The sequence below is a fragment of the Cytobacillus firmus NBRC 15306 genome, from assembly GCF_001591465.1.
In the GTDB taxonomy this organism is placed as follows: Bacteria; Bacillota; Bacilli; order Bacillales; family Cytobacillaceae; genus Cytobacillus; species Cytobacillus firmus.
Genome location: NZ_BCUY01000017.1, coordinates 1 through 57,671 on the forward strand (window position 1 = coordinate 1; position 57,671 = coordinate 57,671).

55 protein-coding genes, 3 tRNA genes, 1 riboswitch and 1 other annotated feature (1 of these 60 running past the window's edge) are annotated in these 57,671 nt (G+C 42.5%); of the genes, 38 read left to right on the forward strand and 20 right to left on the reverse strand.

The genetic code is table 11. The features are described 5' to 3' along the window. Positions 1–14 precede the first annotated feature (14 nt). The 3 genes from BFI01S_RS07170 to BFI01S_RS07180 all read left to right on the forward strand — a co-directional run bounded on the left by BFI01S_RS07170 (position 15) and on the right by BFI01S_RS07180 (position 261). Positions 15–89, forward strand: a tRNA-Asn gene (locus BFI01S_RS07170). 5 nt (positions 90–94) lie between these two features. After that, a tRNA-Ser gene (locus BFI01S_RS07175) sits at positions 95–185 on the forward strand. A gap of 4 nt (positions 186–189) precedes the next feature. Continuing rightward, positions 190–261: transfer RNA gene (locus tag BFI01S_RS07180), tRNA-Glu, on the forward strand. A gap of 82 nt (positions 262–343) precedes the next feature. Here BFI01S_RS07180 and BFI01S_RS07185 read toward each other — a convergent pair. Further along, positions 344–541 (reverse strand): hypothetical protein, encoded by a 198-nt coding sequence (locus tag BFI01S_RS07185; protein ID WP_061791993.1) that lies wholly within the window; start codon positions 539–541, stop codon positions 344–346. A gap of 223 nt (positions 542–764) precedes the next feature. Here BFI01S_RS07185 and glgB point away from each other — a divergent pair, with 223 nt between their 5' ends. From glgB to BFI01S_RS07210, 5 genes are read left to right on the forward strand one after another with little or no spacing between them, the layout of a single operon-like run. Further along, the gene (gene glgB / locus BFI01S_RS07190; RefSeq protein WP_061791994.1) at positions 765–2,711 is read left to right on the forward strand and encodes a 1,4-alpha-glucan branching enzyme; all 1,947 of its coding nucleotides are present in this window, start codon (positions 765–767) and stop codon (positions 2,709–2,711) included. Continuing rightward, the gene (locus BFI01S_RS07195) at positions 2,653–3,798 is read left to right on the forward strand and encodes a glucose-1-phosphate adenylyltransferase (RefSeq protein ID WP_061791995.1); all 1,146 of its coding nucleotides are present in this window, start codon (positions 2,653–2,655) and stop codon (positions 3,796–3,798) included. The genes glgB and BFI01S_RS07195 overlap by 59 nt, the downstream gene beginning before the upstream one ends. A 54-nt stretch (positions 3,799–3,852) precedes the next feature. Then, positions 3,853–4,881 carry a GlgC family sugar phosphate nucleotidyltransferase gene (locus BFI01S_RS07200; protein ID WP_061791996.1) on the forward strand — a complete coding sequence of 343 codons (1,029 nt, stop codon included), beginning with the start codon at positions 3,853–3,855 and terminating at the stop codon, positions 4,879–4,881. Beyond that, entirely contained in the window at positions 4,878–6,329 is a 1,452-nt protein-coding gene (gene glgA, locus BFI01S_RS07205) for a glycogen synthase GlgA (protein ID WP_061791997.1), read from the forward strand. The genes BFI01S_RS07200 and glgA overlap by 4 nt, the downstream gene beginning before the upstream one ends. Next, positions 6,319–8,733 (forward strand): glycogen/starch/alpha-glucan phosphorylase, encoded by a 2,415-nt coding sequence (locus tag BFI01S_RS07210; RefSeq protein ID WP_061791998.1) that lies wholly within the window; start codon positions 6,319–6,321, stop codon positions 8,731–8,733. Before glgA ends, BFI01S_RS07210 begins: the two co-directional genes overlap by 11 nt. Before the next feature lie 55 nt (positions 8,734–8,788). On the opposite strand, the gene BFI01S_RS07215 is transcribed toward BFI01S_RS07210, so the two are convergent. Beyond that, positions 8,789–9,637, reverse strand: coding sequence for a dimethylarginine dimethylaminohydrolase family protein (locus tag BFI01S_RS07215; RefSeq protein WP_061791999.1), 849 nt, complete (start codon positions 9,635–9,637; stop codon positions 8,789–8,791). Between the two features lie 154 nt (positions 9,638–9,791). Here BFI01S_RS07215 and BFI01S_RS07220 point away from each other — a divergent pair, with 154 nt between their 5' ends. Further along, positions 9,792–10,004 (forward strand): hypothetical protein, encoded by a 213-nt coding sequence (locus BFI01S_RS07220; protein ID WP_048011093.1) that lies wholly within the window; start codon positions 9,792–9,794, stop codon positions 10,002–10,004. Positions 10,005–10,065: 61 nt separating this feature from the next. Here the strand turns inward: BFI01S_RS07220 and BFI01S_RS07225 are convergent, their stop codons facing one another. Continuing rightward, positions 10,066–10,821, reverse strand: coding sequence for a TraR/DksA C4-type zinc finger protein (locus tag BFI01S_RS07225; RefSeq protein ID WP_061792000.1), 756 nt, complete (start codon positions 10,819–10,821; stop codon positions 10,066–10,068). 294 nt (positions 10,822–11,115) lie between these two features. Then, positions 11,116–12,048, reverse strand: a complete 933-nt coding sequence (locus BFI01S_RS07230) for a 1,4-dihydroxy-2-naphthoate polyprenyltransferase (protein WP_061792001.1) — start codon at positions 12,046–12,048, stop codon at positions 11,116–11,118. A gap of 394 nt (positions 12,049–12,442) precedes the next feature. Between BFI01S_RS07230 and BFI01S_RS07235 the strand changes: the two genes are divergently transcribed. The 6 genes from BFI01S_RS07235 (at position 12,443) to menC (ending at position 20,027) form a co-directional block, all read left to right on the forward strand. Further along, on the forward strand, positions 12,443–13,852 hold the full coding sequence (locus BFI01S_RS07235; RefSeq protein ID WP_061792002.1) for an isochorismate synthase: 1,410 nt from the start codon (positions 12,443–12,445) through the stop codon (positions 13,850–13,852). Next, entirely contained in the window at positions 13,849–15,594 is a 1,746-nt protein-coding gene (menD, locus tag BFI01S_RS07240) for a 2-succinyl-5-enolpyruvyl-6-hydroxy-3-cyclohexene-1-carboxylic-acid synthase (RefSeq protein WP_061792003.1), read from the forward strand. Before BFI01S_RS07235 ends, menD begins: the two co-directional genes overlap by 4 nt. A 6-nt stretch (positions 15,595–15,600) precedes the next feature. Further along, positions 15,601–16,440, forward strand: a complete 840-nt coding sequence (menH, locus tag BFI01S_RS07245) for a 2-succinyl-6-hydroxy-2,4-cyclohexadiene-1-carboxylate synthase (RefSeq protein WP_061792040.1) — start codon at positions 15,601–15,603, stop codon at positions 16,438–16,440. Positions 16,441–16,522: 82 nt separating this feature from the next. Then, positions 16,523–17,344 carry a 1,4-dihydroxy-2-naphthoyl-CoA synthase gene (gene menB, locus BFI01S_RS07250; protein ID WP_061792004.1) on the forward strand — a complete coding sequence of 274 codons (822 nt, stop codon included), beginning with the start codon at positions 16,523–16,525 and terminating at the stop codon, positions 17,342–17,344. A gap of 87 nt (positions 17,345–17,431) precedes the next feature. After that, positions 17,432–18,919, forward strand: a complete 1,488-nt coding sequence (locus tag BFI01S_RS07255) for an o-succinylbenzoate--CoA ligase (protein ID WP_061792005.1) — start codon at positions 17,432–17,434, stop codon at positions 18,917–18,919. A 1-nt stretch (position 18,920) separates the two neighbouring features. Beyond that, positions 18,921–20,027, forward strand: coding sequence for an o-succinylbenzoate synthase (menC, locus tag BFI01S_RS07260; protein WP_061792006.1), 1,107 nt, complete (start codon positions 18,921–18,923; stop codon positions 20,025–20,027). Positions 20,028–20,488: 461 nt separating this feature from the next. On the opposite strand, the gene BFI01S_RS07270 is transcribed toward menC, so the two are convergent. Beyond that, the gene (locus tag BFI01S_RS07270; RefSeq protein WP_061792008.1) at positions 20,489–21,493 is read right to left on the reverse strand and encodes a metal ABC transporter substrate-binding protein; all 1,005 of its coding nucleotides are present in this window, start codon (positions 21,491–21,493) and stop codon (positions 20,489–20,491) included. Between the two features lie 290 nt (positions 21,494–21,783). Between BFI01S_RS07270 and BFI01S_RS07275 the strand changes: the two genes are divergently transcribed. Further along, complete coding sequence (locus tag BFI01S_RS07275; protein WP_061792009.1) at positions 21,784–22,347, forward strand: beta-class carbonic anhydrase; 564 nt, start codon at positions 21,784–21,786, stop codon at positions 22,345–22,347. Here the strand turns inward: BFI01S_RS07275 and yidD are convergent. Then, positions 22,344–22,583, reverse strand: a complete 240-nt coding sequence (yidD, locus tag BFI01S_RS07280) for a membrane protein insertion efficiency factor YidD (protein ID WP_061792010.1) — start codon at positions 22,581–22,583, stop codon at positions 22,344–22,346. The genes BFI01S_RS07275 and yidD overlap by 4 nt on opposite strands. A gap of 140 nt (positions 22,584–22,723) precedes the next feature. Between yidD and BFI01S_RS07285 the strand changes: the two genes are divergently transcribed. Beyond that, positions 22,724–23,197 carry an S-ribosylhomocysteine lyase gene (locus tag BFI01S_RS07285; RefSeq protein WP_061792011.1) on the forward strand — a complete coding sequence of 158 codons (474 nt, stop codon included), beginning with the start codon at positions 22,724–22,726 and terminating at the stop codon, positions 23,195–23,197. A 29-nt stretch (positions 23,198–23,226) separates the two neighbouring features. On the opposite strand, the gene cls is transcribed toward BFI01S_RS07285, so the two are convergent. Together cls and ytzI are read right to left on the reverse strand one after the other, a co-directional pair. After that, a complete protein-coding gene (gene cls, locus BFI01S_RS07290) occupies positions 23,227–24,675 on the reverse strand; it encodes a cardiolipin synthase (protein ID WP_061792012.1) in 1,449 nt (482 codons plus the stop codon). An 87-nt stretch (positions 24,676–24,762) separates the two neighbouring features. After that, positions 24,763–24,945, reverse strand: a complete 183-nt coding sequence (gene ytzI, locus BFI01S_RS07295; protein WP_061792013.1) for a YtzI protein — start codon at positions 24,943–24,945, stop codon at positions 24,763–24,765. 125 nt (positions 24,946–25,070) lie between these two features. Between ytzI and BFI01S_RS07300 the strand changes: the two genes are divergently transcribed. Beyond that, positions 25,071–25,508, forward strand: a complete 438-nt coding sequence (locus BFI01S_RS07300) for a Dps family protein (RefSeq protein WP_061792014.1) — start codon at positions 25,071–25,073, stop codon at positions 25,506–25,508. A 112-nt stretch (positions 25,509–25,620) separates the two neighbouring features. Here BFI01S_RS07300 and BFI01S_RS07305 read toward each other — a convergent pair whose 3' ends face one another. Then, complete coding sequence (locus BFI01S_RS07305) at positions 25,621–25,878, reverse strand: DUF6154 family protein (protein WP_035330414.1); 258 nt, start codon at positions 25,876–25,878, stop codon at positions 25,621–25,623. Between the two features lie 280 nt (positions 25,879–26,158). On the opposite strand from BFI01S_RS07305, the gene BFI01S_RS07310 reads away from it, so the two are divergent. Further along, complete coding sequence (locus tag BFI01S_RS07310) at positions 26,159–26,488, forward strand: hypothetical protein (protein WP_061792015.1); 330 nt, start codon at positions 26,159–26,161, stop codon at positions 26,486–26,488. Positions 26,489–26,514: 26 nt separating this feature from the next. On the opposite strand, the gene BFI01S_RS07315 is transcribed toward BFI01S_RS07310, so the two are convergent. Next, positions 26,515–27,384 carry a DUF6612 family protein gene (locus BFI01S_RS07315; protein WP_241743393.1) on the reverse strand — a complete coding sequence of 290 codons (870 nt, stop codon included), beginning with the start codon at positions 27,382–27,384 and terminating at the stop codon, positions 26,515–26,517. 164 nt (positions 27,385–27,548) lie between these two features. On the opposite strand from BFI01S_RS07315, the gene ytkD reads away from it, so the two are divergent. After that, positions 27,549–28,016: an RNA deprotection pyrophosphohydrolase gene (gene ytkD, locus BFI01S_RS07320; protein ID WP_061792017.1), complete on the forward strand. Its 468-nt coding sequence runs from the start codon at positions 27,549–27,551 to the stop codon at positions 28,014–28,016. A gap of 26 nt (positions 28,017–28,042) precedes the next feature. Here the strand turns inward: ytkD and BFI01S_RS07325 are convergent, their stop codons facing one another. Genes BFI01S_RS07325 through BFI01S_RS07335 form a run of 3 tightly spaced genes read right to left on the reverse strand, consistent with a single transcriptional unit; the run spans position 28,043 to position 30,627 of the window. After that, positions 28,043–28,852, reverse strand: a complete 810-nt coding sequence (locus BFI01S_RS07325) for an ABC transporter permease (protein ID WP_061792018.1) — start codon at positions 28,850–28,852, stop codon at positions 28,043–28,045. Next, complete coding sequence (locus BFI01S_RS07330; RefSeq protein ID WP_061792019.1) at positions 28,830–29,609, reverse strand: ABC transporter ATP-binding protein; 780 nt, start codon at positions 29,607–29,609, stop codon at positions 28,830–28,832. Before BFI01S_RS07330 ends, BFI01S_RS07325 begins: the two co-directional genes overlap by 23 nt. Positions 29,610–29,631: 22 nt before the next feature. Next, positions 29,632–30,627, reverse strand: coding sequence for an ABC transporter substrate-binding protein (locus BFI01S_RS07335; RefSeq protein ID WP_061792020.1), 996 nt, complete (start codon positions 30,625–30,627; stop codon positions 29,632–29,634). Between the two features lie 154 nt (positions 30,628–30,781). On the opposite strand from BFI01S_RS07335, the gene BFI01S_RS07340 reads away from it, so the two are divergent. Together BFI01S_RS07340 and BFI01S_RS07345 are read left to right on the forward strand one after the other, a co-directional pair. Then, positions 30,782–31,567 carry an alpha/beta hydrolase family protein gene (locus BFI01S_RS07340; RefSeq protein WP_061792021.1) on the forward strand — a complete coding sequence of 262 codons (786 nt, stop codon included), beginning with the start codon at positions 30,782–30,784 and terminating at the stop codon, positions 31,565–31,567. An 85-nt stretch (positions 31,568–31,652) separates the two neighbouring features. Continuing rightward, positions 31,653–31,895: a DUF2584 domain-containing protein gene (locus BFI01S_RS07345; protein ID WP_048007830.1), complete on the forward strand. Its 243-nt coding sequence runs from the start codon at positions 31,653–31,655 to the stop codon at positions 31,893–31,895. Between the two features lie 96 nt (positions 31,896–31,991). On the opposite strand, the gene pckA is transcribed toward BFI01S_RS07345, so the two are convergent. Beyond that, positions 31,992–33,578, reverse strand: coding sequence for a phosphoenolpyruvate carboxykinase (ATP) (gene pckA / locus BFI01S_RS07350; RefSeq protein WP_061792022.1), 1,587 nt, complete (start codon positions 33,576–33,578; stop codon positions 31,992–31,994). 219 nt (positions 33,579–33,797) lie between these two features. On the opposite strand from pckA, the gene BFI01S_RS07355 reads away from it, so the two are divergent. From BFI01S_RS07355 to asnB, 3 genes are all read left to right on the forward strand, one after another. Then, a complete protein-coding gene (locus BFI01S_RS07355) occupies positions 33,798–34,172 on the forward strand; it encodes a thiol-disulfide oxidoreductase DCC family protein (protein ID WP_061792023.1) in 375 nt (124 codons plus the stop codon). A 105-nt stretch (positions 34,173–34,277) separates the two neighbouring features. Then, a riboswitch (SAM riboswitch) is annotated at positions 34,278–34,393 on the forward strand. Between the two features lie 308 nt (positions 34,394–34,701). Then, a complete protein-coding gene (gene metK, locus BFI01S_RS07360) occupies positions 34,702–35,898 on the forward strand; it encodes a methionine adenosyltransferase (protein WP_061792024.1) in 1,197 nt (398 codons plus the stop codon). Positions 35,899–36,193: 295 nt separating this feature from the next. After that, entirely contained in the window at positions 36,194–38,098 is a 1,905-nt protein-coding gene (gene asnB, locus BFI01S_RS07365) for an asparagine synthase (glutamine-hydrolyzing) (RefSeq protein WP_061792025.1), read from the forward strand. A 37-nt stretch (positions 38,099–38,135) separates the two neighbouring features. Here asnB and BFI01S_RS07370 read toward each other — a convergent pair whose 3' ends face one another. Both BFI01S_RS07370 and BFI01S_RS07375 read right to left on the reverse strand, forming a co-directional pair. Next, a complete protein-coding gene (locus BFI01S_RS07370; protein WP_061792026.1) occupies positions 38,136–38,987 on the reverse strand; it encodes a C39 family peptidase in 852 nt (283 codons plus the stop codon). Positions 38,988–39,059: 72 nt separating this feature from the next. Continuing rightward, complete coding sequence (locus BFI01S_RS07375) at positions 39,060–39,581, reverse strand: gamma carbonic anhydrase (protein ID WP_061792027.1); 522 nt, start codon at positions 39,579–39,581, stop codon at positions 39,060–39,062. Positions 39,582–39,751: 170 nt separating this feature from the next. On the opposite strand from BFI01S_RS07375, the gene BFI01S_RS07380 reads away from it, so the two are divergent. Both BFI01S_RS07380 and tbcS read left to right on the forward strand, forming a co-directional pair. Further along, a complete protein-coding gene (locus BFI01S_RS07380) occupies positions 39,752–40,555 on the forward strand; it encodes an alpha/beta hydrolase (RefSeq protein ID WP_061792028.1) in 804 nt (267 codons plus the stop codon). Between the two features lie 52 nt (positions 40,556–40,607). Continuing rightward, a complete protein-coding gene (gene tbcS, locus BFI01S_RS07385; RefSeq protein WP_061792041.1) occupies positions 40,608–41,702 on the forward strand; it encodes a tetraprenyl-beta-curcumene synthase in 1,095 nt (364 codons plus the stop codon). Positions 41,703–41,731: 29 nt separating this feature from the next. On the opposite strand, the gene mnmM is transcribed toward tbcS, so the two are convergent. Both mnmM and mnmL read right to left on the reverse strand, forming a co-directional pair. Next, positions 41,732–42,304, reverse strand: coding sequence for a tRNA 5-(aminomethyl)-2-thiouridylate-methyltransferase MnmM (mnmM, locus tag BFI01S_RS07390; protein ID WP_061792029.1), 573 nt, complete (start codon positions 42,302–42,304; stop codon positions 41,732–41,734). Beyond that, positions 42,301–43,269 carry a tRNA modification radical SAM protein MnmL/YtqA gene (gene mnmL / locus BFI01S_RS07395; protein ID WP_061792030.1) on the reverse strand — a complete coding sequence of 323 codons (969 nt, stop codon included), beginning with the start codon at positions 43,267–43,269 and terminating at the stop codon, positions 42,301–42,303. The genes mnmM and mnmL overlap by 4 nt, the downstream gene beginning before the upstream one ends. Positions 43,270–43,472: 203 nt before the next feature. Between mnmL and BFI01S_RS07400 the strand changes: the two genes are divergently transcribed. The 3 genes from BFI01S_RS07400 to BFI01S_RS07410 all read left to right on the forward strand — a co-directional run bounded on the left by BFI01S_RS07400 (position 43,473) and on the right by BFI01S_RS07410 (position 45,340). Further along, positions 43,473–43,736, forward strand: a complete 264-nt coding sequence (locus BFI01S_RS07400; protein WP_048007820.1) for a YtzC family protein — start codon at positions 43,473–43,475, stop codon at positions 43,734–43,736. A 14-nt stretch (positions 43,737–43,750) separates the two neighbouring features. Then, positions 43,751–43,933 (forward strand): hypothetical protein, encoded by a 183-nt coding sequence (locus tag BFI01S_RS07405; protein ID WP_061792031.1) that lies wholly within the window; start codon positions 43,751–43,753, stop codon positions 43,931–43,933. A 225-nt stretch (positions 43,934–44,158) separates the two neighbouring features. After that, positions 44,159–45,340: an MDR family MFS transporter gene (locus BFI01S_RS07410; RefSeq protein ID WP_061792032.1), complete on the forward strand. Its 1,182-nt coding sequence runs from the start codon at positions 44,159–44,161 to the stop codon at positions 45,338–45,340. 64 nt (positions 45,341–45,404) lie between these two features. Here the strand turns inward: BFI01S_RS07410 and BFI01S_RS07415 are convergent, their stop codons facing one another. Further along, a complete protein-coding gene (locus tag BFI01S_RS07415) occupies positions 45,405–45,764 on the reverse strand; it encodes a hypothetical protein (RefSeq protein WP_235831130.1) in 360 nt (119 codons plus the stop codon). Between the two features lie 137 nt (positions 45,765–45,901). Between BFI01S_RS07415 and BFI01S_RS07420 the strand changes: the two genes are divergently transcribed. The 6 genes from BFI01S_RS07420 to BFI01S_RS07445 all read left to right on the forward strand — a co-directional run bounded on the left by BFI01S_RS07420 (position 45,902) and on the right by BFI01S_RS07445 (position 53,523). Continuing rightward, positions 45,902–47,263, forward strand: a complete 1,362-nt coding sequence (locus BFI01S_RS07420; protein ID WP_061792033.1) for a sigma-54 interaction domain-containing protein — start codon at positions 45,902–45,904, stop codon at positions 47,261–47,263. Positions 47,264–47,591: 328 nt separating this feature from the next. Continuing rightward, positions 47,592–48,911 carry a GntP family permease gene (locus BFI01S_RS07425; protein ID WP_061792034.1) on the forward strand — a complete coding sequence of 440 codons (1,320 nt, stop codon included), beginning with the start codon at positions 47,592–47,594 and terminating at the stop codon, positions 48,909–48,911. 57 nt (positions 48,912–48,968) lie between these two features. Continuing rightward, positions 48,969–49,745: a 3-hydroxybutyrate dehydrogenase gene (locus BFI01S_RS07430; protein ID WP_061792035.1), complete on the forward strand. Its 777-nt coding sequence runs from the start codon at positions 48,969–48,971 to the stop codon at positions 49,743–49,745. Positions 49,746–49,856: 111 nt separating this feature from the next. Further along, positions 49,857–50,081 (forward strand) — a binding site (T-box leader). Between the two features lie 268 nt (positions 50,082–50,349). Next, the gene (gene leuS, locus BFI01S_RS07435; RefSeq protein WP_061792036.1) at positions 50,350–52,767 is read left to right on the forward strand and encodes a leucine--tRNA ligase; all 2,418 of its coding nucleotides are present in this window, start codon (positions 50,350–50,352) and stop codon (positions 52,765–52,767) included. A 165-nt stretch (positions 52,768–52,932) separates the two neighbouring features. Continuing rightward, complete coding sequence (locus BFI01S_RS07440) at positions 52,933–53,238, forward strand: rhodanese-like domain-containing protein (RefSeq protein ID WP_061792043.1); 306 nt, start codon at positions 52,933–52,935, stop codon at positions 53,236–53,238. 102 nt (positions 53,239–53,340) lie between these two features. After that, positions 53,341–53,523 (forward strand): sporulation protein Cse60, encoded by a 183-nt coding sequence (locus BFI01S_RS07445; protein ID WP_009333366.1) that lies wholly within the window; start codon positions 53,341–53,343, stop codon positions 53,521–53,523. A 29-nt stretch (positions 53,524–53,552) separates the two neighbouring features. Here the strand turns inward: BFI01S_RS07445 and BFI01S_RS07450 are convergent, their stop codons facing one another. Further along, entirely contained in the window at positions 53,553–54,821 is a 1,269-nt protein-coding gene (locus BFI01S_RS07450; protein ID WP_061792037.1) for a BaiN/RdsA family NAD(P)/FAD-dependent oxidoreductase, read from the reverse strand. A gap of 229 nt (positions 54,822–55,050) precedes the next feature. Between BFI01S_RS07450 and BFI01S_RS07455 the strand changes: the two genes are divergently transcribed. Together BFI01S_RS07455 and BFI01S_RS07460 are read left to right on the forward strand one after the other, a co-directional pair. After that, positions 55,051–56,667, forward strand: coding sequence for a putative polysaccharide biosynthesis protein (locus tag BFI01S_RS07455; protein WP_061792038.1), 1,617 nt, complete (start codon positions 55,051–55,053; stop codon positions 56,665–56,667). Positions 56,668–56,955: 288 nt separating this feature from the next. Beyond that, positions 56,956–57,671 carry the 5' portion of a pseudouridine synthase gene (locus tag BFI01S_RS07460; RefSeq protein ID WP_048007813.1) on the forward strand. 4 nt of this gene lie beyond the right edge of the window, so the window shows 716 of its 720 coding nt (coding positions 1–716); it begins with the start codon at positions 56,956–56,958; the stop codon falls past the right edge of the window.

Here is a 57,671-nt window from a genome sequence, read left to right on the forward strand (position 1 = left end):
TTTTATATAACTGTTCCGCAGTAGCTCAGTGGTAGAGCATTCGGCTGTTAACCGAACGGTCGTAGGTTCGAATCCTACCTGCGGAGCCATATATGGGGAAGTACTCAAGTGGCTGAAGAGGCGCCCCTGCTAAGGGTGTAGGTCGGGTAACCGGCGCGAGGGTTCAAATCCCTCCTTCTCCGCCATATTGGCCCCTTGGTCAAGCGGTTAAGACACCGCCCTTTCACGGCGGTAACACGGGTTCGAATCCCGTAGGGGTCATACAAAAAAAGCTGTCAACAATTTGTTGGCAGCTTTTTGTTGTCTTTGAGTAACTCTATTTTAGGTTCATTTCCGCTCCTGTTTAATCAAATTTCTCTTCTTCCCTGCTTAATTTATTGCCGGGATTATTCAAATCAATATCCGAAGATATTCCCGTATAGGGGCCTCTAAACATATCACCAGTGGCCATTATCTTTCCATCCGGTGCTTCAAATAGCGGAATCCTTATTTCCTTTTTGGATGCCTCATTCAATAAAAACTCCTCTTCTTTATTACTCAAAATATTATTCTCCTTTCATTTTTTGCTTGCATATTTTGTTTTATTTTGTCTAAGTTTACCGGAGAATATATCGAAGGCTGTTAAAATGGGCATAATGCTATCGGTTATTAGCGGAATATGAACGTTGTTGTCATAAAATTAAAAAAACTTTTACGAGGACTTTTCTCAGGTTCAGCGAATATAACATAAAAGTCAAAAGAAACGAGACTGGGTGGGGAGAAGGATGGTAGTGGATACTTTGTTTCCAACCGATTATCAGCTGCATTTGTTCCATGAAGGGACATTTTATGAGAGTCACCAGTTATTTGGTGCACATGTAGTTTCAAACGGAGAAGCAGTGATTACCCGTTTTTGTGTGTGGGCACCGAATGCTGAAATTATCAGACTAGTCGGTGATTTTAATGATTGGAATGGAGAAGGCTATACCTTACATAGAGTGAATAATGAAGGTGTCTGGATTATTCAGCTGGATGGAAACATGGAAGGTGCCTTGTATAAGTATGAAATTACAACAAAGAGAGGAGATATGCTATTAAAGGCTGATCCTTATAGCTTTTTTTCAGAAGTCAGGCCGAATACAGCTTCTAAAGTATATTCGCTGGACGGCTATCAGTGGAATGACAGCAAATGGATGCAAAAAAAAGAAAAGAAGCCTATTTTTACAGAGCCTGCGGTCATTTATGAGGTACATCTTGGTTCGTGGAAGCAAAAAGAATCTGGAAGTCTGTATACCTACCGGGAGCTTGCAGATGAATTAATACCATATGTGGTGGAGCATGGGTTTACGCATATAGAATTGCTTCCTCTAATCGAGCATCCGCTCGACGCTTCCTGGGGTTATCAGGGAACAGGTTATTACTCGGTTACCAGCCGTTATGGCAGTCCGCATGATTTTATGTATTTTGTTGATCAATGCCACCAGCATGATGTTGGGGTGATTCTGGACTGGGTGCCGGGGCACTTCTGCAAAGATGCCCATGGCCTTTATCAGTTTGATGGCTCGTATTTGTATGAGTATGAAACAGAAGGCGACAGAGAGAACCGGGTCTGGGGCACCGCCAATTTTGATCTCGGCAAAAATGAAGTGCAGAGCTTTCTTATTTCCAACGCTGTTTTTTGGATGGAGAAATACCATATTGACGGCTTTCGGGTTGATGCGGTCGCTAATATAATTTATTGGCCGAACCGGGATGGAAAAACAGAAAATCCGTTTGGTACCCGTTTCCTGCAAAACCTCAATAAAGTGGTTTCACAATATGATTCTTCCTTTCTCATGATGGCAGAGGATTCAACAGATTGGCCGCAAGTGACTGCACCAGTTCATTATGGAGGGCTGGGTTTTCATTATAAGTGGAATATGGGCTGGATGAATGACGTTCTTACATATATGGAAACAGAGCCCGAGAGGCGATCTGGTGTGCATGGGAAAATGACATTTTCGCTTTTGTATGCTTTTACAGAGAACTTCATACTGCCTTTTTCACATGATGAAGTTGTCCACGGAAAAAAATCGCTGCTGGATAAAATGCCTGGCGATTACTGGAAAAAGTTTGCCCAATACAGGCTCCTCCTTGGCTATATGATTGCCCATCCCGGCAAGAAGCTTCTATTCATGGGGAGTGAGCTCGGGCAATTTTCCGAATGGAAAGACAAAGATCAGCTTGATTGGCATCTGCTGGATTACGAGATGCATAAAAAAGCAAATGATTATGTGAAAGAATTAATAAAGGTTTATAAACGTTCCAAGCCTCTTTTTGAGCTTGATCACCTTCAGGATGGCTTTGAATGGATTGATTGTCATAATTCGCATCAATCCATCTTTTCCTTTATCAGGAAAGGCTCTAAAGAGGATGATTATCTCGTAATTGTCTGCAATTTTTCACCGGCTATCTATCCTAAATACCGTATAGGCGTTCCAAATATTGGATCTTATCGGGAGATATTTAACAGTGACAGTGATAGCTTTGGAGGATCAAATTGCATCAACAAGAGGGTCCTTAAGAGTGAGGAAAAAGAGTTTCATGGCAAGCCATTCAGTTTGGAAATGTCTATTCCGCCATTTGGCATTTCAATATTACGCCCTGTAAAACATCGGAAGGAGAGGAAGGAAAATGGGAAAGAAAAAGTGCGTCGCAATGCTATTAGCAGGAGGGAAAGGGAGCAGGCTTAGTTCTCTGACAAAAAGCCTGGCAAAACCGGCAGTTCCTTTTGGAGGAAAGTATAGAATCATTGATTTTACATTGAGCAATTGCACTAATTCCGGAATTGATACAGTCGGTGTTCTGACACAATATCAGCCGCTGGTTCTGAATTCGTATATTGGCATAGGCAGTGCATGGGATCTTGATAGAAAGAACGGCGGCGTGACAGTGCTGCCCCCTTACAGTGAATCATCGGAAGTCAAATGGTATACGGGAACAGCCAGTGCCATTTACCAGAACCTTAACTTTTTAAAGCAGTATGATCCTGAATATGTCCTGATTTTATCCGGTGATCATATTTATAAAATGAATTATGAGCTGATGCTGAATTATCATATTGAAAAAGGTGCGGAGGCCACTATTTCTGTTATTAAAGTACCTTGGCAGGAGGCAAGCCGGTTCGGCATAATGAACACGGATGAGGAGATGCGCGTCGCAGAATTTGAGGAAAAACCGGCTTATCCAAAAAATAATCTGGCCTCCATGGGAATATATATATTTAATTGGTCTGTTTTAAAGGAATATTTGGAAATGGATGACCGCAATCCGGAATCGAGCCATGACTTCGGGAAGGATATCATTCCATTAATGCTTGACGAAAATAAAAAGCTGTTCGCATACCCGTTCAATGGCTATTGGAAGGATGTCGGTACAGTCAAGAGCCTGTGGGAGGCAAATATGGATTTATTGGATGATGAATGCGAGCTGAATCTTTTTGATCATGATTGGCGGATCTATTCGGTGAATCCGAATCATCCTCCACAGTATATTTCAACTCAAGCTGAGGTTGCAGAGTCTTTGATAAATGAAGGCTGTACAATTGAAGGGGAAGTTGAAAAGTCAGTGCTTTTTCAAGGGGTGCTGGTTGGGAAGAATACGGTGATCCGTGAATCGGTCATCATGCCTGATGCTGTAATTGGTGAAAATGTCTATATTGAAAAGGCGATAGTGCCAAGCGGACTGAACATACCTGATGGCGTTGTGATTAGTGCTTCCGAAGAAGATGATGAAATTATTCTGATAACACCGGAAATGATACAGGGAATTTGTTCTTAATTCACAGCCTGGATGCCAAAACGGCCCCTGGCCAATAAAACGGGAGGGAATGTCATGAAGAAGAGAATGCTTGGTGTGATAGACGCAACAACCTACCATGAAGATTTAGAGGAATTGACAGTACACAGGTCGCTCGCAGCTGTTCCGTTTGCAGGCCGCTATAGGCTGATCGATTTTGTTCTCTCCAATATGGTCAACTCGGATATTGAGAGTGTTGCCATATTTCCGAAGTATCAGTATCGCTCTTTAATGGATCATCTTGGTTCAGGGAAAAACTGGGACCTAAACAGAAAAAGGGATGGGCTATTCTTTTTCCCGTCACCTTTGCTGGATAGTCCAAGTATAGGGATCGGATCTTTCAATCACTTTGCTGCCAATTTGGATTATTTTTATCGAAGCAAACAGGAGTATGCATTAATCTCAAACTGTTTTACCGTTTTTAATATGGATTTCAGGCCTGTTCTGGATAGACATATTATGACGGGGTGTGATATTACAGTTGTTCGCCAGGATGGACGCTCCCTTGAAATGTACCTTGTTAAAACTTCGCTGCTTATTAGTTTAATAGAAAATAGAAACGAAACAGGATACACGTGCATGAGTGATGTTGTTACAGATATTCACCATTCGTATACAATATGCAATTATGAATATACCGGTTTGGCTGTCATGATTGATTCCATTGAAAATTACTTTGCGGCCAGCATGGGGCTATTGGAACCGGAGGCATGGAAAAATATTTTTCTGCGCAGCCAGCCGATTTTTACAAAAGTAAAAGATGAACCGCCAACCCGATATGTGAAAGGTGCGAGCGCAAAGAATTCGATGATTGCAAATGGATGCATGATTGAAGGAACAGTCGAGAACAGCATTATCTCCCGCGGAGTCAAAATTGGCAAGGGCTCAGTCGTGAAAAATTGTATAATCATGCAAAAAACTCACATTGGCGAAAACTGTGTTTTAGACTCAGTTATTTTAGATAAAGATGTTAAAGTAGAATCCGGTGCCAGAATTGAGGGAAGACATGAAATGCCTCTGGTAATTCGCAAGGGTACCGTACAAGGAGCGCTGATGAACTCGTGAAAGTATTGTTTGCTGTTTCTGAATGTGTTCCATTCGTCAAATCCGGAGGTCTTGCCGACGTAGCCGGTTCACTCCCGAAAGAGCTTGCCAAACAGGGGACTGACGTACGGGTGATTCTTCCGAAATATGGTTCCATATCAGATGACTTAAAAAAGAAAATGTTTAAAAAGTGCGAGTTTACAGTTCAGGTTGGCTGGAGAAACCAGTATTGCGGAATTGAAGAACTTGAGCACCAGGGAATCTTATTCTATTTTGTTGATAATGAATATTACTTTAACCGTGAAAAATTATACGGCTATTTTGATGATGGAGAGAGGTTTGCCTATTTTAACAGAGCCGTGCTGGATGCTCTTCAGCATATTGATTACTGTCCAGATGTTATTCACAGCCATGATTGGCATACCGGGATGATTCCTTTTCTGCTCAGAGTTGAGTATCGTGCGAAAAAGGGGTATGAATTCATTCGGACAGTCTTCACCATTCATAATCTTCAGTTTCAGGGGATTATGCCAGGGGCTGCCTTAGGGGATCTATTAGGGCTTGACTATAGCCATTTTCATCCGGATAAGCTTGAATTCTTCGGAAATATTAATTTCATGAAGGGCGGACTTGTCGCTGCTGATAAAATTACAACAGTCAGCCCTACATATAAAGATGAAATTCAAACAGAGTATTTCGGTGAGAAGCTGCATGATTTGCTGAAACGCAGGGCTTGTGACCTGGAAGGAATCTTAAATGGGATTGATGATGAATTTTATAATCCTGAGAGGGATCCATATATAATAGAAAAGTATTCCGCTGAAAAGCTGCAGATTAAAAAAGAGAATAAAGTTCATCTTCAGAAAAAATTCGGCTTGCCGGTGAAGGAAAGAGTTCCTTTGATAGCCATGGTTACGAGACTGACAAAACAAAAGGGTCTGGACCTTGTAAAATGTGTGTTCCATGAGCTTATGCAGGGTGATGTTCAAGTCCTAATTCTGGGGACTGGAGATCCTGAGTTTGAGCAATTTTTCAGGGAGATGGAAGCGGGCTGCCCCGATAAGTGCAAAGCATATATTGGGTTTGATGAAGGGCTTGCACATGAGTTCTATGCAGGGTCCGATTTATTCTTAATGCCTTCACAATTTGAGCCCTGCGGGTTAGGGCAGATGATTGCAATGAGATATGGATCCATTCCTATCGTCAGAGAAACAGGCGGTTTAAATGATACTGTTCATTCTTACAATGAATACACAGGAGAAGGCAACGGTTTTTCCTTCAGCCATTTTAATGCCCATGACATGCTTTACACCATTCGAAGAGCAATAAGCTTTTACAGTGACAGCAAAATATGGGAGCAAATTATGAAGAATGCAATGGGAATGGATAACAGCTGGGCCCAATCTGCTTTCAAATACAATCAGCTATATGCAGGCCTTGTTTCAAGGAGTGAAAGCCATGTTTTCTGACCGCGATGAGTTCAAAGAGGAATTCCTGAAGAAACTGGAGATGACATGCGGTAAAAGCTTTGGTGAAAGCACAGAAAGAGATCATTACTTCACGCTTGGAAATATGATCAGAGAACATGTGAGCACAGAGTGGATTAATACTAATGAACGCTACCGCATCGACCGTGAAAAGCAGGTTTATTACTTATCCATCGAGTTTTTATTGGGGCGCCTGCTTCATCATAATCTGATAAACCTGGGAATTGAGCAGGTTGTAAAAGATGGCCTGGCAGATCTGGGGATAGACTTGAACGGCCTTGAAGAAATCGAAGCAGATGCAGGGCTTGGGAACGGGGGACTGGGACGTCTGGCGGCTTGCTTTATGGACTCGCTGGCATCCTTAAACCTTCCCGGCCATGGCTGTGGAATTCGCTATAAGCATGGCCTTTTTGAGCAGAAAATTGTGGATGGCTATCAGGTGGAGCTTCCGGAGCAGTGGCTGCGGAACGGCCATGTATGGGAAGTCAGAAAAGCAGACCTGGCAATCGAAGTTCCTTTTTGGGGCAAAGTCGAAACGGCAGAGGAGAACGGCAGGCTAGTGTTCCGCCATGTGAATGCTGAGACAATTTCGGCTGTTCCCTACGATATGCCTGTCGCTGGCTATCAAACAGATACGATTAACACTCTAAGGCTTTGGAATGCTGAGCCGTCTCCTTATCCTGTAAATCATGATATTTTAAAATATAAGCGGGAGACCGAATCTGTTTCCGAGTTTCTATATCCTGATGACACCCATGATGAGGGGAAGATTCTGAGGCTGAAGCAGCAATACTTTCTTGTTTCGGCCAGTATTCGTTCCATTGTGCGTTCCTATCGAAAGCAGCATACTAGTTTAAGAGATTTCCATGAATATGTGAGCATTCATATTAATGATACACATCCGGTTCTTGCTATTCCTGAACTAATGAGGATCCTGCTGGATGAAGAGGGAATGGGCTGGGAGGAAGCCTGGGGTATTACCGTCCGGACGATTGCCTATACGAATCATACAACTCTTTCAGAGGCTTTGGAGAAATGGCCTGTCCGCATTTTCCAGCCTTTGCTTCCGCGGATTTATATGATTGTGAATGAAATCAATGAGCGATTTTGCCGCGAGCTTTGGGACAGATACCCGGGTGACTGGAAGCGGATTGAGGATATGGCGATCATCGCGCACGACCAGGTAAAGATGGCACATCTTGCCCTTGTCGGCAGCTCCAGCGTAAATGGTGTTGCCGCCCTTCATACAGAAATCTTAAAGAAGCGGGAAATGAATCAGTTTTATGAAATTTTTCCTGAGAAATTTAATAATAAAACCAATGGGATTACACACAGAAGATGGCTGCTGAAAGCCAATCCGCTTTTATCTGGTCTTATAAATGAGAGCATTGGGGCAGGCTGGATTCGGGAACCGGAAAAGCTCCGCGAGCTCGCAGATTATAAGAATGATAGAGTTTTCCTTGGACAGCTGCATCAGATCAAGCAATTGAACAAGGAAAGATTGGCAAAGCGCATTCAGGATCAGCAGGGCATTATGGTTGATACGTCTTCCATTTTTGACATTCAGGTTAAGCGTCTGCATGCTTATAAGCGCCAGCTGTTAAATATACTTCATGTTATGCATTTATATAACAGGCTGAAGGAAGATTCCAAGTTCCGCATGCACCCTCGGACTTTTATATTCGGGGCAAAAGCTTCCCCTGGCTATTACTACGCAAAGAAAATCATCAAATTAATTAATACGGTTGCTGAAAAGGTAAACAACGATCCGCAGACAAGCGATATTCTAAAGGTTATCTTCCTGGAAAATTACCGGGTTTCGCTGGCGGAGGAAATTTTTCCGGCAGCGGATATCAGTGAGCAAATTTCAACGGCAAGCAAGGAAGCTTCCGGCACAGGCAATATGAAATTCATGATGAATGGCGCTTTGACAGTGGGCACACTGGATGGAGCCAATATTGAGATAAAAGAAAAAGCAGGAGATGACAATATCTTCATCTTTGGATTAACAGCAGATGAGGTGCTCAGCTATTACCAAAATGGCGGTTATAATTCCAGGGAGTATTACCATCATGATAAGCGAATCCGCCAGGTGACCGACCAGCTTGTGAATGGATTTTTCCCGGATGCTGATGATGAGTTCGAGCCCATTTTTGACTCACTGCTGATGGAAAATGACCAATACTTTGTATTGCGGGATTTCGCTTCCTATGTCAATATCCAGAAAGAAGCTGGAAAGGCTTATGAGGATCGGGAACATTGGCTGAAGATGAGCTTAATGAACATTGCAGGTTCAGGCTATTTTTCAAGCGACCGCACAATCAGCGAATATGCGCGCGAAATATGGAAAATCAAACCCGCTGGTGTTGAGATGATGAATAAGTAGTAAGAAGAACAGCCCTTCTGGTGAGAAGAGGCTGTTTTTGTGTTGAACAGAGGACCTACCCTTTACTCCGCCTAACAGGCATGGTACAGCATCGGAAGGCTCCTCCTGATTTGATGATTTCCGTGATATCCACCTCGATAACCTCATAGCCTCTAGCTCTCAGCTCTTTATTGACATTCTTATTAATGGGAAGGCTGAAGATCTTTTTATTGCCAATTGAGAGGACGTTCGTTCCGAGTGTGAATTGCTCCTCTTCCGACACTTTTATTAAATCATAGCGTGATTCCAGCATTTTTACTTTTTCCCCGTGAATCTCTCCTGGAAAAATAAGAGCTTCGTCTTGTGAAATGATATTAAATACACAATCAAGGTGAAGATATGTATCAGTGAAGGGGACGGATACGACTTCATAATCAGGCAAAAGGCTGCGAAGATGGTCAATGGCTTCCTCGTGGGTCCGGCTGCTGACTCCGGCGTATATAGTCTGGCCATCGATGAGAACATCTCCTCCCTCTATACGATCGCCCGTAAGATTGTAAAAAGGAACCTGGTTTACTTCCAGCCATTGTTTCAGAACATTTTCTTCTCCCTGCCGTATATCAGCTGCCATTTCAGCAACAAACACCTTTTCTCCAAGGGTGAATCCGATGTCACGGGTAAACACCTGCTCAGGGTATACTTCCAGCGGGGGCAGCAAAACGACTTCGACTCCCTGATCCTTTAATGCGCTGACAAAATGCCTGTGCTGTTTCATCGCCACGTCGATATTAATTCCCTCTTTTTCATAATGCTTCTGCGTTTCATTAATGGTATCTACTATCGTCATGTACTTCGGTTTACATAACACCACTTGTTCAAGTTTGTCGTATTCTGAAAAGCATGCTGCATTCATTTGTGCGGACATAATGAGCCTCCCAGCAATTTATTCTAAAAATAATATTGCCTATGTGGAGCAGTTTTACTCGGTAAATTAAAATTATTAGAAAAAATTTCCACTACAAAAAAGGTTTAAAAACCCTGATAATGAAATCATTAGATATAAAGGGGGTAGCTGTTAAGTGTACCAAATCGAGAGAGGATCAATGGAAGAAGTTTTGCTGCATCTTCAAAATATTGGACTGCAACTAAATGAATTCGAGAAAACAAGTGATTCTATTCCGGTGAAAAATTATAAAGAATTGCTGGAATTCAGCATCTCCATTGCCCGCCGCACAAACGATGTTTCCGATACGATTGATGAGATTATCCAGGATATCGAATCCAAACTATAAATAAGGATATCTTACTTTGCCATTTGACATAAAAAAGCGATGCAGCTGCATCGCTTTTACTTTAATCCTTATCTTCATCCACATAGCCGTCAGTCTCATGATACGGCACATCCCCGAAAGGTGCTTCGATATCATTTTCATCCAGCATGGCTTCATACTCTTCCTGTTTCTTGGAAGGATAGATTTTTCTCTCCTTGCCTTCAAGGTCATTTCCGACAAATGTCTCATAATCTTCTGTAAACCCTTCGTCATCATGGCCTTCATTATAAAGTGAGTTATAATCTTCATAGTCGCCCCTTAAATCAGAGGGTGTCTCAGAAGTGCCATAACGGGCAACTTCCTGAAAGCTGTCTTCATTATCTACTACTTCCCTGAATTGATGATGCTGAAAGGTATTTCCATGAGCAGGTTCAAGCACATCTTCCTCAACAGGACGGTCTCCCGGCACATTTTGTTCAGGACTATGCTCTTTACAGTAAAGGGTTGCCGGGATCACTTCCAGCCGCTCGTATGGAATATCAGAACCGCACTGTTTACATTTGCCGTATGAACCGTCTTCAATTGCCTGCAGTGCTGCATTCACTTTATTGAGTTCAGAGTCATGGTGCTCTTCTAATGCAAAATCCTTTTCGCGTTCATAAAGTTCAGAACCCATATCTGCTGGATGGTTATCATACAGAGATAGCTCTCCTACTGCATCTCTGGCACTTGCACCTTCCAGACTGCCTTCTTTATTTCCCTGCAGCTGGGATTCCAGTGATTCCTTCTCATCATTCAATTCCTTTTTTAAAGTGCTGATCTGTTCATTGGTCAACATATTATGTCACATCCTTGGTTTTGCTGATTTTTATAAAAGCCTGCTGATCTGATAGTCAAGCCTATAATAAAGCGAGCTCTGACAGTTTTGCTCCGCCGGATATCAAATCGTAATCCATATGGGTTTAGTATGGACGTAGTTTGTAAAATCATAACGGAAGAATTAATTTTACGGCCTGCCTCTTCCTTACGTAAAAAATACCCGTTAAAAGTGGGATGAAACTAGAATTACGATTTCTGCTGTTTTTTTCCAAACAATAAACCCCTGCCATAAAAGCAGAGGTTTATTAAATGATTATAGTAGATATCCGAGAAACAGGCCTACTGATAAAAGGAAGCCAAAGATTGTATTTGTCTGTGCAGTTGCTTTCATCGCAGGCATCATTTGCATCGGAAGTGTTTTGCCGATGAAGCCTTTCGTTGCTTTAATGGCCTTAGGCGCACTAAGGACAACGATAGCAAGCCATGGTGTTATGATGCTCATGGCGATTAATATGAAGACCCATGCATAAGACACGATGAACATACCGGCAAGCAGGTTAATCGCTCCTTTTTTTCCTAAAAGAATAGCCAATGTTTTACGGCCAAATTCCTTGTCGCCATCCAAGTCTCTGATATTATTGGCCAGCAGAATGGCGCCAACAAGAATCAATATAGGGAACGAAACTAAAACACTTGTTGCGGTTACGGTTCCTGCCTGAATATAGAAAGAAATAAGGATGATTAGCATGCCCATGAAAAAACCTGCAAATAATTCACCAAATGGTGTGTAGGCAATCGGAAGCGGTCCGCCTGTATATAAATATCCTACTGCCATGGAGGCAAGTCCGATTGCTGCAATCCACCAGCTTGTGTTCATGCAAATATAGAAACCAAGCAATATCGCAACCCCGTAAAGCCCAAAGGCCAAATTCAGGACCGTTTTTGGTTTGATTCCTTCACGGACGATCGCTCCGCCGATTCCGACAGAGTCTTCCGTATCAAGCCCTCTTTTGAAATCGTAATATTCGTTAAACATATTAGTAGCAGCCTGAATCAGCAGACTTGCTGCCAGCATGGCTAAAAACAGGCTGAAATTTATTTCGGTAAGTTCCATTGCAAGAGCTGTTCCAAGTAAAACCGGAACAAAAGCAGCGGTCAAAGTATGAGGCCTGGTCAGCTGCCACCAGACTCTCCAGTTCTTTGAGCTGGAAGCAGGCGGAAAATTGGTCTGTGTTTGTGGTTGCATGATAACTCTCCCCTTATTTATCTATTCTGTAATGGTATCATGTATTGCATCATTCAAACTTGTTTATTTTAAACGATTATCAGGGTATTGTCAAAGTAAGCCCAAATAACTTAACTATACCAAACACCTTAAGTTTAGGTAAATACAGCAGGAGTGTCAACGTATTATTGCCGTAAAATGTACCGGTATTTGCCATGAATGGTTTTACGTAACAGTTATTTAAAGTGAACCTGAGTTAATTGATATTATAGATGCCGGAAGTAAGCTATAATATAAAGGATACAATAAGGAATGGTTTGATTGACATCATTGACATTCCTTGAATCACAGGTGTATCTTAGAATAAGTTTAAAGTAGGATAACGGCAATTTAAGCTGTTATTGGAGGGATTTTTTTGGTTACGATACAAGATACGGAACTAAAAGAAGGGATCCAGGAGGCGATTGAAAGGGCCAGAGCCTTATCAAAGCCTGTTTTAGTGAGCGAAGTGAAAAAAATAAATCATATAGAACCCCTTTCTTTTTATGCGGCAGGAAAGAGCCGTTTTTTTGGTGAACGCTTTTTCTGGAAGGATCCTTCCGGGGAAGCATATATAATCGGGCTTGGCATTTGCAGGCAAATCCAGTCAGACGAGAGTACGGGCAGATTTAATCATGTTGAAAAAGAATGGAAGCGTTTTATTAAAAACAGTATTATTTTTAACCCTTATAATAAAAATGCTACAGGGCCCGTGATGTTTGGCGGTTTTTCTTTTGATCCTTTAAGGAAGAAAACTAAGCTTTGGTCCAAGTATTCCGATTCCCTTTTTCATGTGCCGGCTTATATGTACAGTGAAATGAATGGACAGGCCTATTTGACAACAAATGTTGTCTGTACACAGCATGATGGTGAATCTCTTTTTGAAAAGATAGCGACTGAAAGAAGCATGCTAATAGGTTCAATCAATGATTATCATCCTGAGAGTGCGAACACTCTTCAGGAAGAAGCAGATATCAATCCGGAAAAATGGATGGAGACAGTAGATGAAATTGTTGATGAACTAAAATCAGGATCTTTATTAAAAAAGGTTGTGCTTGCGCGGGAATCCAGGCTTATTTATGAAAAGCCGATTGAGATTGAAGGAGTTCTCCAGAATCTGATGAAAATGCAAAGTGAAAGTTTTATCTTTGCGTTTGAATCAAACGGTGACTGCTTTATTGGAGCCTCTCCAGAACGCCTTATAAAAAAATACGGAGAAAACGTATTTACAACTTGTCTGGCAGGTTCCATCCCCAGAGGCAAAACGGAAGAAGATGATCATATCCTTGGTGAAGCATTATTGCATGATCAGAAGAATTTGACTGAACATCAATATGTGGTTGATATGATAAAGGAAGCAATGGAAGAATCCTGCACAGAAGTTGAACTGCCGAATGAGCCGCAGCTGATGAAGATGCGGGATATTCAGCACCTATATACCCCGGTAATAGGAAAAACCAAGGAAGATGCTTCACTTCTTGCTTTAGTCGACCGTCTTCACCCGACTCCTGCTCTTGGAGGCCTGCCTAAAAGAGAAGCAGTAGAAAAAATCAGAGAAGCAGAAGAACTGGATCGCGGCTTTTATGCGGCTCCATTAGGATGGATGGATTTTAGAGGAAATGGCGAATATGCTGTTGCCATAAGATCCGGTCTTATTCAGGGGAATGAGGCATCCTTATTTGCAGGCTGCGGAGTGGTACAGGATTCAAATGCCGAAAGCGAATACCAGGAAACAAAGATTAAATTCCGGCCTATGCTTACGGCTCTTGGGGGTTATGAAAAGTGAATCATCAGGAAGCTTTAACTTCATATATAGCCGCATTTGTGGCTGAATTAGTAAAAAGCGGGGTAGAGGATGTCGTGGTCAGTCCCGGCTCCCGATCTACCCCAATGGCAATGATAATGGCAGAGCATCCGCAGCTTCGTGTACATATTCATGTAGACGAGCGTTCGGCTGCCTTTTTTGCGTTGGGGATTGCTAAAGCATCCCAAAGACCAGCAGCTTTGCTGTGTACATCCGGAACAGCTGCAGCCAATTACTACCCTGCCATTGTGGAAGCCAGGTATTCCAGGGTGCCGCTAATCGTGCTTACGGCAGACCGGCCTCATGAATTAAGGGATGTAGGCGCTCCACAGGCGATCGATCAGATCCATTTGTACGGTAATAATGTAAAGTGGTTTGTTGAAATGGCTCCTCCCGAGAATTCAGCAGAAATGCTCCGTTATGCCCGAACAGTATGTGCGAGAGCAGCTTCCGCCGCTAAGAGTTCGCCGGCTGGACCTGTTCACCTTAATTTTCCTTTCCGTGAGCCGCTAGTTCCCCAGCTGGATCGTGCTGATTTATTTGAGCTTAGTGAACGAACAGAGGGGTATGTAAATATTCAGGGTGGCAAGCTTAGTTTGCCTAACGAAGAGTACAAAGAAATGGCACAGGTTTTAAACTCCGCACAAAAAGGGATTATAGTCTGCGGTCATCTGGAAAAATCCGGCTTCCCGGCTGCCGTTATTAAACTGGCGGAAAAGTTGAACTTTCCGATCATTGCCGATCCATTATCACAGTTGAGAAGCGGACTGCATGATGGCAGCTTCATTATGGATGCATATGATACCTTCTTGAAAAATGATGATGCAAAAAAAGCGCTTAAGCCGGATGTCATCATTCGCTTCGGTGCTACGCCTGTATCAAAGCCATTGTCCATTTTCATGAAAGAAAACAGTACTGCCCGGCAGATAATTGTTGATGGGGGCGGCGGATGGCGTGATCCCTCATTGCTCTCGACTGAAATGATTCATTGCGATGAGCTGCTGTTCTGCGAATCTGTTTTTCCGTATCTAAATAACCCGGATAATGATGAATTCATTGCCGTGTGGAAAAAAATGAATGATATTACAAGATTAAGGCTAGCGGATATAAAACAAGTAGAAAAATTAAGCGAGGGGAAATTATTTTATCAGCTGGCTGAAATGCTACCGGAAGGCTCAACCTTATTTGTAGGAAATAGTATGCCTATAAGGGACCTTGATACTTTCTTCCACTTTAATCAAAAAGGCATTAAAGTAATGGCCAACAGGGGAGCAAATGGCATTGATGGCACTGTTTCAACCGCTCTTGGTGCCGGAATGGCATCCCAGCCGCTCTATCTTGTGCTGGGTGATTTAACATTTTTTCATGATTTAAATGGATTAATTGCCTCTAAGCTGTATGGAATTGATATCAATATATTGCTGATTAATAATAATGGAGGCGGAATCTTTTCATTCCTGCCTCAGGCGAATTACCCCAATAATTTTGAAAAACTTTTCGGAACACCTCTGGATCTTGATTTCAGCCATGCCATTAAGATGTTTGGCGGAGAATATGATTTAATTTCGGATTGGGAACACTTTATTTCCGCCTTCAAACGGAACATGGACATACCTGGCTTGAAGGTAATGGAAATTACGACAAATCGGGACAGGAATCTAACCGAGCATCGAGAATTGTGGAATTCTGTTTCCCGGGAAATAAGTCGATTGCTGGAAGGGTGAATGCCGATGAAATATGTCATGAATGGAGTTCACTATCATGTCGATACGTGGGGGAAGGGGTTTCCGCTCCTGCTTCTTCATGGCTTCACGGGAAATAGTGAGGGGTGGAGAGAGTTCGCTCCCTTCTGGGAAGGTCATTCGAAGACAATAGCTTTGGATATCATCGGCCATGGTAAGTCTGGAGCACCATCTGATATTGGCCATTATCAAATAGAAGAGTGTGCCGCTGTAATAAACAGTCTCTTAGAAGAGATGGGAATCGGGAAAATTGATGTTCTTGGATATTCCATGGGTGGGCGGCTTGCGCTGACTTTTGCAGTTAAATATCCTGAAAAAGTCCGCACACTGATTTTGGAAAGTGCTTCTCCCGGGCTTAGGACAGAAGAGGAAAGGCATGAAAGAAGAGTGCAGGATACCAGGCTGGCTGGCAAAATCAGGAAGGGAGGCATTGAGGATTTTATCGGCTATTGGGAGAATATTCCCTTATTTCAAAGCCAAAGGAATCTTCCTGATCAAATCCGCGCAAGAATAAGAAACCAGCGTATGGCCAATTCTATTGGTGGTCTGGCAAACAGCCTGATTGGCATGGGCACCGGCTCACAGCCATCATGGTGGGAGGAGCTCGGTAATCTGAAAATGCCAGTCCTTCTATTGACCGGGGAGCTGGACCAAAAATTCTGCAGAATTGCAGAGGAGATGTCGAAAGCATTGCCAAATGTTCAGTGGAAGTCCGTTAAAAATGCAGGACATGCAATTCATGTGGAGAAACCTGAATTATTTGGTACAATAGTAAGTGGGTTTTTGTCGCAATCTGGGGAGATTAATACAAAAGCCAGTAAAGATTGAGGAATGATGACCTCTGCTGGCGCAAAGCTGTGCGGCAATTATCGCGCTATCTAATACAATACATATTGAGGAGGATTCATGTATGTCAGCTGTAGAATGGGTTGCAGGAAAAAAGTACCAAGAAATTATGTATGAAACATACAATGGAATTGCGAAAATTACCATCAATAGACCGCAAGTCCACAATGCCTTTACTCCAAGAACGGTAATGGAATTAATTGATGCATTTGCGTACGCACGTGATGATGAAAATGTAGGTGTTATTGTCCTAACGGGTGCAGGAGACAAAGCATTTTGTTCAGGCGGAGACCAATCTGTCAGAGGACATGGCGGATATGTTGGGGATGACCAGATCCCTCGTTTAAATGTTTTGGATCTTCAGCGCTTAATCCGTGTCATTCCAAAGCCGGTTATTGCGATGGTAAAAGGCTATGCGATTGGCGGAGGACATGTCCTTCATATCGTATGTGACTTAACGATTGCAGCTGATAACGCTGTATTTGGACAAACAGGACCAAAAGTTGGAAGCTTTGATGCGGGTTACGGTTCAGGATATCTTGCAAGAATCGTGGGTCATAAGAAAGCACGCGAAATTTGGTATCTGTGCCGCCAGTACGGTGCCGAGGAAGCTCTGGATATGGGGCTTGTTAATACGGTTGTGCCGCTTGAGAAAGTGGAAGAAGAAACAATTAAGTGGTGTGAAGAAATCCTGGAGAAGAGCCCGACTGCTATCCGTTTCTTGAAGGCTGCCTTCAATGCCGATACGGATGGACTTGCTGGAATCCAGCAATTTGCCGGTGATGCAACTCTTCTATACTATACAACGGATGAAGCGAAAGAAGGCCGTGACGCATTTAAAGAAAAGCGCAAGCCGGACTTTGGTCAATTCCCGCGTTTCCCTTGATTTCAGGGGTATACTATTTTTTCAGCTTGATGGCTAGTCCATCAGGCTGTTTTTATATGAAAGAATCGCATGAAATGAGGTTTTATGATGGAAGCTCAAATAGTGCCGAATTTTCTTCAAAAGCGGGCATTCATAACACCCGAACGTCCAGCCCTGTCTTTTTTGGAAAAAACCTATACATTTTCCGAAGTATATGATCGTGCTTACACGATAGCAGGGCAATTACAGGCAGCTGGATTAACGGGAGGCCAGTTTGCAGGTGTGCTCTTGCGTAATCATGAAGACACTGTTTTTATCCTTTTGGCTCTGCAGCTAATCGATGTAAAGGCCGTTATATTAAATAACAGGCTGACTGCAGAGGAATTAATTTGGCAAATGGATGATTCGAAGTCCGCTTTCCTATTAACAGAGAGTTACTTTGATGGGATTAGCCAAAAGGTTGTAAACTCTTTATGGGGAATTTCGCCGATACATAAAGAAGCGCTCTTCAGGAAAGATCCTGCCAAGCCGGCATTAATAGAGGAAGTAAGTCTTAATGAGGTTTGTACTGTCATGTATACATCCGGCACAACGGGGAATCCGAAAGGCGTTCTGCAAACCTACGGTAATCATTGGTGGAGTGCAGTGGGTTCTGCATTAAACTTAGGGCTGAATGAAAACGACAGCTGGCTGTGTGCTGTTCCGATTTTTCATATTAGCGGCTATTCCATTTTAATGCGAAGCATCATCTACGGCATGAAAATGGTTCTTTTTGAATCTTTCCATGAGAAAAAAGCCATCGAAGCCATTTCCGGCGAAAAAGTGACCATCATGTCTGTTGTGAGTACGATGCTTACTAGGATTGCAGCTGAACTAAAAAATGAGGAGCTGCCGGACTATTTCAGATGTATGTTATTAGGGGGAGGTCCAGCAGCGAAATCTCTTCTGGAAGTTTGCAGAGAGAAGGCTATTCCTGTTTACCAGACTTATGGAATGACGGAGACTTCTTCACAGATTGTTACTCTGGCCCCGGAATACAGCTTCAGCAAATTAGGTTCAGCCGGAAAGCCTTTATTTCCTTCCCAGCTGAAAATTGTTAATCCAAATGGGGAGCTTGCGAATCCCGGAGCAGCGGGTGAGATACTTGTGAAAGGTCCCAATGTGACGAAAGGGTATTTAAACCTTGAAGAAGAAACCGCGAAAAAAATAAAGGATGGCTGGCTCTCAACCGGAGATATAGGCTATGTCGATCAAGAAGGCTTTTTATATGTACTTGATCGGCGGTCAGACTTAATTATTTCAGGCGGGGAAAATATCTATCCTGCTGAAATCGAGGGTGTCCTTGCTTCACACTCCCAAATATCGGATGCAGGAGTGATTGGCATGAAGGACAAGGTTTGGGGTGAAGTGCCAGTCGCCTTTATTGCCGGAGAAGAAAGCCTGGATAAAAAAGAAGTGATTGAGTACTGCTTAGAGAAGCTGGCAAAGTATAAAGTGCCTAAAAAGATCATCATGATTAATGAAATTCCCAGGAATGCTTCGAAGAAGATATTAAGAAGGAAGCTTCGCGAACTGCTCGAGGAAAGCGGGAATTAGCATGGATATAAAAACAGTTACTTTATATAAAATCGCGATGCCTCTAAAAACGCCATTTTCCACTCATTTAGGAACTGTTAAGGACAGAGAGGGAATTATAGTTGAAGTAATTGATACAGAAGGACGGAAGGGATACGGAGAAGGAGTCGCTTTTTCTTCCCCCTGGTATACAGAGGAAACGGTTGAGACGAGCTATCATGTGCTAAAGGAGTTTCTTATCCCGATCTTGCGTAATGCGGATATAAAGCATCCTTCAGATGCAGGACGTGTTTTTGATGCTCTGAGAAGGAATCAAATGTCGAAAGCAGCACTGGAAACGTCCCTATGGGACCTGGCTGCCAAAAAAGAAGATATTTCTCTTTCTAAATTTATAGGCGGCAAGAGGGAACAGATCCTATCCGGTGTGGTTGTTGGCGCCAAAACAAAGGAAGAAGTAAGAAGACAAATTGAAAACTATCTGGAAAGCGGCTATCAAAGGGTCAAAATTAAGATCAGCCCCGAAAATGATTATGAATTGATCTCAGAGATCCGCCGCTATTACCCCGATCTGCCAATCATGGCTGACGCTAATTCAGCTTACTCATTGGATGATATAGACCATTTAAAAAGGCTTGATGACTTCGGGCTTATGATGATTGAACAGCCGCTTGAATATGATGATATTGTTGATCATGCAAAGCTTCAGAAGGAATTGCAAACACCGATCTGCCTGGATGAAAGTATTGTTACTTTTAATGATGCCAGAAGAGCTGTCGAGCTTGGAAGCTGTAAAGTTATTAATATTAAGATTGGCCGGGTTGGAGGTTTAGGTACAGCAAAGAAAATTCATGATTATTGCCTGGATAAAGGAATCGCAGTCTGGTGTGGAGGTATGCTCGAGTTCGGAATCTCCCGTGCACATAATATTGCGCTGGCTTCTTTGGAGGGCTTCGCCATTCCCGGTGATATTTCAGCGTCAGAAAGGTATTGGGAGGAAGATATTATTCTCCCTGAAGTCACCGTAAAAAACGGGATGATTAAGGTTCCTGATAAACCGGGTATTGGTTATGAGATTAATGAGAAAAGACTGAGTAAAGTAACAATCTCAAAGGAATGCTTTGTCTTGTAGAAGAAAACCGCCGTTCTATTTTGGAAGGCGGTTTTCGTTTGATTGCAAAAAAATAAGGCGCATACGCAGCGCCTTTTATAATCAATTATTGAGTAATTTCGTCTTTAATAAATGAATCTTCTTTAATGGCAAAGGAGCTTAATCCAGCAGCAGCGGCAAAAGCAGCTCCAAGCAAAATAACGGTTGATAACATATGTATCACTCCTATTAGTTATTGTTATTCTATACATTCCCGATAAAAAAAATAATAAACTTTTTTATATTAAAAAAAAGCGGTGCAGCACATGCATCGCTTTTGCAATATGCATTAATGGCACTGCTGAATTCGACAAAATTCGGGCGGTGCCTGTCACCATTAATGAGCATCATCAGCGGCAAGCCAACTCCAATTGTTGCATAAATAATATGAAAGCCCATTGTAGTCCCAAATAAAGACCTCCCAATGCGGGAGGCTGGTGAGCTTATTTATTTAGCGCTTTTTTCAATGAAGCCAAATTATCTTCCATAAGTGTAAAGTATGTTTGATTTTCTGTTATATTTTCTTCTGTAAGGACCGATAAATTATGAAGCATTAACGGTTCTGCGCCAATTTCTTTTTGCAGAATTTCAGTCAGTTTTGAGCTGACATTCTGTTCAAAAAATACATATTTTAAGTCATGTTCTTTTGCTTCCGCAATGATTTTCTGCAGTTCTTTCTGAGTAGGCTCGCTGGAAGAATTTAAACCGGATACACTGATTTGATCCAAACCATATCGTTCTTCCCAATAACCATATGCTGCGTGTGAAACGATGAATTCCTTATGCACAGCATTTTGAACTGTCTGCACAAAGTCATTATGGAGATTGTCAAGATCTTGGGCAAGCTCCGAATAATTCTTTTCGAAATGCTCCTTCTTCTCAGGCATCTGTTCCACTAAAGCATCTTTAATTGATTCTGCCAATTCTTTCGAGTATAAAGGATCCAGCCAAACATGAGGGTCGATATCTCCATGGTTATGATCATGGTCCTCTTCTGATGATTCAGCTCCGTGTTCGTCAGCATGTTCATCTTCATGCTCAGCTTCATCAGCATGTTCTTCTTCATGCACAGGATCATGATTTACATCTGAGTGGACAAACTCAATATTTTCTCCTGCGGCGACCATTTTAACATTCTCATTTTTCAATGTTTCTTTTGCCTTTTCCACAAAACCCTCAAGACCCAGTCCTATAAAAATAAATAGATCTGAATCGGCCAGCTTCATCATATCTTTTTGAGATGGTTCAAAAGTGTGTTCATCCGACCCGGGCGGGTAGATGGTTTTAACTTCTATCGCTTCTCCTCCGATTTGTTCAGTAAAGTATTGAAGAGGATAAACCGTTGTATAAACCATAGTTTTGCTGCTGTTTTCCTCTGTCTTATCACCTGTACAGCCAGAAAGAACAAGGATTAGCCCCAGAATATATATCAAAAATGCCTTTTTCATTTTTCTCCTCCTTTTATAAAGCGTAGTTATTACGATTTAAAGAACGGACCATATTTTAAATAATGTTTATAAGTATGGTATTAATACGTAATCATTACGATTTTCCTTAGTAATCTTACAAAATATCCAGCTAAAAAGCAAGGAAAAAATTTGTTTGCAGCTTCTACTTTATGTATCATAATTGTAGAGGCCAGTGAAAGGTCTTTATTAGTATTGACATTTTTTCGTCAAGTATGGGAGCAATAGCTCTTACAATCAAAGTATTCACAAAAAGACAGGGAGTGGAACAATTGAAACTTTTAGAAGAGATCTTAAACCATAACCAGCAATTTGTTGAAGAAAAAAAGTACGAAGAGTTTGAAACAACGAAATTTCCTAATAAGAAAATGGTTATTCTGACTTGCATGGACACACGTTTAGTAGAGCTTTTGCCAAAAGCGCTTAATGTAAAAAACGGTGATGTGAAAATCATTAAGAACGCGGGAGCTTTAGTAACCCACCCATTTGGAAGTATTATGAGAAGCATATTAATAGCTGTTTACCAGCTGCAGGCTAAAGAAGTGTTTGTTATTGGCCATCATGACTGCGGTATGAGCGGAATGAAAGCTGATGCGGTTGTCAGCAGCATGAAGGAGAGAGGCATTACGGACGATGCACTGGATACGATGACATACTCAGGAATCGCTGCAGAAGATTGGCTAAGAGGTTTTGAAAATGTAGAGGATAGTGTGTCCCATAGCGTACATATGGTGAAAAAGCATCCGCTGATGCCGGCAGATGTGCCTGTGCATGGGCTTGTTATTCATCCTGGCACAGGCAAGCTTGACCTTGTTGTGGACGGATACAAGGGTTAATTTTTATTCTTTTTGGGCCATTGCTCTGGAACCAGGTCGACACCGCCCGGATGAAGGGGATGGCATTTAAGGATCCGTTTTATTGTCAGCCAGCTGCCTTTGAAGGCGCCAAATCGCTTAACTGACTCCAGCCCATAATGGGAACATGTCGGATAAAACCGGCATGTAGGAGGCTTGAGCGGGGAAATCACAATTTGATAAAAACGAAATAGTGAAATTAGAATTTTCTTAAGCATGGCATTACCTTTCCTTGTTAAACATAATTTCTTTTAAAATATCATATTATCATGAAAAAGTCATAATTTTCATATTAATTTGATGAATTTAGTCGGATATTATGTTATAGTAAAAGGAAAACTTTAGGGGAGTGTATTATATGCCTTCAGTAGAAAGTTTCGAGCTGGATCATAATGCTGTAAAAGCGCCTTACGTGAGGCACTGCGGTGTCCATAAGGTGGGCAGTGACGGGTTAGTGAACAAGTTTGATATCCGGTTCTGCCAGCCAAATAAACAGGCGATGAAACCCGATGTCATTCACACACTTGAGCATTTGCTTGCGTTTAATATCCGAACACATGCAGAGAAATATGAGCATTTTGACATTATTGATATTTCCCCGATGGGCTGCCAGACCGGCTATTATTTAGTCGTAAGCGGGGAGCCGTCCGTTGAAGAAATAATTGATCTGCTGGAAGCTACAATGAAAGATGCGGTTGAAATTACCGAAATCCCCGCTGCAAATGAGAAGCAATGCGGGCAGGCGAAGCTTCATGATCTTGAAGGGGCAAAGCGTCTTATGAGATTCTGGCTGCAGCAATCGAAGGATGACTTGAAACAGGTTTTTGCATAAAGAAAACGGGCTGATTCTTTCAGCCCGTTTTATAGTATTGGCGATAGCAGCCTTGAAATGGATTCTTTCAATTTTATTTTTAAGGCCCTATTTCTGTAAGCTTCTGCAGTCAGGTTTGTTGAAAGCTGGACATCTGCCTTAAAGCTCTCTGTCAGTTCTTTTGAAACTTCCTGATCATAAATAAAAGCATTTACCTCAAAATTGAGCCTGAAACTTCTAACGTCTATATTGGCAGTTCCTACCGATGAAACTTCTTCATCCACAATCAGGGTTTTTGCATGTATGAAGCCATTTTCGTATATAAAGATATTTGCATTTACCTTCAGCATTTCCCCAATATAGGAGTAAGTGGCCCAATAAACAAACATGTGGTCAGGTTTATTCGGAATCATAATGTTCACTTCCACACCTGACAATGCAGCTATTTTCAATGCATCCAGGAGGCTTGCATCAGGAATGAAATATGGGGTTTGGATATAAATGGACTTACGTGCAGATGAAATCATTTTTATATAACCATTTTTAATTTGTTCCCATTCGGAATCCGGACCGCTGGTAACAATCTGCATCCCTACGCTATCTTGAGACTCGCCCAGCGGAAAATACTCAGGAGCATAGAAAATGTCATGGCGGTGGGAAGCCTGGTTCCAGTCCAGGATAAAGCGGGTCTGCAGAGAATGGACAGCACTTCCTCTGATTCTTAAATGGGTATCACGCCAATATCCGAACTTTGGATTCAGCCCGAGATATTCATCCCCGACATTAAAACCGCCAACATACCCAATCTGGCCGTCAATAATGGCAATTTTCCGGTGGTTCCGATAATTGATTCTCAAATTGATAAAATGCAGCCGCGAAGGGAAAAAGGCCTCAATTTCTCCTCCTGCCGCAATCAGCTCTTTAAACGCCCTTTTATGCAGGCTTCTTGAGCCAAGTTCATCATAGAGAAGCCTGACTTTAACGCCCTCTTTGGCCTTTTCCGTTAAAAGATTGATTAATCTTTTCCCCAGGTTGTCTCTCTTGAAGATATAATATTGCAGATGGATATGATCAGTTGCCCTTTTTATATCCTCCACAAGTGAATTGAATTTATCTTTCCCGTCTGTAAAAATTCTGACCTCGTTATCCTGGGTCAATACCGCATCATTGTTTACAAGATGCATGTAGATAAGGTCTTTGGAGTTTTCGATGGTAGCATTTCGAAAATGGAAATCCTTTTCCTTAATTCCTCTGATTTGATTGTTCAGCAGTTCATCAATTCCAATTTTTTTGCGGTCTTCCCATTGGAACATCTTTCTTCGGGTTAAATTCTGTCCAAAAAAGAGGTACATGAAAAAACCAAGAAGAGGAAGAAAGAACAAAACCATGAGCCATGCCCATGTAGCGCCTGCATCCCTCCGCTCCAGAAAGATAACAAATACAGCAAGGATAATATTTAATACTAAAAATACTGTAAGCATCATGGAGTATATATCCATCTTAATGTCCTCTCCACATGTATATTTCCGTCCTTTTAAAAAGAAAACCTCCGGCTGTACGGAGGCTGTTTATATTATAGCGTATGCTTACGAACGGTTTTGGTTATCTTCTTGCTCCTCAAGAGCCTCTTTTTGTTTCTGCCCGCTGTCAGGAAGCGGATCAATCGGGTCTACCGTATGCTTGAATTGGTAAGCCTTTGATGTGGTAATGACGCTCAGCAGCAGAACCACAATCACGATTATGATCGATATGACTAATACCGTGTACATCTTTCTCCCCCTTTACTCTCAATATTTTACCATGAAAGCAGCTCATAATGAAAAATTTCGCCATGGCCATGTACAGGTTTTAATTCTCTGAATGTGGGTATTCTATTGTTGGGAGGATGATTATTATGAGTAAAGAATTAGTAAAAGCTGTTAACCAGCAAGTAGCAAACTGGACAGTTCTATATGTAAAGCTTCACAATTTCCATTGGTATATTAAAGGTAAAAACTTTTTTACCCTTCATGCAAAATTTGAAGAGCTTTATAATGAAGCCAACGTACATGTAGATGAACTGGCTGAGAGAATCCTTGCTCTTGAGGCTAAACCGGTTGCAACGATGAAGGAAGTTCTGGAGACTAGTTCCCTTAAAGAAGCGACAGGAAAAGAAAATGAAGAACAAATGGTCCAATCTGTCGTTGACGACTTCGAAAAAATGGTGGACGAGCTTCAGGAAGCAATCGAGCTTGCAGAAGAAGCCAAAGATGAAGGTACAGGCGACATGCTGATTGCTGTAAAGCAAAGCTTGAAAAAACATATCTGGATGCTTAAAGCATACCTTGGATAATAAACAAAGACTGGCTGGAAAGCTGGTCTTTTTATTTGTCAAAAAATAAAAAAGCGGCTTTAGGCCGCCTTCGAGTATATGGATCGTAATTCTAAATTCGGATATGTATAGTTTAGTGTATGTTCCGGTGGTGAATGATCGGGCTTCTGCGCTGGCCGTAATTTTCACTGGCGAATTTCCCTTTTAAGCTCTCAATCAGATAAAGCCCCATTAAATCATATAATTCCTGATTATCGAGGTCCTTGATAATATTCAGCAGGTCTTCCCTGTCCATTTCTTCTAAGAAGGCAAAAGCGAGCATATCGATATCCTCTTCGTCACCTGTCAGCTTATTCCTGTAAAGTTCATATAGCTCATCAATCAGTTTCACGATAACACCTCCTTAAAAAAAACTCTGGTTTTCTATAGTATACTTAATTTAATACCCCTGATGCAGAAAAATATTCACCCCATGTAAATTGGAAAAGCTGACTTTCAATTGTTTAACTTAGTATATGTCAGCTTAAGAAGAATGATCGTAATTTTGTATAATTTTATCATAAATGTGGGATACGATAACTATAGAAATGAAAAATATCGTGCTATGCAAAGAAAAATTAACCGGTGTTGAATCTGCGTCACAGCAATGAACAAAAAAGGGGCTGACAGGATTGGAAGGAAATAAAAAGACGTATTATATAACGCTTGGTTCGGGTGAGATTTCTCAAAGCGCCACTGACTCCACCTGGAATTATAAAATTGAGGCAAATGATGATGAAATTATTGCCTTGAGAGAATATTTTGACCAGAACTATTCGACAGAATGGCAAAATTTTTTCAGAGCCCATGTTCCTTATGTTCAATACCACTATGACCGTGAAAATGATGCCTATGATGAGACAATGAAAAAAATATATGGGATGATTTATGATCTTGGAGATGATGAAGCAAGAAAGCATATTGAAAGCATGGGAATCCTGACAGAAGAGGATCATAAATAAAAAGCTGAGGCCGCACCTCAGCTTTTCTACATTTCCATTTCCACAGCTGTATCAAGAACTTCCTGTGGAACGGTAATAGCTTCAACTTTATTATAGTTTGAGTATTGGCCGTTCATGTTCTGCTTCATGGAGATTTTTTGGCCTTCAGCCGTGATTTCCATGTCCATAATCATATTCAGCACACTCGGGTAAAAGGTTTCTTTATCAATCACAATTTCATATTCCACGCCTTTGATGTTCATGTTATCAAGGATTTCACCATTGGCAGCCAGTTCAGGCGGCAGCGTTTCTGCTGCAGTTTCCTTCACGAAATCATTGAATTTTTCTCCATCTGCTTTCAACTTCAGGATATAGCTTTTTGCGTCCTGTTCAAATGTAAAATCGTCCACAAACTCCTGCAATTTCTTCAATTCCTCACCAGGATTCGTCTGCTGGCTGGACATTTGAAGCAAATCATCAGACATTTCTTTAGGGAACTTCATCCACTGCTGACCGGCTGCATCATAAAGAAACATGCCTTCTTCCGTAAAATAGCTTTCAATATCATAGGATTCTTCTGCGCCTGCCATTGACATAGTCATTTTCTGATAAAAAGCCATCGGATCTGTTGTGACATCCATATCAATGACAGAATCGATATTCATATTTTCCCCTTCAGCACCAGAGCTCATTTCCTGGCTCATATCCATATTTACTGAGAAGCTTTTTAGATCTTCCGAAGCCTCAGTTGATTTCTTTAAAACTTCCTCTAAGGTCATTTCAGAAGATTCTTCTGTTTTGGTTTCTTCCTTTTCTGTGCCGGCTGCTGATTCATTAACAGGTTTGGCTGTTTCATTACATGCAGTCAGCATTAAAATCAGGAAGAAGCCGGTAAGGATTGCAAGAGATTTTTTCAAGATATACACTCCTCTAGTTATGTTAGTCAGCTAATTTTACGGGAAAAAAAGGAGAAAAGTTTCAAAAATATGTAATTTGATACTTTAGCCCCAGAAGTTTTTAAAAACTTGATAAACCTTTATAATGGAAACATCAAAATTTAATTATCGAGTGAGGGAATAGCATGGAAACCTTTTTGGATGAAAACGGCGGGAAAGTGCGCTTTTCTTTTAATCAAAGAGCATTCGGAACCGAGCCTGAACATGTTCTTGTCATTTGCCGCTATGGTGACCAATGGCTGCTGACGAATCATAAAAAGAGGGGATGGGAATTTCCGGGCGGTAAAAGAGAACAGGGTGAGTCTCTTGAAGAGGCAGCCAGAAGAGAAGTATACGAGGAAACGGGAGCAGACTTAAATAATTTACATTTTATTGGTGAATATGAAGTTAACTTGGGTAAAGAGCGTTTTGTCAAAGTTATTTTTTTCGCAGAGGTGAAAAGCCTTAACAAAACGGATCAATATTTTGAAACAAACGGTCCCATTCTGACAGCGGGAAACTTGCTGGAAGACAGGTGGAGCAGTCAATACAGTTTTATCATGAAGGATAAAGTAGTTGAAAAGAGCCTCGAAAAAATTTTGAAGGAAAAATAAAAAACGGCATGCGGTTTGCCGTTTTTTTATGAACCATTCTTAATTAGTTTTCTCTCCAGAAGTTCAACCAGCTGATACATCACTGTTGCAAAAACAGCAATTACAAGCAGTGAAAGCATAACAAGGGTGAAGTTGAATACTTGGAAGCCGTAAATAATCATGTATCCAAGACCTTTTGAGGATACCAGGAATTCGCCGACGATCACCCCGACCCAGGATAACCCCACATTCACCTTTAAAGTTGAAATGATGGTGGGAAATGAAGCAGGCAAAATAGCTTCCCTGAAGATTTGAAATCGATTTGCCCCAAAGGTCTGAAGCACTTTAATATAATTGGGGTCTACTTCTTTGAAAGATGTATATACGACAATGGTTGTGATGATGATCGAAATAATCGCACCCATGGCAACGATCGAAGTAAAGCTCGGGCCTAAAGCGACGATTAAGATAGGGCCAAGAGCAACCTTTGGCATTGAATTCAGGACAACCAAATAGGGATCCGCTATTTTGGAGAGCATTGGTGACCACCAGAGGATGGCTGCAAGCAATGTGCCTAAAAAAGTGCCCAAAATGAAACCAAATACGGTTTCTGACAAAGTGTAGCCTAAATCGACCATCAAGGTACCATCCTGTATTTTGGTTAAAAATAATCCCCATACTTTAGACGGCGCACTGAAAATCAGAGGGTCAATCCATTGCTTTTGGCTTGCCAGCTCCCATCCCGAAAAAAACACAATAAAGATGACAGCCTGATAGAAGCGGACCCATTTCTTTTCACGGTTCAGCGACTGAATATATTTCCGGTGGAGGAATTTAACGTTCTCCTGCGGGCTCAAGGGACTCCAGCTCCTTCCATATAGTTTGAAAAATCGCTGGATATACTTCATGATTTCTTGCGTTAAAAGGGGTTTCATCTCTTAATTCTTTTGGTATTACAAATGTCTTATGAAGCTGTCCGGGCCTTGCGGAGAAAAGAAAAACACGATCACTCATGCTGATTGCCTCACCAATATCATGTGTAACCAGTATGGCTGTCTTTCCGAAAGATTTAAGCGTGTCAGAGACCAGATCCTCAAGCTTCAGTTTGGTTTGATAATCCAATGCGGAAAAGGGTTCATCAAGCATAAGCAGCTTTGGCCCGGTTGCAAGTGTTCTTACAAGGGCAACCCGCTGGCGCATTCCGCCTGAAAGCTGCTTCGGAAACTGTGACTCTACACCTTTTAGTCCCATCTCCTGAAGGAGCTTCAGTGCATAAGCTTTTTTGTCAGGAGTGAGGCTATTCCCGATTTTCAGCCCCAGCAATATATTTTCTTCAATGTTCTTCCAGGGAAAAAGATAATCCTGCTGAAGCATATAGCCAATCTCATTTTCTGCTGTTTCAACCCGCTTTCCTTCAAGTGTGACAGTACCTTCTGTGGGTTCAAACAGGCCTGCTATGATGGAAAGCAATGTTGTCTTACCGCATCCGCTTGGACCGAGGAAGGAAACAAATTCTCCTTCCTCCACTTCAAGCGAAACATCGGAGAGGGCCGTGACAGCAGAGGTTTTCGTAAAATAAGTGTGGTGGACAGCATCAACTTTCAGGAAATCCATGTCGGCCTCCTCTTTCGTTTAGTTACTTCATTACCCCTTCAGCAATATCTGTGTTGACAAGTGTGCCGTGCTCTATGCGCTTAGGGAGCTCTCCTGCTTCTTCCATAATGTTCTGCAGGTTATCCCATTCTTCAGTATCCAGAATAGGATCTGTTGCAAAAGACCCCTGACTCTTATAGCGGTCTACTACCATTTCGATGATTTCAAGCTCAGTGTTGTCAAAATATCCTTGAATAGCTTCTGCCGTTTCTTTCGCGCTATGATCCTCAACCCATTGCTGTGCTTTATAAATCGCTCTTGTGAATTTCTCAACAGTTTCCTTATTTTCATCAATATAGCTTTGTTTTGTCATGAATGTGGTATAAGGTATATGTCCTGATTCGGTTCCAAAGGAAGCAACAATATATCCTTTTCCTTCTTTTTCAAATACACTTGCAGTAGGTTCAAAAAGCTGAACAAATTCACCGGTGCCGGAAGCGAAGGCTGGAGCAATATTGGCATAATCAATATTTTGGATTAAATCCAAATCCTGGTGCGGATCAATGCCATGCTTTTTCAATACAAACTCGCCGGCCATCTGCGGCATGCCGCCTTTACGCTGCCCGAGAAATGTTTTGCCTTCCAGCATATCCCATGAAAAGTTATCGATTTTATTGCGGGAAACCAGGAATGTTCCATCCGTTTGGGTGAGCTGTGCAAAGTTAATGACCGGATCATTGGATCCCTGAGCCGATACGTAAATGGAAGTTTCTGAACCTACAAGCGCAATATCAGCGCTATCCGACAGCAGCGCGGTCATTGTTTTATCTCCGCCGGCTGTTGTTGTAAGCTCCACTTTAAGCCCTTCTTCTTCAAAGAAGCCTTTCTCAAGGGCTACATACTGTGGAGCATAGAAGATGGAACGTGTCACTTCAGCAATGCGGACAGTTTGCATTTCATCCTTTCCGCAGGCTGCCAACGGAACGATAAGCATCACTGCAAGCATAAGCAGCATGCTGGTTTTTATCCATTTTTTCATAAGCCATAAGACCTCCCTTATGCTAATAAGTCAAATTGAAAAGTCTAGGTTATCGTATGAAAATCGAAAAAATGTGTGAATGCCAATAAAACATTTTTAGATGAAGATCTAAATGCTCAAAATAAAAGGAAGCTCCAAAAGGGAGGATGGGAACATGAAATTCAAAAACGGCCAAATCATCAGTAAACAGAGATTCCCTTCGCCAAATCCGGCAATCGAATTATCTGTTGTTACCTATCAGGCAAATGGATTACATATAAAAGGCCTGCTGGCAGAGCCAAAGGGGGAGGACCTATATGATGGATTCCTTTACCTGAGAGGAGGCATAAAAAATGTCGGGAAAGTAAGACCTTCCCGGATTGTCCAGTTTGCCTGTGAAGGTTTTATTGTATTCGCGCCTTTTTACAGAGGAAATCAAGGGGGAGATGGAAACGAAGACTTTGCAGGGGAGGACAGGCAGGACGCGTTTGCAGCATTTACTCTTCTTCAGGAGCATGCCCGGGTAAAAAGAGTTCATATATTTGGTTTTTCCCGTGGGGGCGTAATGGCATTACTTACTGCAATTGAGTTTCCGCAAGCCGTTTCCATAGTAACTTGGGGAGGGGTCAGTGATATGTTTCTCACCTATGTGGAGCGCAAGGATCTCAGGAGAATGATGAAACGGGTAATCGGCGGAACTCCGACAAAGTTTCCGGAACGGTATAAATACCGTACCCCGCTTTTTCAGCTGGAGCAGCTGCAGGCACCTGTCTTAATCATTCATGGAAAACAGGATCATAATGTCTCGGTGGAGCATTCCTATCGCCTCGAAAAAAGGCTGAAGGCTCTTAACAAAAAAGTGGATAGCTGGTATTTCCCTGACTATACCCACTACTTTCCGCCAGCCGTAAACCGGAAGACGGTAGAGGATTTAGGTGCGTGGATGAAAAGTCATGAATGACAAATGATTTTCGCTTAAAGGCTTTCAGAGCAGAAAAAGGTGGGGTAAAATAGAGGAAAGTATAAAGAATGAAGGAGAGATACCAATGGGTATGCCTTTAGAGCTGAACACAATGATCGTGACAAAGGGAAGGGAAAAAAGACTTGATGAGAATTATTTTTCACTTGTCAAAGAAGGGTACAGATTATATCCGCTTGATATCCCGGTCGAGGTAAAAAGAACAATTGACGGCGACTTGAACGGAATGGGAGTCATCCGAAAAGTGGAATGGGAAAACAGCCAGACACTCATTACTTATCAGCTTGTTTCCTTAAACTCAACAAACTAGAAGAGCGCGCCTGGACAGAGTCCGGCGTTTTTTGTTCAATGTGTTTCTGCAAACTCAAAAAAAAGAATTGCCGCGCAAACGGCAATTCTTTCTCTATTATGCGATTGGTCCGCCTTTTTCTTCAATGTCAGATGAAACGCTTGTAAACTTCTTGAAGTTTTCACGGAATTTAGAAGCAAGCTCCTTTGCTTTTGCTTCATAAGCAGCCTGATCTGCCCATGTTTTGTTTGGCTGAAGAACTTCATCAGGCACTCCAGTAACGTGCTGAGGAATTTCCAGTCCGAAAATTTCGTCCTTGATTGTTTCTACGTTGTTTAGTTCACCTTCGAGTGCAGCTTCTATCATAGCACGAGTGTAGGCAAGCTTCATACGTTCCCCTACTCCATACTCTCCGCCAGTCCATCCTGTATTTACAAGGAAGACTTTTGCATTATGCTCATCGATTTTCTCGCCAAGCATTTCAGCATAACGATTTGCAGGAAGCGGAAGGAAAGGTGATCCAAAGCATGTAGAGAACGTTGCCTGCGGTGATGTAATGCCGCGCTCAGTTCCTGCAAGCTTGGATGTATAGCCGCTTAAGAAATGGTACATTGCCTGCTCTTTTGACAGTTTAGAGATTGGAGGCAATACGCCAAATGCGTCAGCTGTTAAGAATACGATTGTATTAGGGTGTCCGGCAACGCTTGGGTCAACGATATTATCGATGGCCTGAAGCTGGTATGCCGCACGTGTATTTTCAGTTAAAGTGCTGTCATCGTAATCTGCAACCCGGGTTTCGCTGTTTACTACCACATTTTCCAGCACAGCTCCAAAGCGGATTGCATCAAAAATTTGCGGTTCTTTTTCACGGGATAAGTTAATGCATTTCGCGTAGCATCCGCCCTCAATGTTGAAGACTCCATTCGCAGACCAGCCATGCTCGTCATCACCGATCAGCTTGCGGTTCGGATCTGCAGATAAAGTTGTTTTTCCTGTTCCGGATAAGCCAAAGAATAAAGCCACATCACCTTCACGTCCAACGTTTGCTGAACAGTGCATCGGAAGGATTCCGTTTTCTGGTAGCATATAGTTCATAACAGAGAAGATTGATTTTTTCATTTCTCCTGCATATTCTGTTCCGCCAATTAAAACAGTGCGGCGCTCGAATGAGATGATAATGAATGTTTCGGACTTTGTGCCGTCAACAGCAGGGTCTGCTTTGAAATTTGGAGCAGAAATGACTGTGAACTCTGCCTGATGATCCAATAGCTCGTCTTCTGCCGGGCGAATGAATAACTGGTGTGCAAAAAGGTTATGCCAGGCATATTCATTGATCACCTGGATAGGCATGCGGTGTTTTTTATCAGCACCTGCGTAGCCTTTGAAAACAAATACTTCTTCTTTTTCTTTTAAGTAATTGATTACTTTATTATAAAGATTAGAGAATGCTTCTTCAGAGATTGGCTGGTTTACGCTGCCCCAGTCCATTTTATCTTTATTTGATGCTTCTTCAACAATGTATTTATCTTTAGGGGAACGTCCTGTATACTTTCCTGTACTAGCGCGTACAGCCCCGGTGGAAGTAAGGGACCCTTCATTGCGGTTTAAAACTTTTTCCACAAGCTGAGGAACGGATAATTGCACTTGAATGTTGCTGCCATTTAATAATTCGCTCAATTCGTTTGATATGCTTACAGAGTTCATCTGATGAATACCTTCCTTTTTCCCGATTTTTTTATGAAAGTGATTACATCTCGAAATTAGTATAACACATTGAGATGATTAGTCTATACTATTACGAAACTTTTTTGTCTCTGTTATAAAATTGTCACAATTGGACAGGCAATTCCGCTTTGATTACCTTATAACCGATATATGCTATTATAGAAGAAAGTGTTAATTTTAACATGGGACTGATCTAAAATGAAGACAATTGCCCTATATGATGGAACATGCTCCTTATGCAAGGAAACAAAGAGAATCCTTAAAAAACTCGATTGGCTGAATAAAGTGGAGTGGATCTCCCTGCAGGAATATGAAAAAGAGCCTGGGTCTATCTCATTCTCCAGACACGATTTGCGGAGGGAGCTTCATATTATTACCCCCTCCGGCAGCGTGAAAAAGGGGTACTATGCGGTAAGGAGACTGCTGTTCCTCTTTCCTGCATCCTTTTTCATCAGCATCCTTTTATATGTACCATTCACTTCAATTCTCGGCGATCCGATATACAAATGGATTGCGAAAAACAGGCATAAATTTCTAAAGAAAAAGTGTGACGATGGAAGCTGTTCTCTGTAAGGGTGAAGCTGAATTTTTAAAGTCGAAATTTTACTGTGAAAAATAATGAAAATCTGTTGACATGATTCGATAAAGTACGGTATGATTCAACCTTGAACGGATACTCTCTTATCCCGAGCTGGTGGAGGGACAGGCCCTATGAAACCCAGCAACCTGCTAAAGGCAATAATCAGCAAAGGTGCTAACCTGACGCAAGGACGTAATTCCTTGAACGATAAGAGTGAAAGGCGCGAATCGATTTGCTTTCAACCTTTTCACTAATGAGAAGGTTTTTTATTTTGCAATGAAATGAACGGCTTTTGGAATGTACTATCTATGTGAGTTTTTGGCATGCATTTGATAAATGGATACCTGGCATTCTTGCCGGCGCTGTCTATTTTTCTAATAAAAACTCCATGTTTATTTCATACTACTAAGGGAATGAGTTCCGTATCAAACAGAGATCCATGAAATGACAGGGAAAAGTTATTTTTCCGCTTCCCCATTTCTTATTTCTCGCTCAATTTTCTATTTATAAGGAGGAAGCCAGATGTCAACAAAACGTCGTTTGTTTACTTCTGAATCAGTTACTGAAGGTCATCCGGATAAAATCTGTGACCAAATTTCTGATGCAATCTTAGATGCGATTTTAGCTAAAGATGCGAATGCCCGTGTTGCTGCAGAGACTTCTGTAACAACTGGACTTGTATTAGTTGCAGGTGAAATCACAACATCTACATACGTAGATATTCCAAAAATCGTTCGTGAAACGGTAAAAGAAATCGGTTATACCCGTGCCAAATATGGTTTCGATTCCGAAACATGCGCAGTTTTAACTTCCATTGATGAGCAGTCTGCGGATATCGCAATGGGTGTTGACCAGGCACTTGAAGCACGCGAAGGGCAAATGAGCGATCAGGAAATTGAAGCAATCGGTGCAGGAGACCAGGGCTTAATGTTCGGTTTTGCCTGCAACGAAACGAAAGAGCTTATGCCTCTTCCGATTTCTTTAGCACATAAACTTTCCCGCCGACTGACTGAAGTTCGTAAAGAAGAGATCCTTCCTTACCTTCGTCCGGACGGAAAAACTCAGGTAACCGTTGAGTATGATGAAAATGACAAGCCTGTCCGCATTGACACTATCGTTATTTCTACTCAGCATCACCCTGAAATCAGCCTGGAGCAAATCCAGCGCAACCTGAAGGAACATGTTATTAACCCGGTAGTTCCAAAAGAACTAATCGATGAGAATACAAAGTACTTCATCAACCCGACTGGACGTTTTGTTATCGGCGGACCTCAAGGGGATGCTGGTCTGACTGGACGCAAAATCATTGTTGATACCTACGGCGGATATGCACGCCATGGCGGCGGCGCGTTCTCCGGCAAAGATCCTACGAAGGTTGACCGCTCTGCTGCATATGCCGCACGTTATGTTGCGAAGAACATTGTAGCAGCCGGTTTGGCAGAAAAAGTGGAAGTTCAGCTTGCTTATGCTATCGGTGTGGCACAGCCTGTTTCAATTTCTGTTGATACATTTGGAACCGGTAAAGTGGATGAAGATTTATTAGTTGATTTAGTAAGAAAGCATTTTGATCTTCGTCCTGCAGGAATTATTAACATGCTTGGCCTTCGCCGCCCAATTTACAAGCAGACAGCTGCTTACGGACATTTCGGACGTACAGATGTTGACCTTCCTTGGGAGCGTACTGACAAGGCAGAAATTCTTCGTTCTGAAGCTGAATAATAAATTTAAAAAGCGGGAGTTGCATTTACTATGTAACTCCCGCTTTCTTTTTTGCGTCTTTATAATATAGGGTGATAATTCACTTTTCGGTCTTTTTGCTCTTTAGTCGTTTATAATTATATGTTATCGTTTAAACTTCGGATAATGGCTTAATTTTCCCGCATATTTTTTTATAATCCACGTGCTAATTATAAATGATTAGTGGTAGTATTATAGGGTATGTTTTCTGAGACAAAGGAGCCGCCTGAGGCTATATCTAAATATTGAGAATAGAATGGAGTAGGTGACGTACATAATGTGTGGTTTTATTGGTTGTGTACATGAAAAAGCACAAAATTACCGTGACGCAGATAAAGAACAATTCCAAAATATGAATGATATCATTACACACCGGGGTCCGGATGATTCAGGATACTATTTTGATGATCATATTCAATTTGGCTTCCGCCGGCTTAGCATTATCGATATTGAAAGCGGACACCAGCCGCTGACTTACGAGAATGAGCGTTATTGGATTATCTTTAATGGTGAAATCTACAACTATGTGGAACTTCGTGAAGAACTTCTCAAAGCTGGCTTAAGCTTTGAAACAAGCTCAGATACAGAAGTCATCATTGCTCTTTACAGCCATATGAAAGAAAAAGCTGTTGAAAAATTGCGCGGTATGTTTGCGTTTGTCATATGGGATAAACAGGAGCAGTCTTTATATGGAGCCAGAGATCCATTTGGGATTAAGCCCTTCTTTTATTACGATAAGGGAGACCGCACGTTCTATGGGTCAGAGAAGAAGAGCATTCTATTGGCGCTTCAGAATGATGTATTAAACTATGACTCCCTGCAGCACTATCTGACCTACCAATTTGTGCCTGAGCCAAACACGATGTCAGAGGGAATCCACAAGCTTGAGCCAGGACATTATTTTACTAAAAAAATCGGTGCTCCGATGGATATTAAGCGCTATTGGAAAGCTGCTTTCCATCCAGTGCAGAAATCAGAAGCTGATTTTACAAAAGAAATTAGAGATGTATTATTCGACTCGGTCAAAATGCATATGCGTGCCGATGTTCCTGTAGGTTCTTTCCTTTCAGGCGGAATTGATTCTTCCATCATTGCGTCGATTGCGAAGGAATTCCATCCTGCCATTAAAACATTCTCTGTCGGTTTTGAACGCAATGGCTTCAGCGAGGTGGATGTGGCGAAAGAAACAGCAGAAAAGCTGGGTGTCGAAAACATCAGCTACATCATTACTCCTGAGGAATACATGAATGAGATTCCGAGAATCATGTGGCATATGGACGATCCGCTTGCTGACCCGGCTTGTGTGCCCCTATATTTTGTGGCAAGAGAAGCACGCAAGCATGTAACGGTTGTACTTTCAGGTGAAGGAGCCGATGAGCTATTTGGTGGCTATAATATTTACCGTGAACCACAATCACTTGAAGTCTTCAATAAAATTCCTGCCATCGGCAAAAAGCTTCTTCGCATGATCGCTAGCATGATGCCTGAGGGTATGAAGGGAAAAAGCTTTATTGAACGCGGTGTCACGCCTATGGAAGAGCGCTACATCGGAAACGCAAAAATGTTTACAGAACAAGAGAAGCGCAATCTGCTTCACGTCTATAAAGACAGCTTAAATTATACGGATATCACGAAACCTTTATATGAAGAAAGCAGCGGCTATAATCCAGTTGACCGCATGCAGTATATCGACATTCATACCTGGATGCGCGGAGACATTCTATTAAAAGCGGACAAAATGACAATGGCTCATTCTCTCGAGCTTCGTGTTCCGTTCCTTGATAAAGAAGTGTTTGAAGTAGCTTCCAAAATCCCGACCAGCCTGAAAACGGCAAATGGCACTACGAAATATATACTTCGCAAAGCTGCCGAAGGAGTCGTTCCGGATCATGTACTGAACCGCAAGAAGCTTGGGTTCCCTGTGCCAATCCGCCACTGGCTGAAGGACGAGATGAATGAGTGGGCGAAAAATATCATTCGTGAAAGCAATACAGATCACCTGATTAATAAAGACTATGTATTGCAGCTGCTTGAAGACCATTGTCAGGATAAAGCGGACAACAGCCGCAAAATCTGGACAGTTCTGATGTTCATGGTTTGGCATCAGGTATATGTGGAGAAAAAATACTCCTTTGAAAAAGAATACTTGTTAGATAAAGATTTGCAGCCCCTTAAAGGCTAAACAAAAGCGTCCATCAGGGATACCTGGCGGACGCTTTTTAATTTGGAAGATAGGTAATAGCCTGCTTTCCCATCTGCACCCATGCTTTTTCAAAATCGATTATGGGTGCTTTTTTATTTTTCTCGCCTGTGAGCGGGTCGTTGAAGTACATGTATTTCAGGTCATAGCCCGTTACCAGGACTGAGTGCTCTTTATAGGTAATCTGAATTTTTCCGCTCGGAGTATGCCAGGTCTGAAAAAAATCATCAGACAGCTGTTTATAGGCTGTGTTGATAATTATCCATACAGGTCTGCCATCTGACAAATGAATCTTTAAGTCTTCAAAATCGGATCCGGTAAGGTCTTCAATGGAGCCGGGCATGTACTTTTCCGCAAGCTCTTTTACGGGTTTATGATAAACGCCGAGACCAGGATTATCAAAGGAGTACATATCGCCTATGAAGCCTTCATTCGGGTGTCCGAAATAGATTTTTCCGTTTTCTATACGATAAGGCTCAGGGTTTTTCTTTATTTCTTTAGCCAGTGTCATTTTATCAGCCTGGATCCCCGCATGCTGCAGGAGCATGGATAAGCTCGTGACTTCGCATCCCCTGGGGAGCTCAGGAAACTGATTGATTGCGGGTGCATCAATAATTATTTCTTCCTTGATCTTAATTACAGCTGTGTTGTTACCAAGAAAAGCAGTGGCTTTCTCAGCTGGTTCAGAAAGCCAGGATTTTATTTTGTTCACGGCTGATGGGGGCTTGCTTCCTGCAAGATTGTCATAAACAAATGCAGCAGAAACAAGGATAAAGACAATTAAAAACATCGGTGCCGTTTTCACCATTGTTTTTCTGAATATCACTATTAAAAATAAGAATAGAATAATTGCCCCGATATAAATCGTCAATTCATCACCCGCCATATGTTATTGCTTTATGTTTATTATCGGCCTATTTTCCATTCTATTAAGACTTGAGACTTATTTTGGCATTTTCTGCAAAGACTTATAGTATTGGGCTTTTTCAGCGTATTCCCTGCTGATCCGTTCCATATCTTTAATATCTTCCGGTGTCAGCTCACGGATCACTTTTGCAGGCCTGCCGAATGCAAGCGTATTGGGCGGAATTTTCTTTCCCTGCGGAACAAGGCTGCCTGCACCAATAAATGCTCCCTCCCCGATTTCTGCCTGATCTAAGACAATCGAGCCCATTCCAATTAGAGCTTTCTTGCGGATAATGCAGCTATGAAGGATTACCTGATGGCCTACTGTTACTTCGTCTTCCAGTATCAGCGGGTTATTAGGGCTCTGATGCAGGACGGAATTGTCCTGGATATTGACCTTCCTGCCGATGATAGTTGGTGCTACATCCCCGCGTATGACGGAGTTGAACCAGATACTGGAATCCTCCCCAATTTCAACATCTCCGGTAATGGTAGTGAAATCTGCAATAAATGCGGATTCTGCAATTTTAGGTTCTTTATCTTTATATGGATAGATCATGTGTAAACACTCCTGTATAAGTTGGATTATTTTGATTTTATCATATGAGGCATGATAAACGTTATTTTGGTAAAAGAGTTTTTTAAGGGGCTGATTCATGAACTATTTTTGCATCTAGGCTATAATATATTTACATAAGATCGTACGTAAAAAGGCAGGGAGGATTGACTATGTGGAAGTGGGAAACTGAAGGAGAGGCAAAAGGCGTTATTGTCATGGTTCATGGGGCAATGGAGCATCACCGCCGTTATGGCTGGCTGATCGAAATGTGGCGCTTGGCCGGTTTCCATGTCATTATGGGAGATCTTCCCGGCCAGGGGATGACTTCAAGATCCAGAAGAGGCCATATTGATTCCTTTGATGAATATATCATTGAAGTTAAAGATTGGGTACAGGCTGCCTATGAATTTGAATTGCCGGTTTTTCTTTTAGGACACAGCATGGGCGGACTGATTGCCATTCGCCTGCTGCAGGAAGAAAGAATGAATCTCGCTGGAGTGATTTTGTCATCCCCATGTTTAGGTTTGATTCAGCAGCCTTCGAAATTACTGAACTTTTTATCGCTTGGACTCAACTCAGTGATGCCGGGTCTGAAAATGGATGCAGGATTGTCAGTAGACATGGCGACGCGGAATCAGGATGTCCTTGATGCTGATTTAAATGATTCACTGTATGTGACAAAAGTTTCGGTCAGATGGTACAGGGAACTTGTTTATGCCATAAAGCTGGCCTTTGAGAATCTTGATAAAATCCAGGATGTACCCCTTCTCGTAGTTCAGGGCGGTGATGATAAAATCGTGAATAAAACAACTGTCAGAGAATGGTTTAACCTTGCGCCTTTCTCAGAAAAAAGGTTCAAAGAGTGGCCAAAGTGCTACCACGAAGTCTTCAATGAACCTGAACGTGAAGAGGTATTTGAATATGCGAAGGATTTCGTGAACAGCCAATTAAAGGCGCTGGGTTATGTGGTTTAATGATTTGCTTAAAATATTCACCAGACCTGATCAAAAGGAGGTATCTGCTGTCATGAGTGTCCCTTCCATGCCAATTAGTCTGATGTCACATGTCTATCGGAAGGTTCTTCCTGCTGTCCATAAGGAGCTTGCATACTGGAAGAGCCGGGCGGAAGCAATTCCTGATCCGGAGTTAAGAAAGCAGGCTCTTGCCAGCATTGAACATAAAACCTTCCACTGTGAAGGCGGAGCTATTATGTCATTGATGGCAAAGGGAAAATATGAAACAGCGATTAAGTTTATTGTCGCTTATCAGACTATCAGTGATTATTTGGACAATCTTTGCGACCGGAGCACCTCGCTTGATCCCGGAGATTTTGCCGCACTTCATGAGTCAATGGAGGATGCCCTGGATATTGACGCAGCAGTGAAAAATTATTATCGGCTGAGAAGTGAGCAGGAAGATGGAAACTATCTTGCAGATTTAGCAGCATCCTGCAGGGAAGTGCTGTCGAGTCTCGAGCAATATCCCCATATAAAAAGCCATCTGCTTGAATTATGCCGTTACTATTGTGATCTGCAAATACATAAGCATGTCGTTGTCGAAGAACGAGTACCCCGTCTGCAAAACTGGTTCCACCAATATCGGTCAGATATACCCGAGATGGAATGGTATGAGTTTTCTGCTTGCTCGGGATCGACACTCGGGATATTCTGCCTTGTTTCCTACGCACTGAGAGATGATTTTAAAGAGGAGCATGCGGTGAATATAAGAAATGGATATTTTCCATACATCCAGGGCCTCCACATTCTGCTTGATTATCTGATTGATCAGGAAGAGGACAAAGCCGGGGGAGACCTGAATTTCTGCTTTTACTATGAAAGCGAAGAGAAACTGTTTTCGAGATTGAAGCATTTTGTTGCAGAGGCAGACAAGCATACGGAAAAGCTGCCTCATAAACATTTCCATAAACTGATTAACCGCGGCTTGCTGGGGATCTATCTCTCCGATGATAAGGTCCGGAAGCAGCGGAATGTGAAGAGATTAGCCAAAAGCATGATCAGAGCAGGCGGAATGGTGAGCTATTTTTTTTATATGAACGGAAGAGCTTACCGGACAGTGCAGAAGATGATGCCTTCCGGATTTGCAAAAGCCTTTGTGAAATAATTAAAAGCCTGCAATTTTTTTGCAGGCTTTTAGCGTTTTTCAATTGCAACGATAAACGGCGGGTTATTTTTTTGATTAATAAACTGATACTGCAAAACATGGGCGAGGCTTTGATCCAGCTGCTTTACATATCGGAGCAGGTAATCGCGTTCAACAGCACCTTCTATATGGCCGTGATAAATCACCAAAAGAATAATCCCTTCCGGAGCCATCAGTTCCAAGAGCTGATCGATGGCAGAAATGGTTGTCTGCGGACGGGTGACAATATCTTTATCGCCCCCGGGCAAGTAACCTAAATTAAATATGGCTGCCGTTATTTTTCCATGGTGGACAGGCGGTACATTCTCAAGAATGTGTTCATGACTTGTATGGAAAAGGGTAGCCCTGTCTGACAGTTCGTGATCAGCCAGGCGTGTTTTTGTATTCAGGACAGCCTCTTCCTGAATATCGAATCCGTAAACTCTGCCGTTGGGCCCCACCAGATCAGCCAGAAATACGGTATCATGTCCGTTGCCCAGAGTCGCATCAATAACGATATCTCCAGGAGATACTGCTTTCTCAAGCAGCTGTCTTGCATATGGTAAGATTCTTTCAAGCTTCATGACAATGCCTCCACTTGGCTTGGATTGTAAAATTTACCTTGCCAGCTGTGTCTTCGCTTTAATTCTGCATCAATGCCATTAAGCACTTCCCACTTATTGACACTCCACATCGGCCCGATCATCAAGTCGATGGGCCCATCACCGGTGATGCGGTGTACAATCATTTCCGGCGGTAAAATTTCCAGCTGGTCACATACTAAATTTATATACTCATCAAGAGACAGAAACTCAAGCATGCCCTTTTCAAATTGCTTAACCATCGGGGTTCCCTTTAATAAATGAAGGAGATGGATTTTAATTCCCTGTATATCCAGCTTCGCAACCTCCCGGGCGGTTTCCATCATCATTTCCGGTGTTTCAAGCGGAAGCCCATTAATGATGTGGGAACAGATGCGGATCCCATGTTTGCGGAGCTTGTTTACTCCCTCCACATAGCACTGATAATCATGTGCGCGGTTAATTAAAAGGGCAGTTCTTTCATGTACAGTCTGTAGGCCAAGCTCTACCCAGAGGTAGGTCCGCTTGTTAAGCTCTGCCAGATAGTCAACTACGTCATCTGGCAGGCAGTCAGGGCGGGTCGCAATAGACAGCCCGACAACACCTTCCTGCTCAAGAACCCGCTCATACATATCACGAAGCACCTCAACAGGGGCATGTGTATTCGTGAAGGCCTGAAAATAGGCCATATACTTTCCATCCTTCCATTTATGATGCATTTTTGTTTTGATTGCATTAAACTGTGTGTCCAAATCATCAGCACGGTTCCCGGCAAAGTCTCCAGAACCGGCGGCACTGCAGAACGTACACCCTCCATGTGCGACCGTGCCGTCACGGTTTGGGCAATCAAAGCCGCCATCAAGTGCCACTTTAAAAACCTTATGGCCAAATTCACTGCGCAAATGATAATTCCATGTGTGGTACCGTTTATTATCGGATGCATATGGAAAAGGATTTACTTTATCCACAATTATCCCTCCTTAATCAAAGAGTAAACTATATGGTGAAAATCATTATGAGTGCTTTCATAAAATTAATCTTATCATGACGCAAAACCTTATAAAAGGGGAATTGGCAGGAAATACAGTGGTAAGGATTACGGAAAAATGAACAAACTAATTCATGAAGCATGCAAGCTTCTATACCCATTCTTCAAGGAGGGGAACATACCATGGCAACCCGTGAATCAATGGATACACTCCTTCAGCAGTGTGAGGATGCAATCCGTTTTGCGCAGGAGCAGTTTGAATCGGGAAGAACGCAGGAGCATTACAATGATTTTGAATACTCCAATGCGCTTCAGTCTTTGGAAGCTGCTTATAATGATATAACCCAGATGGCCCATAGCGCCAACTCCCAGCAGCGGGAACAGCTTCATCGCATGAGGCTCCAGCTGCAGCAGCTCCAAAATCAGATGATAATTCTTCCTCATTAAGGAGTGGTCCACAGATGGTAAAAAAGCGATCAAAACAAAACAATCCGGAACAAAAGACCCGCAATGGCGCCAATAACCAGGATGTTGAATTTGGCCGGGACTTCGACGCGGTAAAGCAGTCGAAAAAGAACTATGAAAAATCAGGCGGACAGCCTGTTAAATCGAAATTTCATCCTGAACCGGAACAATCTTCATAAATAATTATGGCAAAGCCCCGATCCACTGAGGATCGGGGCTTTACTTTTATGAAATCTTTATAGCAGCTTCAAGTGAAAAAGAAGAAGTATTCTGTCTATTAAAATCGATTGAAAACCTATTGCAAGGACAGGAAAAACCGACTAAAATTATTTTGGATTTCGAAATAGTGTCCGGAAGATAATGTACCGGCTAAACATAAAAAATACGAAAAGGGGCGTTATCTTATGCCGCGGACCTTATGGCTTTTAACTATTGGGATGGCAGTGAATGTAACCGGATCTTCTTTTTTGTGGCCTCTTAATACAATCTACATTCATGACCACTTAGGAAAATCCTTATCGGTAGCCGGCCTGGTTCTAATGGTGAACGCAGCTGCCAGTGTCGCAGGAAATTTAATTGGGGGAAGCCTCTATGATAAAATAGGCGGCTATCGTTCGATTCTACTTGGAATTGTCATCACGGTAATGGCACTCCTCGGCTTGACCTTTTGGCATGGCTGGCCTGCATATGTGGTATTTCTTACCTTTGTCGGATTTGGGTCCGGGATTGTTTTTCCTTCTATGTTTGCGATGGCGGGATCAGTATGGAAAGAAGGTGGACGCAAAGCCTTCAATGCCATCTATGTAGCCCAGAATGCCGGTGTTGCCATTGGTGCTGCTCTTGGAGGTCTTGTGGCCTCGTACTCTTTTCAGTTAATCTTTCTGGCCAATACTGTCATGTATATCATTTTTTTATTGATCGCTGTTTGTGGCTACAGGGGAATAAATACAGTTTCCGGTCAGCAGACCTCCATCCTTCAGGAAAATGGGATGGTTAAAAATCATACCAAGCTTTATGCGCTGCTCATATTATGTGTGGGCTATTTATTGTGCTGGGTCGGATATGTACAATGGCAATCGACAATTGCCGCCTATACACAGGAGCTGAACATTTCTTTAAAGCAATACAGTTTGCTGTGGACTATTAATGGAGCCCTGATTGTATTGGGGCAGCCGGTTATCAGTGCAATGGTCAAATGGTTTAAAACATTAAAGGTTCAGATGGTCGCTGGAATGGTTATATTTATTGGCTCGTTTGCTGCTGCGGCGATCGCAGAACAGTTCTCCGCATTTGTCACTAGTATGGTTATTCTGACAATAGGCGAAATGCTGATATGGCCAGCTGTTCCGACCATTGCCAACCAGCTTGCTCCTAAAGGGAGGGAAGGGTTTTACCAGGGAATCGTAAACAGTACAGCTACAGGCGGAAGGATGATCGGCCCTTTACTGGGGGGAATTCTGGTTGACCTATATGGAATCTCCATGCTGTTTGCTGTATTGATGGTTCTATTTGTTTTTGCCATTCTGACGACTCTTGTATATGACCGGAAATTAAAGGAGGCTAAAGAATTGGCGCATGCTTCATAAGAAAAAGCGGAAGAATGAAACCTGCAGTTTTGAGCTGCAGGTTTTTTTGTTTCTTGTAATTAATTTAACCTGCGCTTTCAAGAGAGTTCTCTTTTTGGTTAGTGCAAAACACAACCTCATTGAAAAAGCTTTTCAGAATCAGCCATCTCGCCGGATAAGTATCGATAAAGTCTTCAAGAATCTCTTCAGAATAAAGAAGCAGGATATCCAGATCTTTCTTCTTTTGCTTCAAATCATACAATAGGGCATGCGGAATGGTGTAATAGTCATTAAGCTGCCATTGGTTTAGCTTCACTGTATAAATATTATGGTTCTCAATATAGGATTCCAGTGCCTGTTTTTGCAGCTGAATACATTCCTCTTTGGACTTGTTTAAGTATTGCCAGTGAGGATTGATCAGATATATGCCTTTCAGCTGAAACACCTCCCATGTCTGTGCCGATTACTAATGGTATGGACAGTAAAAGCAATAAGAATACCCATAGAAATGAATTTGTTGTCAGAAAAATATGATAAAATAGTGATTATAATAGTAGAATGTCCTAAATGAGGGGATCAAAAGTGAAAAGTGCATTATTTGATTTGCCTGTTCAAATGGTTGAAACCATTGTAGAAAACGCCTTTGGATGGCTTGTAGTTGTGAATAAAGAAGGAACGATCATTTACATTAATAAAAATTATTGCGATTTTCTTGAGGTGGAGAGGGAGCAGGTTCTGGGGAAGCATGTTTCCGGGATTATTGAAAATTCACGTATGCATATAGTGGCAGAATCGGGAAAGGAAGAAATTGCGGATCTGCAATTTATAAGAGGCAACTATATGATAGCAAACCGCATTCCCATTTTTTCTGATGGCGAGGTAATTGGCGCATTCGGGACTGTTTTTTTTAGAGATACAAAGGAATGGATGCAGATGAACAGCCATGTAAAGAGCATGCTCACAAAAATCCAGAACTATATCCAGGGAATTGATCCAAGTGTAAAATACAGCCTCGATGATATATTGGGAAGCTCAAGACAGATTCACAGCCTGAAAGAAAAGGTGAAAATGGTGGCAGCCAGTGATATTTCCGTTTTAATCCGCGGGGAAAGCGGGACCGGCAAAGAACTGTTTGCCCACAGCATTCATCAGCTCAGCAACAGGAGCCACCAGCCTTTTGTAAAAATTAACTGCGGAGCCATTCCTGAACATCTTCTGGAGTCTGAACTGTTTGGCTATGAAGAGGGAGCTTTTACAGGAGCGAAAAAGGGCGGTAAAAAAGGAAAATTTCAGCTCGCAGATGGAGGGACCTTGTTTTTGGATGAAATCGGGGATATGCCGCTTAATATGCAGGTGAAGCTTTTGCGTGCCCTGCAGGAAGGCGAGATTGAAAGCGTTGGTTCAACTTCTCCGGTTAAAGTGGATGTCCGGATTATTGCTGCAACTAATAGACCGCTTGAAAAAATGATGGAGGAAAAGCGTTTTAGGGAGGATTTATTTTATCGGATTAATGTGGTGCCGTTCATGGTTCCTTCTTTGCGCGACAGGATGGAAGACTTACCTCTTCTAATCGACAGCTTTATCAAGAAAATAACGAAAAAATCGGGAAAGAGAATAAGTGAAATTGAAGAGGAAGTCATAGAAAAGTTTCAACAATACAGATGGCCCGGAAATATCAGGGAGCTTGAAAATGTAATCGAGGCATCCATTCACCTGACAAGCAATGAAACTATCACTACAGAATCATTGCCGGATTATATGAAAGAAACTGCTGTATATCCAGTTGGAAAAAAGAATTTGAAGGATATTCTGGAAGAAACAGAGAAGCGGATTCTGTCACAAAGCTTGAGCAAATATAATAATGACCGAATAGCAGCTGCAAACGCTCTTGGCATCAGTAAATCATCCATGTACGAAAAGTTAAAGAAATATGGAATTGTATAGGTTTAAAAAGTCCAGAAATCCGGAATGTATTCCAGAATTCTGGACCTTTTTGATTCTAGGAATCTTTAATGCTGATAACCCTCTGTCAGACGGAATTATCAGAAAACTAGTCTATTAAATTTGAGGACTTGCTCCCTGCTGGTTCCAGAATTCCGGAAAAATAGTTCGTTAAAAGTTCACCAAGCCTTTACCCACAAGCAGTTAGGGTTGGCACACTTCTTGCATTAAATTTTCACAGCAAGTTATTTTTCTATTCTTTCGCAAACGTTTACAAAAAGGGGGGATGACAAGTTTATTTTCTTACATTTAAAACAAAGGGGGAAATGAAATGCTAAGTATGATTGGGTTAATAGGCGGGCTTGCGCTTCTGATTTACCTGACGATGCGGGGAATGAACCTGCTGGTGGTCGGTCCGTTATCTGCGCTCTTTGTAGCACTTTTTAGCGGTATGCCTTTATTTCCGCAGCTGGCAGGCGAAGGAGAGGCCAACTTGGTCGGGAACTATATGTCCGGCTTTTCAGGATTTGTCACATCATGGTATCTGATGTTCCTATTGGGAGCTATTTTTGGAAAGGTAATGGAGGATAGCGGTGCGGCTGACAGTGTATCCAAAATGGTCGTGGATAAACTTGGGATGAAATATGCCGTTCTTGCCATTGTCGCGTCCTGTGCCATTTTAACTTATGGCGGAGTCAGTTTATTCGTTGTTGCTTTCTCTGTATACCCAATGGCGTTGAGTTTATTTAAGCAGGCAAATCTGCCGAGAAGATTTATCCCTGCGGCACTAGCCTTTGGATCTGTAACATTTACGATGACTTCTGCAGGTTCACCTGAAATTCAAAACTGGATTCCGATTGAATTCCTTGGAACGACTCCATATGCGGGCTGGGAAGTCAGTTTAATTGTGGCTGTGTTCATGATGATCTTCGGCTACTGGTGGCTGAAGCGCATGATTACCAAGGCTGTAAACAAAGGAGAAACCTTTGAATCCCGCAAGCAGGATCCTGTAACAGAAAATAAGGATTTACCGCATCCGATTATGGGTGTTGTACCATTAGTTGTGGTTTTAATTATTTCCTTCGTTTTTCATGATTCACTTGCACAATCTGCACTTATTCTTGCCTTGCTGGGTGGAGTCATTGCCACATATCTATTGAACCGAAAATATTTCACTAATTTCTGGAATGCTGTGTCTGATGGAACATTAGGTGCATTGATCGCTATAGGCAATACGGCTGCTGTCGTAGGGTTTGGCGGCGTAGCAAAAGCAGTGCCTGCATTTGCCACAGCAGTTGATTGGATGACGAGCATTCCTGGCAGTCCGCTGATAGGCGGTGCCATAGCAGTAAGTGTGATCGCCGGGATGACTGGCTCAGCTTCAGGCGGCCAGGCAATCGCACTGCCAATTCTGGCCCCGCATTATATGGACATGGGCGTTAATGCAGAAGCCCTGCACAGAACGGTTGCCATTTCTTCCGGAGCCCTGGACTCTTTGCCGCATAATGGCTATGTTGTTACCACTGTACGGGCAATCTGCGGTGAAACCCACCAGGCTGCATATGGCGCAGTGGCTGCTGTTACGGTAATTGTCCCGCTTATCGGAGTTGCGATTGCGATTATCCTGTTCTCACTTGGGCTGGGAATCTAATTTCGGCGGGGGCTCATAAAAGAGAGCCCCGGCTTTGTTTTTGAAAGGAGCTTATTCATGGTACAAAATAAAGTCGTTTTTATCACTGGTGCAGCGCAGGGAATTGGCTATGAGGTTGGTAAGAGGTTTGCTGAACACGGCTCAAGAATTGTTCTGACGGATATTCAGGAAGCTGCCGTGAAAAAAGCTGCAGAAAGCCTGCAAAAAGAAGGTTTTGAAGCGCTTGGGCTAAAATGTGATGTGACATCAGAGTCTGATATACAGGCGGCCATCAATGAAACTGTCAGCCGATTCGGTGCTTTGGATGTGCTGATAAATAATGCAGGGCTGCAGCATGTTTCCTTTATTGAAGAATTACCAACTAAGAAGTTTGAATTTATGATCAAAGTCATGCTGACTGCTCCATTCGTGGCTATAAAGCACGCGATGCCAATCATGAAAAAACAAAAATCTGGCCGGATACTTAATATGGCTTCCATTAACGGACTTGTAGGATTCGCAGGGAAAGCTGCTTATAACAGTGCCAAGCATGGCGTCATAGGCCTTACAAAAGTAGCTGCACTGGAGGCTGCTGAAGATGGCATTACGGTTAATGCCATCTGCCCGGGCTATGTAGATACACCTCTTGTAAGAAATCAGCTGAATGACCTTGCTAAAACAAGAAATGTACCCATCGAAAAAGCACTGGAGGAAGTCATTTATCCGTTAGTGCCGCAAAAAAGGCTTTTGACGGTGGAAGAGATAGCAGATTATGCGATTTTTTTGGCCGGTGATGCGGCTAAAGGAATTACGGGCCAGGCGGCAGTTATTGATGGAGGATATACTGTTCAGTAGTTACAGGCACATTTTCGAAAAGTACTGCATATTCTAGGTATTAAATTCCTGTCAGGATAAGCCTACTTGCATCCTGGCGGGAAATTTATTACAATAGTCATATTCTTATACTAAAATGCTTAGATAAGGAGCAGTAGTGGTGCAGCAGCCCGTTTTAAGAGAGTTGACGGCAGGTGCAAGTCAGCCGGGCACATCATGAACTCGCCTTTGAGCAGCAAGTGTGAAATACCAGTAATGCTTGCCGTTTTCCGCGTTAAGGATGAATGAAGCGAGTGACATGTTCACTAATGTGGGTGGTACCGCGGGAGATTTATACATAATCCTCTCGTCCCTTTTTTGGGATGAGAGGTTTTTTTATTGTATTAAAAAAATGAAGAACAAATTTTAGAAGTCAGAAAGTAGTCTAGCTCCGTGCGCCATCGGCTCGAGGTCATAAGCCAATCCGTCAAAAAGGTTAAAGAACAACCTTTCCGCCGGCTCGTCTTATGCTTGAGGCCCGCAGGATGCGGGTCATGCAGACGTTGCCACAGGACGTGGCGGTTTTAGTCTGCGGCCCTTGGATAAGCGGGCGCCCTGCGCTTTCTGATATTAGGAGGAAACAAAAATGAGTTTCAATCATAAGGAGATTGAAAAAAAGTGGCAAGGCCACTGGGAAGAAAATAAAACATTCAAAACAACTGAAGATAAAGGCAAGCGCAAGTTTTATGCGCTTGATATGTTCCCTTATCCTTCAGGCGCTGGTCTTCACGTCGGCCATCCGGAAGGATATACGGCAACAGATATCCTTTCCCGCATGAAGCGCATGCAGGGCTATAATGTCCTTCATCCAATGGGCTGGGATGCATTTGGTTTGCCTGCAGAGCAATATGCACTTGATACAGGGAATGACCCGGCAGAATTCACAGAACAGAATATCAACACCTTCCGCCGCCAGATTAAGGCGTTAGGCTTCTCCTATGACTGGGATCGTGAAGTAAACACAACAGACCCTGAATATTATAAATGGACTCAATGGATCTTCTTAAAGCTTTATGAAAAAGGGCTTGCTTATATCGATGAAGTAGCTGTTAACTGGTGTCCGGCACTTGGAACAGTACTTGCAAATGAAGAGGTTATTGACGGAAAAAGCGAGCGCGGAGGCCATCCGGTAGAACGCCGCCCAATGAGACAGTGGATGCTGAAAATTACGGCTTACGCGGATCGCCTGCTTGAAGATCTTGATTTATTGGATTGGCCAGAGAGCCTTAAGGATATGCAGCGCAACTGGATCGGCCGATCTGAAGGAGCCGAAGTGACATTCAATATTGAAGGACATGATGGCACATTCACCGTTTTCACAACACGTCCTGACACGTTATATGGTGCAACATATGCTGTCCTTGCTCCAGAACACGCGCTTGTTGATAAAATCACAACAGATGGGCAGCAAGAGGCAGTTCAGGCTTACATTGACAAAGTAAAGAGCAAGAGCGATCTTGAGCGGACAGATCTTGCTAAAGAAAAAACGGGTGTCTTCACTGGTGCGTATGCGATTAACCCGGCCAATGGCGTAAAAATGCCAATCTGGATTGCAGATTATGTTCTAGTCAGCTATGGAACGGGTGCCATCATGGCGGTTCCAGCACATGACGAGCGCGACTATGAGTTCGCCAAGCAATTTGATCTGCCTATTAAAGAAGTTGTAGCCGGCGGAGATGTTGAAAAAGAAGCATACACAGGCGATGGCGAGCATGTGAACTCCGGTTTCCTTAATGGATTAAACAAAGAGGAAGCTATTGGGAAAATGATTGCCTGGCTTGAGGAAAAAGGTATAGGCACTAAGAAGGTTACTTATCGTCTTCGTGACTGGTTATTCAGCCGCCAGCGCTATTGGGGCGAGCCGATTCCAGTCATCCACTGGGAAGATGGCACAATGACTGCAGTGCCGGAAGACCAGCTTCCATTAGTGCTTCCAAAAACAACGGAGATAAAGCCATCCGGCACAGGAGAGTCACCATTAGCCAATATCGATGAGTGGGTTAATGTCGTGGATCCTGAAACAGGCAAGAAGGGCCGCAGGGAAACGAACACAATGCCGCAATGGGCAGGCAGCTGCTGGTACTACCTTCGCTATATTGATCCGAAAAATAGTGAAGCTCTTGCAGATCCTGAGAAATTAAAAGAATGGCTTCCGGTTGATATTTATATCGGAGGAGCTGAACATGCGGTTCTTCACCTTCTATATGCCCGCTTCTGGCACAAGGTCCTTTACGATGTGGGAGTTGTCCATACGAAGGAACCGTTCCAAAAGCTATTCAACCAGGGTATGATTCTTGGGGAAAACAATGAGAAAATGAGTAAATCAAAAGGCAATGTCGTTAATCCGGATGAAATCGTAGAGAGCCATGGTGCAGATACTCTTCGTCTATACGAAATGTTCATGGGGCCGCTTGAAGCTTCCATCGCCTGGTCTACAAATGGATTGGATGGCTCAAGAAGATTCCTTGACCGCATCTGGCGTTTGTTTGTGGAAGAGACTGGTGAATTAAGCCCGAGAATTCAGGACATTGAAGAAGGCAGCAGCCTTGAAAAGGTTTACCACCAAACGGTGAAAAAAGTAACTGAGGACTACGAAGGACTTCGTTTTAACACAGCTATTTCTCAAATGATGGTATTCATCAACGAAGCTTATAAAGCAGATGTGCTGCCAAAAACTTTTGCAGAAGGTTTTGTTAAAATGCTTTCACCAATCGCTCCTCATATTTCAGAAGAGCTTTGGTCAAAATTTGGCCATGGTGAATCCATTGCTTACGAAGCCTGGCCGGCATTTGATGAAGCTAAAATGGTGGATGACGAGGTCGAAATCGTTATCCAAATCAACGGCAAAGTAAAAGCGAAGCTTATGGTTCCGGCGGATGCAAAAAAAGACTTACTGGAGCAAATCGCAATGGGTGATGACAAAGTAAAAGAGCAAATTGACGGAAAAACTGTCCGTAAAGTCATTGCAGTACCGGGCAAGCTTGTAAATATCGTTGCAAATTAAGTTATATGAGATGAAACCACCTTTGTTTGATCAAGGGTGGTTTTTTGTATTTGTGTTAAAGAAACTTCTCATTTTTTTTTTCGTGCCATATAGGGTATTATAGGAGTGGCAGCATTAGTAAATGCAAATTGTTATATAAAAAGCTTTCCTGAAAGGGTGTTAAAATTGAATCGTATTGAAGAGATTACCACAGAAGAATTGCAAAAAAAGCTGGAGGCTGGAGAGAAGCTTGAGCTTGTTGATGTAAGAGAAGATGAAGAGGTTGCAGCTGGAATGATTCCCGGAGCCAGACATATCCGCATGGGTACCATCCCCGAGAACCTGGATAAATTTGATAAAGACACTGAATATATCATTATCTGCCGCTCTGGCGGCCGCAGCGGTAATGTTTGTCATTACTTGCAGGAACAAGGATATAAGGTTCGCAATATGGCTGGCGGCATGCTGGACTGGCAGGGGAAAACAGAATAAATTACAAACGGGGCCAATTAGGCTTCGTTTTTTTTTGGTTTTTTATTTTAAAAATTCCGAAAATTGTCTAAGCTATTAAAAAATACTGGGAGGAACAACTCTATGATTAAGGTAAAATTATTCGATCATGAGCATGAAAAAGACCTGGAAAAGGATATGAATCATTTCCTGGAGAAAATTGAGGAGAAAAAACTTTTGGATATCAAATATAATGTGGCCGCAGTGCAGGAGGATGAAGACGAACAGATTTATTGTTTCTCTGCCATGGTTATATATAGAGCCTGATGTCTCTAGTGCATCAGGCTCTATCTTTATTACACGGTATGTGCAGATGCAGCTGCGTTTAATCCGGCTAACCTGCCTGTTACAAGTGCAGAAGTGATATTGTATCCGCCAGTGTAGCCATGGATGTCCAGGATTTCTCCGCAGAAGAAAAGACCTTCCATCATTTTTGAAGCCATTGTCTGCGGTTCAATTTCTTTAACGGAAACACCTCCGCCTGTAACAAAGGCTTTATCGAGAGGCAAAGTGCCGTTTACTTTAAACTGGAAAGATTTGCAGCCTTTAACAAAGCATCTGATTTTTTCATTGGAAATAGCAGCCCCTTGTGCAGATGGATCAATTCCGTTCTGCTCAAGAAGAAACAGAAGATACCTTTCCGGAAGCAGCCCTTTTAAGAGGTTTTTAATGATTTTCTTCGGTTCTTCTTTAATCTTTTTGGACACTTCCTGAAAAAGAGGTTCTTCCTTTGTATCCGGGAGTGCATCCAGGTTCATGGTTACTTCTTTCAAGTTCCACTTCTTCATCGCTTTCACAGTATACTGGCTGCAGCGCAAAACCGCCGGACCGCTAATGCCAAAATGGGTGAAAATCATATCCATCCGATGGGTTATGAGTGCTTTTCCTTTAGGATTCAAAACACTAAGTGCCACACTCCTGAGCGACAATCCCTGCAGTGCTTTTTCTTTAATAAAGCTCTCTGAAGATGTCAGCGGTACCTCGGTTGGAAAAAGCTCTGTAATCGTATGGCCTGCTTTTTTCGCCCATGCATAGCCGTCACCGGTTGAGCCGGTGTGAGGAACTGATTTTCCTCCTACGGCTATTACAACAGAGTCTGCTTCATAAACATCGCCTGTTTTTAATTCTACCGATTTCACCCTGCCATTTTCATAGTGAACATCCTGGATCGGGCTGTCTGTTTTGATATCGACCTTCAATTCCTTCAGCCTGGAGATTAAGGCATCAACAACAGATTGCGCTTTGTCGGTAACGGGAAACATCCGACCGTGATCTTCCTCTTTCAGCTCAATTCCCAAATTCTCAAAGAATCGGATAATATCTTCATTGCTGAAAATGGAAAATGCACTGTACAAAAATCGCCCATTGCCGGGAATATGCTTAATGATTTCATCTACTGGAAGCCTGTTTGTGACATTGCACCGGCCTCCACCTGAAATGGCAAGCTTCCTTCCAAGCTTGTTTCCTTTGTCAATCAGCAGAACCTTTGACTTCTTTTCCGCAGCACCGATTGCGGCCATCAATCCCGAAGGACCTCCGCCTATCACTATTACATCATATTTCATGGTTTCACCAACTTATCTAAATTAGCTAAGCAAACAATAGATTCATTATAAATCAAATATCCTATTTCTAAAAATAATCCCTCATTAAACGGTATTGCAAGTGGAATTTCCCCGGCAAGAAGAGTACACTACAAATAGTGTGTCTAAAAAGATAGAAAAATGACGAACGCAGCTCGGCATTCATATACAGTTCTAGATTACTGCGCAGCTTTTTTAAGGAAGGGATTATATGTCATCTAAGCTTTTAAAGGGAACCTTCATCCTTACACTTGGCACCATTATTTCGAAGGTTCTTGGTTTGTTTTATGTTATTCCTTTTTATCAAATAGTCGGTAAGGAAGGGACAGCCCTTTATTCCTTTTCGTATACACCTTATACAATCTTTATTAGTATCGCAACTGCAGGGGTTCCGCTGGCAGTTTCAAAGTTTATCTCTAAATATAATGCAATAGAGGAGTATGCTGTCGGCAGAAAGCTGTTCAAGTCAGGTTTGGTGATCATGACTGCAAGCGGAGTCATCTCCTTCCTGATCCTGTTCTTCCTTGCTCCAACGGTTGCCGAAATGACCCTGGCAGGGGAAGATGTGGAGGTAAGTGTTGAAGATGTAACAACCGTTATCAGAGCAGTATCATTTGCCTTGATTATTATTCCCTTCATGAGTCTGATAAGAGGATTTTTCCAGGGGCACCAGTCCATGGGGCCTACTGCGGTTTCACAGGTGGTGGAGCAGATTGTCCGCATCCTGTTTGTGCTTGCGGGTGCATATGTCGTTTTAAATGTTATGGAAGGCTCTATCACTACGGCAATCAGTGTCGCCACTTTCGCAGCTTTTATTGGCGGACTCGGAAGTCTCGGGGTGTTATTCTGGTATTGGTATAAGCGCAAGCCGCATTTGGATAAATTGCTTGAAGAAGATAAAGGAACAGTGGACATCTCTCTCAAGGAAATATATAAAGAAATCATTCTTTATGCTGCACCTTTTGTGTTTGTGGGTCTTGCAAATCCGCTCTTTCAATTCATCGATCAGATTACATTTACAAGAGCGATGGACGCTATTGGCGAAGCAGGCAATGCTGTAGCAGCATTCTCTGTCCTGAACTTTGAGACACATAAGCTGGTCATCATTCCTGTCTCACTTGCCACAGCTTTCTCGCTGACGCTTGTGCCGAGTGTGACGAAAGCATTTATGGAAGAAGATCGGGCAGACTTAAACCGCCAGCTGAACCAGACGTTCCAGGTGCTATTATTTCTGACTCTTCCTGCCGTGGCAGGCTTGTCCCTGCTTGCAGAGCCCGTTTTTACCCTATTCTATGAGCATAAAGATTTGGGTACTGAAGTGTTGAGAACATATGCACCGGTGGCAATTCTCTTTGCTTATTTTTCGGTAACAGCAGCCATTCTGCAGGGAATCAATGAACAGCGTTTCACAATTTTGAGTTTGCTGACAGGCCTGCTTGTAAAGCTGTCATTGAATATTCCGCTCATAAAACTGTTCGAAACACAGGGAGCCGTTTTTGCCACAGCGCTTGGCTATATTGCGGCGATCTTAATTAACCTTTATGTCATAAAAACATATGCCAAATATCCATTCAAGCTTGTTTTAAGACGCGGTATGCTAATTGTATTATTTACTGCATGCATGTACATTGCTGCAGGCTTGGTTTATCAAATTACCACCAGCTTCTTATCGCCTGCATCCAGTGTCGGGGCAATAATTATTGTCATCATCTGCGGAGCAGCAGGAGCCGGAGTTTATTTCTACCTAAGCTTCAGAACAAAACTAATCTATCTCCTGTTCGGATCAAGGGTTGATAGAATGCTGAAGAAATTAAGACTGAAAGCATAAAAAATAAAAGGTCTCCATGATGGGGGCCTTTTTAAAGGGATCTTTAGGATTGGGTTTTAGTTACCTATATACAAAGCACTGAGTTGATTGGAGCGGAGGGTACTTGACTCCAGCGGGAGTAGCGGGACAGGTGAGACCCCGCAGGCGCGAAGCGACGAGGAGGCTCACCGCCTGCCCCGCGGAAAGCAAGTGCCCGCAGCGGAAATCAACGGGCAGAATAATAAGGTATTTTATTATCGCGACTTTAAGCGAAACCAGGGTGAATTTGGATTAATATGGAGGGTCATTATGAGAATAGACAAAATGCTCGCCAATCTCGGCTACGGCAGCCGCAAGGATGTTAAAAAGCTTTTAAAAGATGGAGCAGTAACCGTTAATGATGAGAAAGTAAAGGATCCAAAACAACATGTGGATCCTGAACAGGATGTCGTTGTCATCAACGGCGAAAAAGTTGAATACAAGGAATTCATTTATTTAATGATGAACAAACCGCCTGGCGTCATTTCCGCAACCGAGGACTCACAATCTGAGACCGTGGTGGACCTGCTCGAAATGGAAGACCTTGTGTTTTCTCCTTTTCCGGTAGGGCGTCTCGATAAGGATACAGAAGGGCTTTTGCTTCTGACGAATGATGGCCATTTGTCCCATCGCCTGCTTTCACCCAAAAAACATGTCCCCAAAACCTATTTTGCAGTCATAGACAGTGAAGTTACAGCAGAGGATATAGCCGCATTTCAAAAAGGGGTTATATTGGATGATGGCTATGAAACCAAGCCTGGGACATTAAAAATTCTTAAGTCCGGCATCACCTCTGATATAGAATTAACAATAACAGAAGGCAAGTTCCATCAAGTGAAAAGGATGTTCGAAGCTGTGGGAAAAAGAGTCATTTACTTAAAGAGACTTTCCATGGGCCCGCTCGAGCTGGATGAGACATTGGAATTGGGAGAATATCGGGAATTGACGGAAGAAGAGCTTGATAAGCTGATGAATTATGAAGTGGG

Coding starts and splice junctions, on each gene's coding strand:
- glgB (WP_061791994.1), top strand. CDS start 765: ATGGTAGTGGATACTTTGTTTCCAACCGATTATCAGCTGCATTTGTTC.
- BFI01S_RS07195 (WP_061791995.1), top strand. CDS start 2,653: ATGGGAAAGAAAAAGTGCGTCGCAATGCTATTAGCAGGAGGGAAAGGG.
- BFI01S_RS07200 (WP_061791996.1), top strand. CDS start 3,853: ATGAAGAAGAGAATGCTTGGTGTGATAGACGCAACAACCTACCATGAA.
- BFI01S_RS07210 (WP_061791998.1), top strand. CDS start 6,319: ATGTTTTCTGACCGCGATGAGTTCAAAGAGGAATTCCTGAAGAAACTG.
- BFI01S_RS07215 (WP_061791999.1), bottom strand. CDS start 9,637: ATGTCCGCACAAATGAATGCAGCATGCTTTTCAGAATACGACAAACTT.
- BFI01S_RS07225 (WP_061792000.1), bottom strand. CDS start 10,821: ATGTTGACCAATGAACAGATCAGCACTTTAAAAAAGGAATTGAATGAT.
- BFI01S_RS07230 (WP_061792001.1), bottom strand. CDS start 12,048: ATGCAACCACAAACACAGACCAATTTTCCGCCTGCTTCCAGCTCAAAG.
- menH (WP_061792040.1), top strand. CDS start 15,601: ATGAAATATGTCATGAATGGAGTTCACTATCATGTCGATACGTGGGGG.
- menB (WP_061792004.1), top strand. CDS start 16,523: ATGTCAGCTGTAGAATGGGTTGCAGGAAAAAAGTACCAAGAAATTATG.
- BFI01S_RS07255 (WP_061792005.1), top strand. CDS start 17,432: ATGGAAGCTCAAATAGTGCCGAATTTTCTTCAAAAGCGGGCATTCATA.
- menC (WP_061792006.1), top strand. CDS start 18,921: ATGGATATAAAAACAGTTACTTTATATAAAATCGCGATGCCTCTAAAA.
- BFI01S_RS07270 (WP_061792008.1), bottom strand. CDS start 21,493: ATGAAAAAGGCATTTTTGATATATATTCTGGGGCTAATCCTTGTTCTT.
- yidD (WP_061792010.1), bottom strand. CDS start 22,583: ATGCTTAAGAAAATTCTAATTTCACTATTTCGTTTTTATCAAATTGTG.
- BFI01S_RS07285 (WP_061792011.1), top strand. CDS start 22,724: ATGCCTTCAGTAGAAAGTTTCGAGCTGGATCATAATGCTGTAAAAGCG.
- cls (WP_061792012.1), bottom strand. CDS start 24,675: ATGGATATATACTCCATGATGCTTACAGTATTTTTAGTATTAAATATT.
- ytzI (WP_061792013.1), bottom strand. CDS start 24,945: ATGTACACGGTATTAGTCATATCGATCATAATCGTGATTGTGGTTCTG.
- BFI01S_RS07300 (WP_061792014.1), top strand. CDS start 25,071: ATGAGTAAAGAATTAGTAAAAGCTGTTAACCAGCAAGTAGCAAACTGG.
- ytkD (WP_061792017.1), top strand. CDS start 27,549: ATGGAAACCTTTTTGGATGAAAACGGCGGGAAAGTGCGCTTTTCTTTT.
- BFI01S_RS07330 (WP_061792019.1), bottom strand. CDS start 29,609: ATGGATTTCCTGAAAGTTGATGCTGTCCACCACACTTATTTTACGAAA.
- BFI01S_RS07335 (WP_061792020.1), bottom strand. CDS start 30,627: ATGAAAAAATGGATAAAAACCAGCATGCTGCTTATGCTTGCAGTGATG.
- BFI01S_RS07340 (WP_061792021.1), top strand. CDS start 30,782: ATGAAATTCAAAAACGGCCAAATCATCAGTAAACAGAGATTCCCTTCG.
- BFI01S_RS07345 (WP_048007830.1), top strand. CDS start 31,653: ATGGGTATGCCTTTAGAGCTGAACACAATGATCGTGACAAAGGGAAGG.
- pckA (WP_061792022.1), bottom strand. CDS start 33,578: ATGAACTCTGTAAGCATATCAAACGAATTGAGCGAATTATTAAATGGC.
- BFI01S_RS07355 (WP_061792023.1), top strand. CDS start 33,798: ATGAAGACAATTGCCCTATATGATGGAACATGCTCCTTATGCAAGGAA.
- metK (WP_061792024.1), top strand. CDS start 34,702: ATGTCAACAAAACGTCGTTTGTTTACTTCTGAATCAGTTACTGAAGGT.
- asnB (WP_061792025.1), top strand. CDS start 36,194: ATGTGTGGTTTTATTGGTTGTGTACATGAAAAAGCACAAAATTACCGT.
- BFI01S_RS07375 (WP_061792027.1), bottom strand. CDS start 39,581: ATGATCTATCCATATAAAGATAAAGAACCTAAAATTGCAGAATCCGCA.
- BFI01S_RS07380 (WP_061792028.1), top strand. CDS start 39,752: ATGTGGAAGTGGGAAACTGAAGGAGAGGCAAAAGGCGTTATTGTCATG.
- tbcS (WP_061792041.1), top strand. CDS start 40,608: ATGAGTGTCCCTTCCATGCCAATTAGTCTGATGTCACATGTCTATCGG.
- mnmM (WP_061792029.1), bottom strand. CDS start 42,304: ATGAAGCTTGAAAGAATCTTACCATATGCAAGACAGCTGCTTGAGAAA.
- BFI01S_RS07400 (WP_048007820.1), top strand. CDS start 43,473: ATGGCAACCCGTGAATCAATGGATACACTCCTTCAGCAGTGTGAGGAT.
- BFI01S_RS07405 (WP_061792031.1), top strand. CDS start 43,751: ATGGTAAAAAAGCGATCAAAACAAAACAATCCGGAACAAAAGACCCGC.
- BFI01S_RS07410 (WP_061792032.1), top strand. CDS start 44,159: ATGCCGCGGACCTTATGGCTTTTAACTATTGGGATGGCAGTGAATGTA.
- BFI01S_RS07425 (WP_061792034.1), top strand. CDS start 47,592: ATGCTAAGTATGATTGGGTTAATAGGCGGGCTTGCGCTTCTGATTTAC.
- BFI01S_RS07430 (WP_061792035.1), top strand. CDS start 48,969: ATGGTACAAAATAAAGTCGTTTTTATCACTGGTGCAGCGCAGGGAATT.
- leuS (WP_061792036.1), top strand. CDS start 50,350: ATGAGTTTCAATCATAAGGAGATTGAAAAAAAGTGGCAAGGCCACTGG.
- BFI01S_RS07445 (WP_009333366.1), top strand. CDS start 53,341: ATGATTAAGGTAAAATTATTCGATCATGAGCATGAAAAAGACCTGGAA.
- BFI01S_RS07450 (WP_061792037.1), bottom strand. CDS start 54,821: ATGAAATATGATGTAATAGTGATAGGCGGAGGTCCTTCGGGATTGATG.
- BFI01S_RS07455 (WP_061792038.1), top strand. CDS start 55,051: ATGTCATCTAAGCTTTTAAAGGGAACCTTCATCCTTACACTTGGCACC.